Genomic DNA, 57,461 nt, shown 5'->3' on the forward strand with positions numbered 1-57,461 from the left:
TCACGTGATCGTCCAGATGCACGTAGAGTGCGGTCAGAAGGGCGTCCAAGTCAGTCTTCACACACCGACCATGGACGCCCTTCGTCACGCCCGCAGCCGATCACCAAATTTCACATCAACGATCTAGCGGCGCTGGTGGCGGCCGGGGAACTCGCCGACCAGCACCTGCTTGGGCGTCACCCGCAGCACGTCGGAGTCGGCCCTGGCGATGCCGCGCACCTCGACCCAGAACCGTCGCTGCAGCGGATCCGTCGCGAACACCGCCACCCTCGGATCCTCCTCGATCGCATCCCAGGCCGCCGTCTCGGCGATCAGCCGCAGCTCGCCCGAGGAGGTCACGGACGCCACCGCGCCGGCGACCCGGGGGCCGAGCGAGTCGCCGTACGACAGGACGATGCTGCGCGCGTACGAGAAGGTCTGGCGCACCTCGGAGTTCAGCGCGACCGACGGCCCGGCGCCCACCGGCAGGTCGCACATGAGCAGCGAGGACCGCCACGGCCCCGGCCCGCCCCGCCACCAGGCCTGCAGCCCCCGCAACGCGAGCACCGCCGCCGCCGCGGCGAGTGCCCCGAGCCCGATCCGCCAGGCCCACGCCGCCCCCGCCGCACCCCCTGCCGTCCCGTCCACCGCGCCCGCCGCGCCCGCCGCGCCGAAGAGGCCGCCCGCCGCCCCCAGCAGCCCGCCCGCCGCGCAGGCCACGGCCGCCGGGACGACCAGCCAGAGCGCGGTGGCCAGCCACGGATCCACCTGGTGACGGTCCCCGCGCCGGGCGCGCAGGTAGCCGCGCACCATCGGGTACGGCACCGCCACCGCCGCCACCGCGGCCCTCGGCTCCACCACGAGCGCCCCCGCGACCAGCGTCACCAGCACCGACCAGGTCCTGCCGAGCACGATCCAGAGCATCACCCCGGCGTTGCGCCTGGCGGTCCGCTCGTCCGGCCGGGCGGGCTCGGTCGCGGCCAGCGCCCGCAGCGGGTGCCCGCGCCACGACTCGGTCAGCACGCGCACCGCGGCCAGCGCGGGCCAGCCCAGCACGAGGATGCCCGCCAGCCCGGCCCAGACGGGGTCGAGCAGGGACGGCAGCACCCGTACGGCTCCGAGGAGCAGCCAGGCGGCGAACCCGGCCACCGACAGGACGGCCGACACCACCGACACCCCCAGCCAGGGGTCCCGGCCGAACATCGCCCCTACGTACGGCCAGGCGCCGACCCGCCGCGCCTGCCGCACGGTGAGCGGGACCAGCAGGAGGAGCACGACGCAGCCGCCGAGCCTGGCCTCGGCGCCGCGGTCGAGGAGGAGCGCGCAAGCGGCGATGCCGAGGGTGGCCACGGCGAGCAGGAGGCGCACCTGGCGGGACCAGACCTCCAGCGCGCGCCTGGCCCGGCCGCTCTCGCGGGGGTCGAGCGGCCAGGCGGGGTCGTGGTGTGGCCGGGGCCGGTCCCAGCGCAGCAGCGCGAGGCCGAGGTTGACGCGGGCCTGCGGGTCGGCAGGGTCGATGGCGAGTGCGGCCCGGTAGGAACGTTCCGCCCGGGCGTGCTCGCCGCGCAGCAGCGCCAGGTCGCCCAGCATGATCTGGGGCGCGGGCTCCTCCGGGGCGAACTTCCTGGCCAGTTCGGCCTGCTCGACGGCCTGCGCCCAGCGTCCGGGCATGCGGCGCAGCACCGCGGCCAGGCGCAGCCGGGCCTGCCATGAGCCGCGGGCCAGCTCCACGGCCCGTTCTGCGGCGGGGGCGGCCTCGGCGTCGCGGCCCAGCCTTTCGTGCGCGAGGCTGATGAGCCGGTGCGCCCATTCGGAGCCGGGGTCGAGGTCGGCGGCGCGGCGGGCGGCGTCCAGCGCGGATTCGGGGCGGCCCGCGCTCAGCCTGGCGAGGGCCTCTTCGCACCATTCACGGGAGGACCGGTCGGGATGGTTGCCTTTGGTGCCACTTTCATCGGTCCCCACGCGTCCCATGATCGGCGGGCGAACCATTGTTGGATAGATACCGACATATGGCTGTATCTCTCTAGAGAGGTGTGCGGTGACCGTGGATCGGCCGATACCGCTATCACAACCCCCCGGCATGGCCTAAGCTGCCACGCAAGCCGGGAGCGCCGGAGCCAGGCCGCGGAGCTCGAAAGGAGCGCAGGGCGAGCCGTGGTCCCGCCGCCGCCGACCACCAGCACGTGCGGGCCCTGTGAACCGGATCGGCCTGCGAGGAGGCCCATGACCGTCACACAGGCCGCATCCTTCGTACGCACCGCCGACCGGAACCCCCAGGACCATCGCTGGTCCATTCTCGTGCTGCTCTGCCTGAGCCTGCTGCTGATCACGGTCGACGCCACCGTCCTGCACATCGCGGTGCCCGCGCTCACGGCCGCGCTCGAACCCTCCGCGGTGCAACTGCTGTGGATCATCGACGTCTACTCGCTGGTGGTCGCGCCGCTGCTGATCATGTTCGGCACGCTCGGCGACAAGTACGGCCGCAAGCGGCTGGTCCTGTGGGGCTTCGTGCTGTTCGGCCTCGCCTCGGCCGCCGCCGCGTTCGCCCCGACGCCGCTGACCCTGATTCTGGCCAGAGCCCTGCTCGGCGTCGGCGGCGCGATGATCATGCCGGCCACGCTCTCGCTCATCCGCCAGGTGTTCACCGACCGGCGCGAGCGCGCCATCGCCCTGGGCGTCTGGAGCGCCGTCGCGGCGGCGGGCGCCGCCGTCGGGCCGCTCGTCGGCGGCGTACTCGTCGGCTTCTGGTGGGGCGCGGTGTTCCTCATCAACGTGCCGATCCTGCTGGTGCTGCTGCCCGCCGCGATCCGCCTGCTGCCCGAGTCGGGCGAGCGCCGCGACAGGCCATGGGACGCGGTCAGCGCCGTCCTGTCGGTGGCCGGCATCCTGGCTCTGGCGTTCGGGCTCAAGGAGGCGGGCTCCGGCAGCCTGATGCCGTTCTGGGCGTCGGTCGCGGTGTTCCTGGCCGGGCTGGCGCTGCTGGTGGCGTTCGTCCGGCGGCAGACCCGGCTGCCCGCGCCGTTCCTGGAGATCGGCCTGTTCAGGCGGCGCGAGTTCACCACCGGCGTCGCGGGCGTGCTGCTCGGCGTGTTCGCGCTGGTGGGCCTGCAGCTCATGCTCGCCCAGTACCTGCAGCTCGTCCTGGGCGACAGCCCCGTGCGCGCGGCGCTGCGGATGCTGCCCCTGGTCCTGTCGGCCGTCACCGGCGGCCTGGCCGCCGCGCACATCCTGCCCAGGGTCGGCATGCGGGCCACCATGAGCGGCGGCCTGGCGCTCGTTGCGCTGGCCCTGACCCCCACGCTGACCTGGGGCGTCGAAGGACATCCCGTGATGCTGGCGGTCTGCTTCGTGGGCATCGGGTTCGGCGTGCAGGTGGCGCTGCTGGCCGCGTCCGACACCATCATGGCCGCCGCCCCCGAGTCCCAGGCGGGCGGCGCGGCGGCCATCGAGGAGACCGCGTACGAGCTGGGGGCCGGCCTGGGCGTGGCCGTGCTCGGCACGATCACCACGATCGTGTACGCCCCCGGCCTGCCGTCCGTGCCCGGCGTGCCCGAGGGCGGCATGGACAAGGCCAGGCAGTCGCTGGCCGCCGCCGCGCACGTCGCGGACGAGGTCGGCGGCTCGGCCGGCGGCGCGCTGCTCGACGCCGCCCGATGGGCCTTCGTCAACGCCCTGCACACGACCGTGGTCGTGAGCGTCGTCCTGCTCAGCCTGACCGCCGTGGTGGTGGCCATGCTGCTCAGCCGTGATTGAGGTGTGCCATGTCCCGATTAGGGCAGACAACTACCGTGAAACAGGTCCTCCGTGATGTTGCCGCTTTAGTCGCCCGCCTCGGGGTGGGCGGTATCTTCTTCGCCAACGGGTGGACCAAGCTGGAAGACGGGCTGAAGATCACCGGGGCCAAGTTCGCGGAGCAAGGCGCGCCCGCGCCCGGCGCCTGGGCCACGGTCACCATGCTCGCCGAGCTGATCGGCGGCGCGCTGCTCATCGCCGGCCTCGCCGTCTCCACGACGGGGCTGATCCTCTTCGCCGAGGCGCTCGCGGTCTTCCTGGTCGCCCCGCCGCTCAACCCCATCACCATGAACGAGCTGATCCTGCTCGGCGCCGCCTCGCTCCTGCTCGCCGTCGTCGGCGCGGGACGCATCTCGGTGGACCACATGGTCGTGATCCGGCGGAGGGAATCGGAGGCGGCGAGCGAGTTCGCCGCCGACACCGAGGCCGACCAGGTCATCGCCTCGCTCAGGGAGCCGGACAAACCCGAGGAGCCCAAGCCGGAGCCGTCCCCGATGGAGGACACGGCGCCGCACCCCCGGCCCAGGACGCAGGCGCCCGAGCCCAAGCAGGCCGAGGAGCCCGCACCCGCTCCCGGCGACACGCTGGTGGCGGGCAGGAAGAAGCCGCAGCCCCGTACGCGCCGCACCGCGACCAGCACGGAGACCGACTAGCACGGGTCGGGGCGAATCCCCGGATCTTGCCCCGATCCCTCGCTACACTCCACGACTCATGACGCCGGCGCTCAGCGCGGCGGCCCTGCCGCCCGGCCTGCCCGAACCCACGCGGCCGCCGCTGGGGGGGCGGCTTCACCCGGTGCATGTCCTGACGGCCCGGTGCATATCCTGACGGCCCGGTGCATATCCTGACGGCACGGCGAGCATGGAGCAGCGATGGCGGGCAGGGCGCGGGCGACGGTGCGTGATGTCGCGGCCGAGACGGGGCTGTCGATCGCCACCGTCTCCCGGGTGCTCAACGGCCAGGCCAACGTCGCCCCGCACACCCGCGAGCTGGTGCTGCGGGCGGTCGGCCGGCTCGGCGACCAGGCGCCCAGGCCGCGCGCCACGCCCGACGCGACGACGGGGGCGGTGTACGTGCGCTGCCCGTACGTGCTGACCGACTACTTCGGGCTGATCGTCTCCTCGGTGGGGGAGACGATCGAGCTGCACGGCAGGCAGATGATCCTCGGCGCGGGGGAGGCGGCGCAGCGCACCGCGGTGCTGCCGGGGCTGCCCGACCGGCCGGGGGTGGCGGGCGCGATCCTCATCCTGCCGCCCGAGCCGGGCGAGGAGCTGGTACGCCTGCGCGACCGCGGCTTCCCGTTCGTCGTGATCGACCCGCGCACGCCGCCCCCGAAGGACATCGTGGCCGTGTCGGCCGCGCACTTCGCGGGGGGCCGCAAGCTGATGGCGCACGTGGTGGAGCTGGGCCACCGGCGGGTCGGGATCATCGGCGGCCCGGTCAAGTGGCTGCCCAGCGAGGCCAGGCTGGCCGGCTACACCGCCTCGCTGGCCGACGCCGGGGTGCTGCCCGCGCCCGAGCTGCTGCGCAACGTGCCGGAGCCGAACATCGAGCACGGCTACCTGGCGGCCCGCGAGCTGCTCGGCCTGCCGGACCGGCCTACGGCGCTGGTGGCGTTCAACGACAAGATGGCGGTCGGGGCGCTGCGCGCGGCGGCGGAGCGCGGGCTGAACGTGCCTGGCGACCTGTCGGTGGCGGGCTTCGACGACATCGACGTCAGCAGGGCGGCCTCGCCCGCGCTGACCACCGTGCGTCAGCCGCTGGAGGAGATGGGCCGGATGGCGGTCACCCTGCTGATGCGGCTGCTCAGCAGGCACACGCTGGAGGCGCTGCACGTCTCGCTCGGCACGGAGCTGGTCGTACGCGGCTCCACGGGCCCCGCCCCGCGCTGATCCGTTTCATTTGTTACATCGGTTGACTCGCCGGTTTGACTCGTGCTCTGCTGCTCAATGCAAGGCAGTGTTACACGATTTGTTTCATTTGTTCCAAGGGCATTACCCCCCGGCCCTGAGAGGACCCTGCCGTGTCCAGAATCCTTCTGGCGCTAGCCTGCGCGCTCGCCCTGGTCGCCGCCGCGCCCCTGCCGGCCGCCGCCGCGAACGAGCCCGTGAACGTCTGGCTCACCACCACCTCCGACTCAGGCGGGCGCACCGTCACCCGCGGCCTCGCCCAGCAGACCCCCATCGCCTTCGGCCCCACCGGAGGCACCGCGAACCACACGATCACCGTCAACGAGGGCACCACGTACCAGCAGTTCGAGGGCGGCGGCGCGTCCATCACCGACACCACCGCCCACCTGCTGCGCGGCGGCGCCGTCAGCGCCGCCACCCGCGACGCCGTCATGCGCAGGCTGTTCCACCCCGCGGACGGCATCGGGCTGTCCTTCGTGCGCAACCCGATCGGCGCCTCCGACCTGTCGCGGCCCGGCATGGTCTCGCTCGACGACACCTGCTGCGACCTGAACGACTTCGGCGCCAACGGCTACGACACGAACGTGCGCCTGCTCACCGTCCAGGCCAAGCAGCTCAACCCGGCCCTGCGGGTCAAGGGCGTGCCGTGGAGCGCGCCCGGCTGGATGAAGGACAACGGCCGGATGGACCAGATGGGCTGGCTCAAGTGGGAGCACTACGCCACCTACGCCCAGTACCTGGTCAAGTACGTGCAGAGCTACCAGGCCGCCGGCGTGCCCGTGAACTACGTCTCCGTCCAGAACGAGCCCAACTGCTGCCAGGCGTCCAACCCGACCGCCATGAACTACCCCGGCATGTCGTGGAACGCCTCCGGCCTGATCGAGCTCACCAAGAACTTCGTCTACCCCGCCTTCCGCGCCGCCGGCCTCACCACCAAGGTGCTCGTCCACGACTGGAACTACGGCGACTACGCGCAGATCGGCCAGCCCATCCTGGCCGACGCCACGCTCAGGAACGACCCCCTGTTCGGCGGCATCGCCTGGCACGGCTACTTCGGCGACCCCGCCGTCGGCACCCAGGTGCACAACCAGTACCCGTCGGTCAGGCAGTTCAGCACCGAGCACTCGGGCGGCACCTGGATCGCCAACCAGCACAACGAGGACATGGCCGACATCGTCACCTACGCCCGCAACTGGAGCGGCAGCCTGGTCAAGTGGAGCCTGGCGCTCAACCAGAACATGGGCCCGCACAACGGCGGCTGCGGGACCTGCACCGGCCTGATCACCGTGCAGGAGGGCGGCTCCCGCGCAGGCCAGGTCGACTACACGATCGAGTACTACACGACCGGCCACCTGACCAAGTTCGTCAAGCCGGGCGCGTACCGCATCGACTCCACCGCCAACGCCACGATCCAGAACGTCGCCTACCGCAACCCGGACGGCTCCAAGGCGCTGATCGCCCACAACGGCGGCGCCTCCGCCCAGTCCGTCAGGGTCAACTGGGGCGGCCAGTCCTTCGTGTACACGCTGCCCGCCCGCACCACGGCCACCTTCACCTGGTCGGGCACGACGTCCACGCCGGTGGGCGGCCAGATCACCGGGCTGGCCGGCAAATGCGTGGACGTGGCGGGCGGCAGCGCCGCCGACGGCGCCGCCGTGCAGCTCCACACCTGCAACGGCACCGCCGCCCAGCAGTGGACCCGCCCCGGCGACGGCACGCTGCGCGCGCTCGGCAAGTGCCTCGACGTGCGCGACCACGGCACCGCCGACGGCAGCCAGCTCCAGCTCTGGTCCTGTACGGGCGCCGCCAACCAGCAGTGGACCCACACCTCGGCCCGCGACCTGGTGAACCCGGCGGCGAACAAGTGCGCCGACGTCACCGGCAACACCAGCGCCGACGGCACCCGCCTGCAGCTCTGGACGTGCACGGGCGCCGCCAACCAGAAGTGGACCCTGTCCTAGGGAAAGGGGGCCCGGCTCACATCTCGGCGGTGAGCCGGGCCACCGTCCGCATCTTGTTCATCGCGTCCAGCGCCGCCACCTTGTACGACTCCGCCAGCGTCGGATAGTTGAACACCGCGTTGACCAGGTAGTCGATCGTCCCGCCGCAGCCCATGACGGTCTGCCCGATGTGCACCAGCTCCGTCGCCTGCGTCCCGAACACGTGCACGCCCAGCAGCCGCCGGTCCTCCGACGACACCAGCAGCTTGAGCATCCCGTACGAGTCGCCGATGATCTGTCCCCTGGCCAGCTCCCTGTAGCGCGAGATGCCCACCTCGAACGGCACCTTGTCGCGGGTCAGCTCGTCCTCCGACCGCCCGACGAAGCTGATCTCGGGGATGGTGTAGATGCCGATCGGCGGCAGCTCGTGCAGGTCTCCGGCGGGCTCGCCGCACGCGTGCTGCGCGGCCAGCCGCCCCTGCTCCATCGAGGTGGCCGCCAGCGCGGGGAAGCCGATCACGTCGCCCACGGCGTAGATGTGCGGCACCTCGGTGGCGTAGTTCTCGTCCACCTTGATCCGGCCCCTGTCGTCGGCGGCCAGGCCGGCCGCCTCCAGGTTCAGCTCGGCGGTCTTGCCCTGGCGGCCCGCCGAGTACATGACGCAGTCGGCGGGGATCTTCTTGCCGCTCTCCAGCAGGGTCAGCGCGCCGCGCGGGCGGCGCTCGACGGCCGCCACGTTCTCGCCGAACCTGAAGGTCACCGCCAGGTCGCGCAGATGGTACTTGAGCGCCTCGACGATCTCCAGGTCGCAGAACTCCAGCATGCGCTCGCGCCGCTCCACCACCGTCACCTTGGTGCCGAGGGCGGCGAACATGGAGGCGTACTCGATGCCGATCACCCCGGCCCCCACGACGACCAGCGTCTCGGGCACCTTGTCGAGGTGCAGGATGGCGTCGGAGTCGATCACCGTCCTGTCGTCGAACTCGACGCTGGACGGGCGGGCGGGGGAGGTGCCCGTGGCGATCACGATCTTGTCGGCCGTGACCTTCTTCTCCTCGTCGCCGGTGATCCCGATCGTGTGCTCGTCGAGGAAGCGGCCGGTGCCCTGCAGCACCGTCACGTGGTTGCGGGCGAGCTGGCTGCGGATCACCTGGATCTCGCGGCCGATCACGTGCTGGGTGCGCATCCCCAGGTCCGCCACCGTGATCTCGTCCTTGACGCGGTAGCTGGCGCCGTACAGCTCCCGCTGGTTGAGCCCTGTCAGATACAGGACGGCCTCGCGCAGGGTCTTCGACGGGATCGTGCCCGTGTTGATGCAGACGCCGCCGAGCATGTGCCGTTTCTCGACCACCGCGACGCGCCTGCCGAGTTTCGCCGCCGCAATCGCGGCCTTCTGACCACCTGGTCCCGAGCCGAGGACCACAACATCAAAGTCCGCCACACCGTCCAGTCTGCGGGCGGCGTGTTACCGGGGAAAGACCCGTCTGGGAGACTCCGGAGTATGTTGCGCAGATTCACGCAAGTCGACGTGTTCGCCGGCGGCCGGCCGTACACGGGAAACGCGCTGGCGGTCGTGATCGACGGCGACGGGCTGAGCACGGAGGAGATGCGGCGCTTCGCCCGCTGGACGAACCTGTCGGAGACCACCTTCCTGCTGCCGCCGACCACGCCCGAGGCCGACTACCGGGTACGGATCTTCACCCCAGACACCGAGCTGCCCTTCGCCGGGCACCCCACGCTCGGCTCCTGCCACGCCTGGCTGGCGGCCGGGGGACGGCCGCGCCAGGAGGGCCGCGTCGTGCAGGAGTGCGACGCCGGGCTCGTCCCCGTGGACGCCACGGACGCCGGGCTCGCCTTCCAGGCGCCGCCGCTGATCCGCTCGGGGCCGGTGGAGGAGGAGTTCCTCGACCGGATCGTCGCCTCGCTCGGCATCACCCGGGACGACGTCGTGGACGCCGAGTGGGCCGACAACGGGCCCGGCTGGGTCGGCCTGCTGCTCAAGGACGCCGACTCCGTCCTCGCGCTGCGGCCCGGCACGGTGCCGCACGACATCGGCGTGGTGGGGCCGCACCCCGAGGGGTCGCCGTGCGCGTTCGAGGTGCGGGCGTTCTTCCCCCTGCAGGGCGCCACCGTGGAGGACCCGGTCACGGGCAGCCTGAACGCCTCCCTCGCGCAGTGGCTGCTGCGCACGGGACGGACCAAGGCGCCGTACGTGGCGGCGCAGGGGACGGCGATCGGGCGGGAGGGCCGCGTGCACATCACGGTCGGCGAGGACGAGGCCGTCTGGGTGGGCGGCGACGTGATCACCTGCGTCACGGGCCACGTGGAGTTGTAACCCGCATTGCCTGCCTTATGGTCGCGTGGTGAACCGTACCTCCTCGCCCGGCCTGAGCTGGGCGATGACCGGCAGGTCGGCCTCGGGGACGACGCCGATCACCGGGTAGCCGCCGGTCGGCGGGTGGTCGGCCAGGAACACGATCGGCTGCCCGCTCGGCGGCACCTGCACGGCTCCGGTCACCATGCCCTCGCTGGGCAGCTCGCCGTCCTTGGCCCGCTCCAGTCGCGGTCCGCGCAGGCGCACGCCGACGCGGTTGCTGTCGGGCGTCACCTGGTACGGCCGCGCGCACAGCTCCGCCATCGCCTCCGGCACGAACCAGTCGTCGCGCGGCCCCGGCAGCACGCGCACCACGGCGGGCCGGGGGCCTGGCGGCGGCGCGAGATCCACGGAGATCACCCCCTCGGGCCGCCCGACCGGCAGCAGCGTGCCCGCGCGCAGCGGCTCGGGCCCCAGCCCCGACAGCGAGTCGGTGGAACGGCTGCCGAGCACCGGCTCGACCGCGATCCCGCCGCGCACCGCCACATACGTCCGCAACCCCCACCTCGGCGCCCCCAGCCGCAGCTCACCACCCGCAGGCACCCAGAACGGCGCACCCATCCCCACGGCGCGCCTTCCGGACGCCTCGGTCAGGTCCAGGGCGGGCGTGCTGGACGCCTCGGTCACGCCCAGGGCGGGCGTGCTGGACGCCTCGGTCACGCCCAGGGCGGGCGTGCTGGACGCCTCCGTCACGCCCAGGGCGCGGGCGGCGGGCGACTCCCGCATGCCCACCGCGCGAGCGTCGGATGTCCTGGGCGTGCCCACGGCGCGCGCGCCGGACGTCTCGACCGACGCCGCCACCAGGGGCGCCCCGGTCAGCGCCGCCCAGGCCCCGTCGTGGAAGCGCAGCCGCGCCCCGCCGAAGGTCAGCTCGATCCCGGCCAGCGTCTCGCCGTTGCCGACCAGCCGGTTGGCCAGCCGCAGGCTCGGCGCGTCGGCCGCCCCCGACCGCGGCACCCCCAGATGGGCGTGACCGGGCCTGCCCAGATCCTGGACCGTCGCGTACGGCCCCGGCGTCACGACCTCGATCATGCCGCCTCGAACCGCACACGCATGCCGGGCCGGAACAACGACGGCGGATCGCCGGCCACGTCCCACACCCGCGAGGCCGTCCGGCCGATGAGCCGCCACCCGCCCGGCGAAGCCGCCGGGTACACCGCCGAGTACGGCCCCGCCACCGCCACCGACCCGGCGGGCACCGAGGTGCGCGGCGTCTCCAGCCGCGGCGTGTGAAGCACAGGGTCGAGCCCGGTCAGGTAGGCGAACCCGGGCGCGAACCCCAGCCACCCCACCACCAGCTCCCGCCCGGTGTGCCGCTCGACCACCTCGGCGGCGGAGATCCCCGCCAGCTCCGCCACGGCATCGAGATCGGCCCCGTCATAGACGACGGGAATCGTCACCAGCGGCTGCTCCTCGCCGGCCCCGGCGACGACCTGGTCACGTTCCCTGCGGGCGACCTGCTCCAGCCGCGCCAGCAGCCGCGCCTGGTCCACCCCGGGAGCCACCACGAGCACCGTCTCAGGCCCCGGCACGATCTCCACGACCCCGTCGGGCCGCTCGGCCCGCAGCGCCGCGTCGAGCCGGTGCGACAGCTCCAGCGACCCGGTCTCCACGAGCAGCGCGTGCTCCCCTGCCGTCCTGATCACGCGAACGCCTGAAGGACCACTCCGGCCGCCAGCAGCGTGTCACGCACCCCCTGCGCCAGCCTGACCGCGTCAGGCGTGTCGCCGTGAACGCAGATGGAACGAGCCGCGATCGGCACGGAACTTCCGTCAGCGGCCGTCACAGAGCCTTCCACGGCCATCTGGCACGCGCGGGCGGACACCGTGGCGGCGTCGTGGATGACCGCGCCCCGCTCCCTGCGCGGCACCAGCATGCCCTGCGGCGTGTACGCGCGGTCGGCGAACGCCTCGCTCACCGTCGGCACGCCCTCGGCCGCCGCCACCTTGTGCACCACGGAGCCGGGCAGCGTGAGGACCGGCAGCGAGGGGTCGTAGTCGGCCACCGCCTCGATCACCGCCGCCGCCTGCTGCTCGTCGCGGCAGATCCGATTGTACAGCGCGCCGTGCGGCTTGACGTAGGCCACCCGGCCGCCCATCGCCCTGGCGATGCCGTCGACCGCCGCGAGCTGGTAGAGCACCTCGGCGCACAGCTCCTCCGGCTCGACGTCCATCTCCCTGCGCCCGAAGTGGGCCAGATCCCGGTAGGACACCTGCGCGCCGATCGCCACGCCCCGGTCGACGGCCGCGGCGCACGTGCGTCTGATCGTCACCGGGTCGCCCGCGTGGAAGCCGCACGCCACGTTGGCGCTCGTGACGATGTCGAGCAGGGCGAGGTCCTCGCCCAGCTTCCAGATGCCGAAGCCCTCGCCGAGGTCCGCGTTGAGGTCGATCACCATGCGTCCATCATGGCGGTTGTCCCTGCCTCGGCGCGACGAACAGCGTCTGAGTGGCCGTGCCGATCTCACCTGCCACGTCGTACAAAGTGGAACGAGTCAGGCCCCGGCCGGACGGGCCGATGACGGTCTCCGCGTCCATGCAGACCCATTCGCCCACCGGCGCGCGGAACAGCGAGATCGTCAGGTCCACGTTGACGAACACGTGGGTGTCGAAGCCGAGGGCGAGGCTGACGCCGTTGCCGCTGTCGGCGAACACCGCCACCCGCTCCACCGGCGTCGTGTCCTCGCCCTCGACCAGCGGCATCGTGAGCCTGCCCCAGACCGTGGCGGGGCCCAGCTCCAGGGGGCCGCCGGTGACGAAGCGCCAGTCGAGCGCCCTGCCGTACCCGAAGCCGGACTGCAGCCACGAGCGCGCGTGCTCCTCCTCGCGCGGCGGGAGCGGCGGCGCCTCCCGGACCTGCGTGGGCGGGGTGTCGGCCTCGCGGATGCGCCACGCGGTGGCCCTGACGAACTCCCTGCCGCCGGACGACACGCTCGCCGACAGGCACTGCACCCGCTTGCCGTCGCGTACGACCTCCGTCGCCACCTCCAGCTCGGCCACGGGCACCGGCGCGAACACGTCCACCACCAGCCTGGACAGCTCCAGCCCCGGGCGGGGCGCGGTGCGCGCCAGCTCGTGCGCGACCAGCGCGGTGACCGGGCCCAGATGCTGGGTGCGCGGGTCCCACGGGCCCTGCGTGTGCTCCGAGGCGAGGTAACGGCCCTCGCTCAGCCGCTCGTACATCGCCATTTTTCAGAACTCGTCCGGGATGTCGGCGATGTCGTCGAGGGCGGCGGCCAGCTCCTCCGGATCGCCGCCGATCCGCTCGGCGATCTCGATCAGCACGTGCAGCACGTCGTGGCGGTCGTGCCCCAGGTCGAGCAGGCGCTGCGCCGCCTCCCAGAGCTGCGGCGGATCGCCGTCCCACAGCCTCGTCGCGATCTCCTCGTGCCAGGCCAGGTGCTCCTGGTCGATCGCGCCGCCGTGGTCGATCTCGAGTAACGTGCGCCGGTCGGCCTGGTCGGCCGGGTCGAGCTTGTCGAGGTCGATGCCGTTGTGCGTGCCCTGCAGGTAGGGGAACGCGAAGGCCCGCCTGGCCAGCGCCGACAGGTCGCCGTCCGGCAGCAGCCGCTCCAGCAGCGGCCGGTCGAGCCCGAACGACGTCGGGTCGCGGTAGGCCTCGGGGAACTTGCCCGTCGCCTCCCACACCGCGTCGAGCGTGGCCTTCAGCCCCTGCTCGGGCAGCCCCGAGCGGTGGGCGGCGAAGCGCACCCACGCCGACAGCACGTGCGGCATCGCCTCCTGCTCGGCCACGCTCAGCATCACCTTGCGCGGCAGCCAGTCGAGCAGGAACGTCTCGCACTTGGTCGGGCTGACCCGCAGCGGCCGGTTGAAGTCCTGCTCGCAGCCGTAGTCGATGATGTGGTCGGCGCAGCGCGAGGCCGCCGACGGGTCGGACAGGTGCTCGGCCGCGTCGGACGCCAGGAACTCCGCCGCCAGCATGGCCCGCCGCTCCCTGCTGTACGGGGCCTCGATGTGCAGCGGCGCGGGCCGCTTACGCCCTGGCGGCAGCGCCTTGAGCCGGGCGCGGGCGAAGGCGTGGTAGGCGCTGTAGCTCTCGCTCACCGGCGGCGGCGTCTTCGGCTCCCTGGTGGCCTTCATCGCCGACTCCAGCAGCGCCCTGGCCTGCTCGGGCTGGATCTCCTCGAACAGCAGCAGCGGGTTGCCCGCCGCCTCGGCCCTGGCCTGCTCCAGCAGCTTGTCGACCTGGGAGGACACCCAGGCGTCGCGGGCCATGCCGCTCATGTTGTAGTCGACCACCATGACCATCGCGTGGCGGTCGATCGGCTGCTCGCTGTCGTTCCAGCGGTAGGCGAACGTGCAGATGACCGTGTCCTGGTCGCCGTAGGCGTCGCGGGAGACGTAGCAGCCGGCCGGCTTGACCGCGCCCACCCGGTCGGCCCAGCCCGGCCTGGCCACGCCCGACTCCATCATCGCCAGCGCCGCGCCCTCGGCCTTGGCGCCCTGCCGGGCCGTGCCGAGATAGGCCAGGCAGATCAGCAACGTCAGCGAGGCCGGCGTGCCGGCCTTGGCCGCGTAGTCGACCAGCCCCTCACCGAGCACCTGCTCGACGTCGCCGCCCCTGACCCGCCTGCCCCACCAGGCTCCGATCATGTCGGAGACCATCAGCTCCGCGTCGAGAGGGGTGCGTACGGCCAGCAGCTCGCGAGCCGCCTGCACCATCTCCTTGAACACGTCGTCTGGCGGGGTGCTCTCCCGGGGATCTCGTCGGTGTCGGCGCACGCCCTCACTCTCTCGTATTCCAGGCGCTGACGGTGCGGAGAACACGGCCTGGTGACCCCGATGTTATCGGGGAAGGCGCTTTCTGCGGGCACGCGGAGCGTCCACCCGCCTTGTCCCGCATCCCCCTGATGTCCCTAGCGGAGGGCCCGGGGCGGAGGCGCGGAGTTCACGATCGCGAGCAGGTGCTCGCGGGCGATGCGTTCCACGATCTCGGGCGTGGCGGAGATGCCCAGATGCTGTGCGCACGCGCACACGTCGGCCACGCAGCGGTCGATCGTGTCCACGGGTACGGTCAGGAACTCTTCGGCCAGCCTGAGACTGACCGGCTCCCGCAGGAACCGTGTGGCCAGAGCGAGCATAGAAGTGAGATTCCTCTGGAACCCCAGGGGCAAACCCCCAGGAATGTCAGCAGGGCGACTTGCGCTCTCATTTCACCTTTTCTCCGGCCCGTGTCAAGGCTCCGCGACGTCTGTGTTCACTTCACCCGGCGAGCTTTCATGCGAAGCTGTCTTCATGCGCATCCAGCTCGCCCAGCGGAGCGAGGCAGACGAGCTCCTCGGCCGCAGCCCGCTCGCCCTGCTCGTCGGCATGCTGCTCGACCAGCAGATCCCGATGGAGTGGGCGTTCACGGGGCCCTACACGATCTCCCAGCGGCTCGGGCGCGACCTGACGGCACAGGAGATCGCCTCCTACGACCCCGAGGCGTTCGTCGCGCTGCTGGCGGAGAAACCGGCCGTGCACCGCTACCCCAAGTCCATGGCGGGCCGGGTGCAGCAGCTCGCGGCCTACCTCGTCGAGCACTACGACGGGCAGCCGGAGAAGATCTGGGCCGGCGTCGCCGACGGCAAAGAGTTGTTGAAACGACTCATGGCCCTGCCGGGATACGGCAAGCAGAAGGCCCAGATCTTTTTGGCATTGCTGGGCAAGCAGCTGGGGGTCCAGCCGTCAGGCTGGCGTGAGGCGGCCGGGCTCTACGGCGAGGAGGGTTCGCACCGGTCGGTCGCCGACGTGGTCGACGCCGACAGCCTGAGCCTCGTGCGGGCCACCAAGCAGGAGGCCAAGCAGGCGGCGAAGAGCCGGTAGGGGCAGTAGCCTGACGGGCGTCCGCCACGGCGATCCGGGCCCGGCGATGTGACGCTGTAACCTGATCTTGCTGCGCAACGTGGAGCGACTTTGACAGGATGCGTAGACCCTAGAGTCGACCGGGCCACGGCGGGGGCTTCCGTCCGTACCTGCCCATCGTCGATGATGTACTGCAGGATCCGGTCGCCCGGAGCTGCGCTACGCCGATACACAGTTATGGAGATGTGCCGCGTGGGAGACCCTGGCACGCGACGGAGGTGCGGACCATGAGCGCCGAGACCTCCGTTCCCCGTCCCCGGGAGTCGGATGTGGACATCTCAGACTCCGCCCTCTTCAAGGGCATGTTGTCGGAGGCAGAGTTCGCCTTCGCCTTCTTCGACGCCGACAGCCGCGTCCAGCGGGTCAACGACGTGTTCAGCGATGTCGTCAACGTACCCGCGGAGCGCATGGTGGGCCGCCAGCCCGTCGAGGTGCTGGCCGCCGACCTCAGTCAGATCATCACCCACGCCGTGCAGGCCGTCATCGAGACCGACGCCCCGGTGACCGAGGGCCGCGTGCGGGTGCGCTCCGCAGAGGGCGACACCCGGCACTGGTCGCTGTCGTTCTCGCCGGTCCACGACGACGCGGGCGAGCTGCGCGCCGTCGCGCTGGTCGGCCTCGACGTGACCGAGAGCCGCCAGACCGAGGAGGCGCTGCGCCGCAGCGAGGAGCGCTACCGCTCGCTGGTCGAGGCGCAGTCCCAGCTCGTCTGGATCACCTCGCCCACCGGCGCGGTCGTCGAGGACGCCCCGCAGTGGCGCGCGATCACCGGTCAGGGCCTGGAGGAGTACCTCGCCAGCGGCTGGCTGGAGGTCGTGCACCCCGAGGAGCGCCAGCAGACCGAGGAGGCGTGGCGCGAGGCGCTGCGCGGCCGCACCATGTTCGAGTGGAACTACCGCGTGCGCACCCGCGCCAGCGGTTACCGCCACTTCGAGGTGCGGGCCGTGCCGATCATCCGCCACGGCAGGGTGGTCGAGTGGGTCGGCGCCAACACCGACGTCACGCCGCAGCGCGAGGCCGAGGAGATGCGCGGCAGGCTGACCGACCAGCTCGGCGCCGCCGCCCTGCGCACCGCCCGGCTGCAGGGCGCCACCGCGATGCTCGCGGAGGCGCTCACGGTCGAGCAGGTCGTGCAGGTCATCATCGACGTGGGCCGCACCGCCCTGGCCGCCGACCGCTCGGCGGTAGCGCTGCTCGACACCGACCGCGCCGCGCTCAAGCTGATCAACGGCGAGGGCATCCTGGAGGCCTCGGGGGCGACGGGCGACGAGATCCCGCTGTCCCACTCCAACGTGATGACCATGGCCGTCAACAGCCGCCGGCCCGTGTTCGCCGAGTCGCCCGAGTCGCTCAAGGCCCAGCTCCTGGAGGCGGGCGGCGACGAGGAGGTGCTGGCGGGCTTCCTGGCGCACGGCGACGAGCGGGCCTGGGTGGGCCTGCCGCTGCTGGCCGCAGGCCGCGCCTTGGGAGCGCTCCGATTCTCCTTCACCAGGCCGCAGAAGATCTCTCAGGAGGACGGCGTCTTCCTGGAGGCGCTGGCCGGCCAGTGCGCGCTGGCCGTGGAGCGGGCCACGCTCTTCGAGCGTGAGCACCGCACCGCCGAGACGCTGCAGCGCAGCCTGCTGCCCGACCGCCTGCCGGTGGTCAAGGGCCTGGTGCTGGCCCAGCGCTTCCGCTCGGGCAGCCGCCACGTGCAGGTCGGCGGCGACTGGTACGACGCTTTCGTGCTGCAGGACGGCCGGGTCGCGGCGGTCGTCGGCGACGTCATGGGCAAGGGCGTCAAGGCCGCGGCCGGAATGGGCCGCATCCGCAACGCCATGCGCGCCCTGGCGCTGACCAACCCGCCGCCCGCGGCCGTGCTCACCGGCCTCGACAGGGTCTTCGAGGCCACGGAGGAGGAAGAGCAGGTCACGACGCTGGCGTACATGGTGGTCGAGCCCGTCACCGGCGAGGGCACGCTGGCCCTGGCCGGTCACCCGCCACCCGTCCTGGTCTCTCCGCAGGGCACGGCGATCCTGTGCGACGCCGAGCCGGGCACTCCGCTAGGCTGGCCGACCAGCCGTCGGCAGTTCCGGTTCGTGGTGCCGCCCGGCCATACCGCCGTGCTCTACTCCGACGGTCTCGTCGAGAACCGGAAGCGAGGGCTGGACGCCGGGCTCGCAGAGCTTTGCAGTGTTGTGACCGAAGCGCCGCCTGAGGTGGTGAGTAGTCCTCACATGCTGCTGGACTTCCTGGTTGACCGGATGTTGTCTGGATATGAACAGGATGATGACGTTACCGCGCTAGCAATTCACGTCCCACCAGCCACGAAGAGTGACTGAATGAAACAGTCATAACGGTTGCTTTCGGGTATCAGTGCCCCGCTTACGTACGCACTACTGTCTCGGTCGGCCTAGGGTGGAGGTCAACCGCCGGGAGGTGGCCGTATGGAGTGCGGGGTCGTGCCACAATGCTGTGCAGGTCCGTCGCGGTCCGCACGGCCTCACCGATCTCCGAGAGAGGCAACAGCCCCCCAGCGGGCATCTGGGTCCATTGTCGCCACGCGTTCGTTCGAGAGGTGTTCGTGTCGCCTGCAAGTTCGACTCGCTCGAAGCCACAAGAGCTGAACGAGCCCGTCATTCAGCGACTGCTCGAGCGTGGGCGCTCGCAGGGTTTCCTCGAGTCTGAGGATGTCCGTCAGGCCTTCGAGGAGGCGGACATCCCCATGTCGCACGCCGCCGCGTTCTTGCGGAACCTCAGCAAAGAGGGCGTGACCGTGGTGGTGACCGCCGCGGATTCGGCTGCGCCGAAGAAGTCTCGTGGTCCAGCAAAGCGCCGCACCGCCGCCCCCGTCAAGACCAAGACGGCGGCGGCCGCCAAAGAGCAGCAGCCCGAGACCGTGACCGCGGTCGTGGGCACCGCTGAAGCCGAGCCGGCCGCCAAGAAGGCGGCCCCTGCCAAGAAGGCCGCTCCGGCGGCGAAGAAGGCCGCGGCACCCGCCGCCGCCAAGAAGGCCGAGCAGAAGAACGCTGGGCCTGCCGAGACCAAGCCGAAGGCGACCGACGCCCCGCGGGGCGAGTCGGACGACGACGAGGACATCGAGCTCGACGGCGACGTGGAGCTGGAGGACCTCGAGGACATCGACGTCGAGGAGATCGTCGCCGAGGACGAGTCCGAGTCCGAGGGCGACTCCGACGACGACGACTCCGAAGAGGAGCCCAAGGCCGCCGACGTGGCCGCGGTGCAGAAGACCGAGGAAGAGGTCCTGATCCTCTCCGACGACGACGATGACGCTCCGGTGGCCCAGGTGGCCGCCGCCGGCGCCACCGCCGACCCGGTGAAGGACTACCTCAAGCAGATCGGCAAGGTCCCCCTGCTCAACGCCGAGCAGGAGGTCGAGCTGGCCAAGCGCATCGAGGCGGGCCTGTTCGCCGAGGAGCAGCTCGGCGGTGGCGAGACCGACAACCTGCCGGTCGACGTCAAGGCCGAGCTGGAGTGGATCGCCGAGGACGGCCGCCGGGCCAAGAACCACCTGCTGGAGGCCAACCTCCGGCTCGTGGTCTCGCTGGCCAAGCGCTACACCGGCCGCGGCATGCTCTTCCTCGACCTGATCCAGGAAGGCAACCTGGGTCTGATCAGGGCCGTCGAGAAGTTCGACTACACCAAGGGCTACAAGTTCTCCACCTACGCCACGTGGTGGATCCGGCAGGCGATCACGCGTGCCATGGCCGACCAGGCGCGGACCATCCGCATCCCGGTCCACATGGTCGAAGTGATCAACAAGCTGGCCCGCGTCCAGCGGCAGATGCTGCAGGACCTGGGCCGCGAGCCCACGCCGGAAGAGCTGGCCCGCGAGCTGGACATGACGCCCGAGAAGGTCGTCGAGGTCCAGAAGTACGGCCGCGAGCCCATCTCCCTGCACACCCCGCTGGGTGAGGAGGGCGACAGCGAGTTCGGTGACCTCATCGAGGACTCCGAGGCCATCGTGCCGGCCGACGCCGTCAGCTTCACGCTGCTGCAGGAGCAGCTGCACTCCGTTCTCGACACGTTGTCGGAACGCGAAGCGGGCGTCGTGTCGATGCGGTTCGGCCTCACCGATGGTCAGCCGAAGACGCTGGACGAGATCGGCAAGGTTTACGGGGTCACCCGTGAGCGCATCCGCCAGATCGAGTCGAAGACCATGTCCAAGCTGCGCCACCCGTCGCGGTCCCAGGTTCTGCGTGACTACCTGGACTGATACGGCACGCTCCGCTTGATCCGCACGCCCCGCCGGGAGTTTCCGGTGGGGCGTTCGGTTTTTCCGGCGGGGCGCTTGTGAGGCGGCGAGCGGTGTTCCGGCGGCGTGTGGCTCGCGGTGTTTCCGGCGGAGCGCGCGCGGTGTTTCCTGGCTGGTGCTGGTGCTGGTGCTGGTGCTGGTGCTGGTGCTGGTGCTGGTGCTGGTGCTGGTGCTGTGCCGTGCCTGGCCGGACGCGGGAATTGCGCTGGACAGGCGGGCCGGTCAGGCGGGGTCCGTCAGACGGGGTGGGCACAGGTGGGGTGGGTCGGCTCAGGTGGGGTCGGTGACGTGCACGTCCAGGGTCCAGGGGCGGGTGGGGCGCGCGGGCTCGGCCAGGTCCACCGTGTAGCCGAGGGCGTCCAGGATCTTGGCCAGCTCGTCGGGGCTCTCCGGAGCCGTCTCCTGGCGGAGCAGGGCACGCGCGATCTCGCCCCGGGTGGCCTTGGCCATGTGGCTGACGACCTTGCCGTCGCGGAAGACCCGTACCGTGACCGACCGTGAGCCGGGCTGCCACGCGCCCGCGTACGTGGCCGAGCGCAGATCCACCACCAGCCCCGCAATCCCGTCCAGTTCCTTGGTCACCTTGGGCCGCCAGAAGGCGGCCAGCCCGCCGAGCGGCGGCAGATTGACCCCCATGGAGAGCCGGTAAGGCGGAATGAGGTCTGTGATTTTCACCACACCCCACAGCCCCGAAAAGATCAGCACCGACTCCTCGGCCCGCTTCCGCGACGCCTCATCCAGAGTCTCCAGGCCGAGATTGTCGTAGAGCACGCCGGTGTAGAGCGCGGCGGCGGGCAGCGTGGGGGCGCTCTTCAGTGCCGCGTTCTTGGCCAGCTCGCCCGCCAGCCCCGGCGTCAGCCCGAGCACGTCGAGGGCGTCCCGGCGCTTGGAGGCGCGGACCAGCGCGTTCAGCACCCGCGTGCGGTGCTTGCCGAGAGCGGGGAACGACAGCTCGCCCACGGGAGGCCCGCTGCCCTCCGCGGCCTTGCCCTCGGACGGCGGCAACAGAATCAACACAGCCCCATACCCTATTGGCCCAGGCCAGCGCCCTACCCGGCGGACCCCGGCCGGCCTTGGGGCGGTTAACCTGCCGGGATGGATTTCGACCGTCTCGTCCATGAGACCTGGCCCGCGTACGAGCAGCAGCCCCACGACGGGTGGGTGTTCCGCCACGCCGGCGGGGTGACGAAGCGCGCCAACTCCGTGCTCGCCACCCGCCCGCCCGCCGACCTGGACGGCGCCATCCGCGCCGCGGAGGCGTTCTACGGCGCGCGCGGGCAGCGCTGCGTCTTCTCGGTCGGCACCTCGGCGCCCGCCGGGCTGGACGAGGAGCTGGAGCGCCGCGGGTACGACCTGGTGGACCCCACCCTCGTGATGACCGGCCGGCCCAAGGGCGAGCCCGCACCTGGGGTCCGGATCGCCGAGGGGCCGTGGGAGGAATGGCTGGAGGCCTGGTGGGCCGTGGACGGGCGGTACGGCACCGGCCTGGAGGAGGCCGCGCGGATCTGCGCCGGGGTGCCCGCCTGGTACGCGGCGTACGAGGAGGACGGGGCGGTGCTGGCCGTCGGGCGGGGCGTTCCGCAGGGCGACACGCTGGGGATCTACTGCATGGCCACGCTGCCTCAGGCGCGGCGGCGGGGGCTGGCGCGGGTGGTGCTGCGGGCCCTGGTGGAGCGGGCCGGGGAGGCGATCACGTCCGCCTATCTGGTGGTGACGGCGGGGAACGTGGCGGCTCAGGCGCTCTATCGCGGTGAGGGGTTCGAGGTCGCGGGCCGGTACCACTACCGGGTGCGATGAGCTGGGGAGGCGCCGCGACACGCCCGGGCGTGCGTTTCACCTCGAATAAGCAGAACGGCGGCCCCGAGGTGTCTCGGGGTCGCCGTTCTGATCATGCAATATGTGGTTATGTCATCACGACCAGCGCGGGTCAGCGCTCGTCGTTGGGGGCAATGGTTGGGGTTTCGCTGAGTCGAGCCGACTCGTCCAGGATGTCGGCACCCTTTTCGCGCAACGCTGCAATGTGCTGACGCCCATGGTGGGCGCAGAACAGCAGCTCCCCACCTACAGGCAGGGTCGCGCGAATGTAGGCCTGGGCGCCGCAGCGGTCGCAGCGGTCGAGGGCCGTCAGCGGCTTAACGGGGGCGAGAGCTCCAGTCACGTATCGCCTTTCGGGTCACCCCCGCCGAAGCGAGGATCTGGCGTCAGTCACTTGGAACAACATCTAACCGGACCTGGACGTTCCCAACCGCCCCCCCGCTACGCCCAGAGCGGAATGTGTCCCAAAGTAATGACGATCAGCCGGTTGGTAACGGCAAACGTGACGCCATGGCAAGCTTGTACGCGCGCGTAGGGGAAGAACGGTAGGCTACGCACACGTGTTCGATGCCTAGACCAGGGGAGCTGGAGTGACGCTTGTGGAGGCGGGTTACACGGCTCGTCACCTCTCGGTGCTTGAGGGCCTGGAGGCCGTGCGGAAACGCCCGGGCATGTACATCGGGTCCACCGACAGTCGCGGGCTCATGCACTGCCTCTGGGAGATCGTGGACAACGGCGTCGACGAGGCGCTTGCCGGTCACTGCGACCGGATCGAGGTGGAGCTCTACGCGGACGGGTCCATCGAGGTCCGCGACAACGGCCGGGGCATCCCGGTCGACGTCCACCCCAAGACCGGCCTGACCGGGGTGGAGCTCGTCTACACCAAGCTGCACGCGGGCGGGAAGTTCGGCGGCGGCTCCTACGGGGCCTCCGGCGGCCTGCACGGCGTGGGCGCGTCCGTGGTCAACGCGCTGTCCTCGCGCCTCGACGTGTGGGTCGACCACGGCGGGGTGGTGCACGAGATCAGCTTCCGCCGCGGCGTCACCGGCGTCTTCGACGGCGAGGGGCCGGCGGCCAAGTTCAAGAAGAAGTCCGGCCTGCGGCTGGGCGCCAAGATCCCCAAGACCGTCACCGGCACCCGGGTGCGGTTCTGGGCCGACACGCAGATCTTCCTGCCCGACGCCGAGGTCTCGCTCGACGAGATCCACGTGCGGCTGCGGCAGACCGCGTTCCTGGTGCCCGGCCTGACCCTGGCCGTCTACGACAGCAGGCACGAGGAGCGCATCGAGGAGGAGTTCCGCTTCGAGGGCGGCATCTCCGAGTTCGCCGAGTTCCTGGCCCGCGACGAGCCCGTCTGCGACGTGCTGCGCATGCAGGGCGTCGGCCACTTCCACGAGACGGTGCCCGTCCTCGACGACCAGGGCCACATGACGCCCACCGAGGTGCAGCGCGAGCTGAGCGTCGACGTGGCGGTCCGCTGGGGCAAGGGCTACGAGTCCACGGTCCGCTCGTTCGTCAACGTGATCGCCACCCCCAAGGGCGGCACTCACCTGACCGGCTTCGAGCGCGGCCTCGTCCGCACGATCAACGAGCTGCTGCGCGAGACCCGCCTGCTCAAGAACGGCGACGACCCCGTCACCAAGGACGACATCTCAGAAGGCCTGACCGGCGTGGTCACCGTCCGGGTGCCGGAGCCGCAGTTCGAGGGGCAGACCAAGGAGGTGCTCGGCACCTCCGCGGCCACCCGCATCGTCTCCCACGTCGTCTCGCGGGAGCTCAAGGAGCTGTTCACCAACCCGCCGCGCGGCTACAAGCAGCCGCTGCGGGCGGTGCTGGAGAAGATCGTCGCCGCCGCCAAGGCCCGCATCGCGGCCCGCGAGCACCGCGACAACCAGCGCCGCAAGAGCGCACTGGAGAACTCCGCGCTCCCCGCCAAGCTCGTCGACTGCCGCAGCGACGACCTCGACCGCAGCGAGCTGTTCATCGTCGAGGGAGACTCCGCCCTCGGCACGGCCAAGCTCGCCCGCGACTCCGAGTTCCAGGCGCTGCTGCCGATCCGCGGCAAGATCCTCAACGTGCAGAAGGCGTCCGTGAGCGACATGCTCAAGAACGCCGAGTGCGCCGCGATCATCCAGGTCGTCGGCGCCGGCTCGGGGCGCTCCTTCGACATCGAGGCCGCCCGCTACGGCAAGGTCATCCTGATGGCCGACGCCGACGTCGACGGCGCCCACATCCGCTGCCTGCTGCTCACCCTGTTCCACCGCTACATGCGGCCCATGGTGGAGGCGGGGCGCGTGTTCGCCGCCGTGCCGCCGCTGCACCGCATCGAGCTGACCAACCCGGGGCGGGGCAAGGAGAAGTACATCTACTGCTACTCCGACGCCGAGCTGCAGAAGGTGCTGCGCGACCTGGAGCGGCGGGGCAAGCGGTGGAAGGACCCGGTGCAGCGGTACAAGGGTCTGGGTGAGATGGATGCCGATCAGCTCGCGGAGACCACGATGGATCCGCGGCACCGCATTCTGCGGAGGGTGCGGATCGAGGACGCCGAAGGGGCTGAGGGGATCTTCAACCTGCTGATGGGGAGTGAGGTCGCGCCTCGGCGGGAGTTCATCGTCAGCAGTGCGGCTGAGGTGGACCGGGATCACATCGACGCCTGAGCCCGACTTGGTCCAGGGCTACGCCTGCGTGGAGCCTTGGGTGGCCTGCGCAGGCTGAGCGCGGGGTGGTGTTGGCGCGGCGGTGCGAGCCGGTGCTTGGCGCCTTGTTGGCGTGGACGCGCTGCCTGGCGCGCGGCGGGCTTGGCGCGCGGCGGGCTTGGGCTGACGCGGGCCTGGCGCGGCGGCGTGCAGCGTTGTGGGGTTCCTGCGGTTCTGTGGCGCCTCTGTGGCGCTGTGGTGCCTCGTGAGCGGGCGTGCGCCCCTTCCTGCCCTTCCTGTACGCCCTGCCCCATCTCGTACGCGCTGAGGCCTCTGAGCGCGTCCCGGCCCAGAACGCGCCGATGCCCCGGCACGCGGCGCGGCAGGGGCATCGGGACGGAACGGGGAGACTCAGTGGTCGGAAGGGGACAGCCTGCCTGAGCGGACGTCGTAGATGGCGCCGCTCACCGGCATCCCCTGCGGCAGGAACGGGGACGTCCTGATCCTGGTCAGGTCGTGCTTGAGCGCCTCGTCCTGATCCGGGACGGTGTGGAAGTCCAGGCTGCGCGTGTCGATGCCGCGCTCACCCGCCAGCCTGTGTACGTCCGCGTCCGTGGCCTTGGCCATGCCGCAGTCGGTGTGGGGCATGACGAGGACCCGGTCGACGCCCAGCAGGACGACGGCCAGTACGAGCGTGCGGAGCACGTCGTCCGTCACGCGGGCGCCGGCGTTGCGCAGGATCTTGGCGTCGCCGGGCTTCAGTCCGAGGAGTCCCAGCGGGTCGATGCGGGAGTCCATGCAGGTCACAACGGCGAGGCCGCGCGCGGCCCGGCCCGTCAGGCCGGAGTCGCCGAACGTCTCGGCGAACTTCGCGTTGGCGGCATACAGGTCGTCGAACGCACTCATGTCACAAATCTTCTCTCATGCCGCAATTTTCGCGATGGCGGGGTGGCGACAGGCTGGACTTGGCAAACCTCCCACGAATGGCCTTCACTTTGAGTGATGATGTCGTAGCCGTACGTACGTGACCCAAGAAGGTTTGTCGTGAGTAGGTCAGAATCGCTCGCCGTGTACCTCCGCGCCCAGGCCCGGCGCCGCCTCGATCGCGTGGAGACCAGGGATGACGGCCGTAACGCCAGGTCCGCCCTGGCTCTGCTCGATGCCGCCGCCTATGCGGGTGGTCTTCCCGAAGACGACCCGCTGATCCTCATGCTGGATCAGGCCGGGTGTTTCGGGCCGCTGGGGTGTGAGGGGTTCGATCCGGGGGAGGCGGGCAACAAGCTGATCCGGCAGTGGGAGGGCGGGGAGCCGCACGACCTGCTGCTCGCCCTGCCCGCCGCCATCGCCGCCGCGACCTAAGGCATTGAGACACGGCCTCAGGGCGTGCTCGGGGTCGTGACCTCGGGCGTGCGCGGGGTGGTGACGCGATCGCGGACGCGACCCAGGGCGCGGCGGGGCACGCCCCGGGGTGGGCTGGCTCATGGCCTGAGGCGCGACCGGGCTGTGGGCTGAGGCATGACTGGGTGCGTGCTGGGTTGTGGGCTGGGCGCGATGGGTGCGTGCCGGGCTGTGGGTTGAGGCGCGACTGTGCTGGGGCTGGGGCGCGACTGGGCTGTGACCTGGGTGCGTGCTGGGCTGTGGGCTGAGGTGCGCTGGAGCTGTGGCCTGGGGAGGGGCGAACCTGAGGTGTGGCGCGGGCGGGTTCGCCGGGCGGCGAGGGGTCAGGGTTTGAGTCCGACGCCCACGTACCACCATTCCCCGCCCGCCAGCTCCCTCTCCCAAGCCTCCTCCGGCCGCCAAGCATCCACATGCGTCACCCCCGGCTCCACCACCTCGAACCCCGAGAACATCCGGGCCACCGCCGCATGCCCCCGGTGGATCAGGGGCGCGTCCGCGTCGTCGTACACCTCGCGCGCAGCCTTGCCCACCTCCGGGTGGGCGTCGTCGGTGAGGTGGGAGACGACGAGCGCGCTGCCGGGCGCGAGCCGCTCGCGGAAGGCGGCCACCACCCCCCACGGGTCCTCGGCGTCCGTGAGGCAGTGCAGCACGCCGAGGAACACCACGCCCACGGGCCGGCTGAAGTCGATGAGCTTCGTGGTCTCCGGGGCGTCGAGGATGGAGGCGGGGTCGCGGATGTCGGCGTGCACGATGGTGATGTTCGTGTCGGTGCCCGCGAGGAGGGCGCGGGCGTGAACGATCACCACGGGGTCGTAGTCGACGTAGACGACGTGCGCGTCCTGGTGGATCTCGCGGGCGACCTCGTGCACGTTGTTCTGGTTGGGCAGGCCGGTGCCGAGGTCGATGAACTGGTCGATGCCGAGGCCGGCGACGTGGCGGACGGCCCTGCCCAGGAACCGCCGGTTGGCCAGGCAGATCTCCCGGCTGGGCCCCAATGCCATGATCTTCTCGGCGGCCTCGCGGTCGGCCGCGAAGTTGTCCTTGCCGCCGAGGTAGTAGTCGTACATGCGCGCGGCGTTCGGGATGCGGGGGTTGATGCCCTTCGGTACGCGCGGGGGGTTGGTCATCTGGGCCCTTCGGGATCCGCGAAAACGGTTGGAACAGATCGTAACGCCGTCGTGACAACTTTGTGGATCATTCCTGTCAAAAGCGCCGCCGCCTGAGCGAGTGATCAAGGCTGACCGCCCCGAGGATCAGCAGCCCTTCGACGATCGGGCGGTAGGTGGTGTTCCAGCCGAGCAGGTTGAAGCCGTTCCCGATGAGGGTCAGGATCAGCACGCCCACCAGGCCGCGCCACACCGCGCCCTGCCCGCCGAGGATGCTCGTCCCGCCGATCACGGTCGCCGCGATGGCGGTCAGCTCCAGCAGCGTCCCCATGTCCGGCTGCGCCGAGCCGCCCCGCGCGGCGAGCACCAGCCCGGCCAGGGCGGCGCAGACGCCGCTGATCACGAACACGCCCACGCGGACGGTGCGCACGCCGATCCCGGACAGCCAGGCCGCCGTGGGGTTGCCGCCGACCGCGTACACCCGGCGGCCGAACGTGGTGCGCGACAGCAGCACCGAGGTGACGACGGCGACCGCGACCAGCAGCAGCGAGGCGGCCGTGACGCCGCCCAGCACGGTCGGCCAGCTCAGCGACTGGAAGGCCGCCAAGTGCTCGGGGCCGGGGTAGACGATCGCGCCGCCGGTGATGACCAGCGCCACGCCCCGGTGCACCAGGCCGAGCGCGAGCGTGACGATGAACGAGTGCACCCGCGACAGCACCACGACCACGCCGTTGACCGTGCCGAGCAGGGCTCCGGTGGCCAGGGCCGCCGCGTACCCGGCGGGGACTCCGGCGTGCCGGGTGACGACCACGGCGACGATGGCGCTCACGGCGAGCACCGCGCCCGCCGACAGGTCGAACACGCCGCAGATCACGCACAGCGTCATCCCGCACGCCAGCAGCCCCACCACCACCGCCTGGTCGAGGAGGTTGACCAGGTTCCCCGGCGTCAGGAACGTGTCCGTGGCCAGCGAGAGCAGCACCACCAGGGCCGCGACCCCGGCGAGGATGCCGTGGTCGCGGGTCATTCGTCGTATTCGCCGCTCACCTGGGCCAGCGCGTCCTTGGTGCCCATGCTGGTGGCGGGCGGGACGTCCGTCATCACGTTCGTGGCGGGCACGTTCTTGCCGAGCGCCTTGGCCAGGCCCAGCTCGGCGGCCTTGGCGCCGAGGGTCTTGACCGGCAGGTAGTACGCGCCGAACCAGCGGCCCTGTTGCACCGCCTCGACGGTCTGGCGGGAGGCGCCGTTGGCGACGTACAGGATGTCCTTGCCCTTGGCCACGGCCTCCGCGCCGAGCACCGCCTGGGAGGAGCCGATGACCACGTCGATGCCGGGATCCTTCTGCAGGATGTCCTGCATGGCCTTGCGCCCGCTCTCCTGCGTGTAGCCGCCCTCGACCCGGGCCTTGACCCGCACGCCGGGCGCGGACTCCAGCACGCCGACGGCCGCCTGGGTGCGGGCGTTGTCGAGGGGCAGCGCCTTCAGGCCCTCCAGGTAGGCGACCTCGCACGGGCTGAGCTTCCTGCTCTGACAGGCTTGGATCGCCAGCCTGCCGAGGCCCTCGCCGTTCAGCGTCGGCACGTCGATGAGCGTGATCGTGCCGTCCACCTGCGGCTCGGCGGTGTCGTACCGGGTGCCGACAGGGGTGAACTGCACGACGACGGAGATCCCCGCCCGCACGGCCGACTGGATCGCGGGCACCACGGCCGCCCCGTCGTTGGCCTGCACGACGAACACGTCGAACCGTTTGGCCGTCACCGCGTCCTGGAGCTGCTGCACCTGGGCCTGGGCGTCGAAGTTCGGATCGAGGAACTCGGCCGTGGCGCCGTTGGCCCTCGCGTGCTCCTCGACCCCGGCGAACGTGGCCGCCGAGAAGGAGTTCGCCTTGGCGAAGCCGAAGAAGCCGATGCGTTTGGCCTCTCCGGAGGAGGAGGTGGGGGCGGTGGTGGCGCCGCCCTGTTGCTCAGCCGGGTTGACGCAGCCGGCGGCGAGCAGGGCCACCAGTGCCAGGGCCGGTAAGGCAGTCCGTGGTGCGACCATCGAGGTCTCCATTCGCGTCGTCGGCGACTCGCCCGGGACTGCTGGTGATCATAGAGCCACGCGGCGAAGGGAGACCACGGATCGTCAGACGGGCTCGTTGCCCGGCTTCCACTTGATGCCGCACCCGAGCGACGGGTTCTGCTGCTCGGGCACCGGCCCGCCGTCCAGCAGGGCGTCGATGGCGGCACGCAGCGACGAGCCGGTCACCGGCACGTCGTTGCCCGGCCGCGCGCCGTCGAACTCGCCCCGGTAGACGAGCTGGAACTGCGCGTCGTACAGGAAGAAGTCGGGCGTGCAGGCGGCGCGGTAGGCCTTGGCGACGTCCTGGGTGTCGTCCAGCAGGTACGGGAAGCCGAACCCGGCCCTGCGGGCCTGCTCCGCGAGGTGTGTGGGGTCGTCATCGGGGTAGTTCACGCTGTCGTTGCTGCAGATGGCGACGATCGACAGCCGCGCGCCGTAGTCCCTCGCCAAGGTGGCGAGACCGGATTCGATGTGCCGCACGTACGGGCAGTGATTCGAAAGGAAGATCACGAGAGTGGCGGGAGAGTCCTTGAGATCTTCCAGCGATACGCTGCCGCCGTCGATGGCGGTCAGGTCGAACGAGGGCGCGGGTGTGCCGAGCGGAACCATGAACGAGTTGGCAGCCATGACATCCATTGTCGCGTGAGAGAGGCGGATATCGATGGGCGGCATCGCCGAGTTCAGGACCGTCGTGCTGGACTGCCCGGATCCCCAGGGGCTGGCGGAGTTCTACTCCCAGCTCCTGGGCTGGCCGGTCACCTCGGTCGAGGACGACTGGGTGGTGGTGAGCGACGGGGGCGCGCCCAAGCGGCTGGCCTTCCAGCTCGCGCCGGACCACCAGCCACCCGCGTGGCCGAGCCCCGACAGGCCGCAGCAGTTCCATCTCGACCTCACCGTCACGGACCTGGACGAGGCCGAGCGGCAGGTGCTGAAGATCGGCGCCACCAAGCACGATCATCAGCCCAGTGAGGAAGACGACTTCCGGGTGTACCTCGATCCGGCGGGGCATCCGTTCTGCCTCTGCCGGTAACAGGGAGGCTCCCGTTGCGGCGGCCCGGGCCCGGGCGATAGGGGACTGCTCCTGGGGCGGGGCGCCGCAACGGGGTCGTGCTCAGCGGGCGGCTCTGGCCAGGAGCTCCACCGCCTTCGTGAGGTCGCCGGACGCCAGCTCGTGATCGGCCGACGCCTGCAGATCGGGCCGCTCGCCACCGCTCTGAGCGACGTCCCTGGCCACCGAGACGACGGCGTCGCCCACCGCGTACGAGTCGCTTCTCGACCGTTCGAGCAGCGCCGCGGCGGCGCCCACCGCGCCCAGCACCACCCGCGCGTCGCGGACCGACCCGTCGGCGTGCCAGTTGCGCCCCGCCAGGGCGGCCGTCAGCGTCACGGCGGCGGCCCTGGACGGGCCGTCACCGCGGGCCAGCTCGTCCCGCGCCGCCTTGAGCCGGTCGCGGGCGCGATCGGTGCGCAGCCCCCACCCGTACGGGAACAGCGGCTCGTACGTCGCGTCCCCCACGTTGATCGGGATCTGCTCCACGGAGCGGAACCAGGTGAACGGCAGCCGCCCGGTGTACGGCACGGCCCCGAACAGCGGATCGGCCACCCCGTCGCCCTCGGTGCCCGGCAGCCAGGACGCCACCACGGCCTCCACCCCCGACAGGTCGCCCAGCAGCATCGGCCGCCCGGAGACCACCAGGACCACGCACTTCAGCGCCCCGCACACCCGGTCCACGGCGGCCCGGTCGGCGGCCGTCAGGTCCAGGGTGCGCCCGGCGCGGCCGACGTCGCCCTGCCCCTCGGCGTACGGCGTCTCGCCCACGACCACCACGCCCACGTCGTGCCCGGCCAGGTCGGCCGAGGCGTCGCGGGAGTAGGTCACGGACGAGGCTCGTGAGCGGATCGCCTGCACGACGGTGGTGCCCGGCGTGATCGGCCCCGAGGAGCCCTGCCAGCTGATCGTCCAGCCGCCGGACTGGTTGCCGATGTCGTCGGCGTTCGAGCCCGCCACGTACACCTTGGCGTCGCGGCGCAGCGGCAGCAGCCCGCCGTCGTTCTTCAGCAGCACCTGCGACTTGGCGGCGGCGGCGCGGGCGACCGCGCGGTGCGCCGCCGAGCCGACGGCGCCGATGCGGGAGCGGTCGGCGTACGGGCGCTCGAACAGCCCCAGCCGGAACTTCTGCGTCAGGATCCTGGACACGGCGTCGTCCACCCGCGCCATCGGCACCCGCCCGGCCTCGACCTCGGCCTTGAGCGTGCTGGTGAACTGCGGGTACGCGTACGGCACCATGATCATGTCCAGCCCGGCGTTGACGGACGTGCGCACGTCGCTCGGGTAGTCGCCGGGGATCTGGTCGATGGCCTGCCAGTCGCTGATCACGAACCCGCCGAACCCGAGCCGGCCCTTCAGCGTGCCGTTGATCAGCTCGTCGTGCGCGTGCATCTTCAGCGGCCCGTCACCGAAATCCACGCTGGAGAACGACGGCATCACGGTGGCCACGCCGCGCCTGACCGCCTCCTCGAACGGCTTCAGGTGGATCCTGTCCAGCTCCTGCCTGCTGACCTGGGTGACGCCCTGGTCGATCGTGTAGTCGCCGGAGGCCGACGAGCCGTACGCGGTGCCGCCGTCGCCGACGTAGTGCTTGGCGGTGGCCAGCACCCCGTTGTCCTGCAGCCCGTCGATGACCGTGGCCATCCGGCTGACCAGCGCCGGGTCCTCCCCGAACGACTCGTACGCCCGCCCCCAGCGGTCGTCGCGCGACACGCACAGGCACGGCGCGAAGTTCCACGGGATGCCGGTGGCCCTGACCTCCCTGGCCGTGATCCTGCCCGCCTGCTCGACCAAGGCGGGGTCGCGGGCGGCGCCGAGGCCGGCGTTGTGCGGGAAGATCGTCGCGCCGACGACGTTGTTGTGGCCGTGCACCGCGTCCACGCCGTAGATCAGCGGCACCTGGAGGCGGGTCTGCCTGGTCTGGAGCTGGAAGGCGTCGATCATGTCGGCCCACGCCTCGGGCGTGTTCGGCGACGGCGCCGAGCCGCCGCCCGACAGCAGGGAGCCGAGCACGTACGTGGCGATGTCGCTCTGCTTGGCCAGCGCGCCGCGCTCGGCCTGCGTCATCTGGCCGATCTTCTCGTCCGTCGTCATGCGGCCCAGCAGGTCGGCGACGCGCTCCCTGACGGGCTTGCGGGCGTTCAGGTACGGCAGGCCGTGCGCGTTGATCACGACGACCGGCGGTTCGGCCGGCGGCCTGGTGCCCGCGCCCGACAGCTCGATCGGGATGGTCTCGGCCGCCTCGGCCCGGTCGTCGCGCAGCGTCCTGACCGTGAACGTCCTGGTGGAGCCGGAGGCCGTGCCCGCGGGGAAGGTGAGCGTGCCCTGGACGGCCGTGTAGTCGGCGCCGGGGGTCGCGGTGCCGGTGCCGGTCCGGTAGTCCACGTTCAGGTCGGCGGTGAGCGGCGCGCCGCCGGAGGTGGTGATCGTGACGCCCACCTCGGCCTGGCCTTTCTCGTCCACGGGGTGGACCGGCGCGTCCGCCGACAGCCGCACGGGGCGGGGCGGCGCGGTGCCGTAGAGCTGGACGTCGTCCCAGAGCAGCGTGCCTTGGGCGGTGGGCAGGCGCATGCCGTACCCCCACATGGCGACCAGGTCCAGCTCGCCGTCCGTCGGCGCGCCGCCGGGCTGGTAGTCGGTGCGGCGGGTGAAGCCGGCGAACGGCACCGCGATCTGCCGCCAGCCGGCCGTGTCGTCGGTGAACGACGACTCGAACAGCTCCGCGGCGCCGGCGCTGCCGCCGCCGTCCTTGAGCTCGAAGAAGATCTTCTGCCCTGAGGCGGTGCCCTTCACCCAGAAGGAGAAGCCCTCGTACGGGGACCAGTCCTGGGTGGCAGGGAAGTCGTGGGACCAGCCGCCCCACTGGCTGACGGCGTAGACGGACCTGAGCACCCGGTTCGTCGCGGGGGCGTCCGGACGGTCGGCGCCGGGCTCGGTCGTGAGCGCCGGGGTCGAGGCCGCGTCGTTGCCCCAGGCGTACACGCCGGGAGGGACGCCGTCCGACTCGAAGTCGGTGATCGTGAGCGGTGCTGCGGCCGCCGCGGGGGCGGGCTGGGTCAGGAGCAGGGGGGCCAGCAGGGTGATGGCCGCCGCCCATAACGCGCGTCTGAACACGGGACCTCCAGTGGGGGAGAGAGCGCTCTCTCAGAGGAGATCGGTGGCGGGCCGTGATTCATAACAAGGCGGGGGCGGGCGACGTGAAAGAACCGCGCCCCCTCAATGGTGGGCGGCCGACGTGCAAGGGCCGCGCCCGCTCGTATGCGGTCGCGGCCCTGATCACGTTCGCTTACTCGTCCGAGGCAGCGGCCTCGCCGTCGTCCGCGCCCTCGGGCCCGGCGCCGAGAGCGCCGCCCACAGCGCCGATCGTGTGCGTCAGCCGCACCCCGGACCCGTCCCTGCGCCCGATCTCGTCCGGCAGCGGCACGGGCTTGCCCACCGCGGACACCGCCTTGGCGGGCGCCGGGCCGGCCCAGGCCAGCAGCAGCTCGTCCTCGCCCTTCAGGAACCGCTGGGCCCGCACCCCGCCGGTGGCCCGCCCCTTGGCGGGGAACTCGGCGTAGTCGGACAGCTTGCCGCCGCCCACCTGCGTGCCGGGCAGCGCGGTGGAGGAGCCTGCGACGGTGACGACGTGCGCGGGACGCTCGGGATCGACCACCCCGAACCAGATCACCCTGGCCCCGCCGTCGAGCCGGATGCCCGCCATGCCGCCCGCCGGGCGCCCCTGGGGCCGCACGAGGGAGGCGGAGAAACGCAGGAGCTGGGCGTCGGAGGAGATGAACACCAGGTCGTGGGCTTCGGACTCCAGCTCGACCGCGCCCACCACGGTGTCGCCGTCCTTCAGCGTGATCACTTCGAAGTCGTCGCGGTTGGCCGGGTAGTCGGGCACCACCCGCTTGACCACGCCCTGCGCGGTGCCCAGCGCCAGGCCGGGGCCGTCGGGGTCGAGGGAGCCCAGGCCGACCACCTTCTCGTCGGGCTGCAGCGACACGTACTCCGAGACCGGGTGCCCGCCCGACAGCGACGGCGGGTTGGCCGACGGCGGCAGCGTGGGCAGGTCGACGACCTGGACGCGGATCAGCCGGCCCAGCGAGGTGATGACGCCGACCTCGCCGCGCACGGAGGTGCGCACGACGCTGAGCAGCACGTCGTGCGCCGCGCGTTCGCCCTCGCCGGGCAGCGGCGCGGCGTCGGGGGTGCGGGCCAGCAGGCCGGTGGAGGAGAGCATGGCCAGGCACGGGTCGTCGGCCACCTGGAGGTCGACGACGGGGGTGCGGGTGACGCCCGGCGCCTCCAGCAGCACCGTGCGGCGCGGCGTGCCGTACTTCTTGGCCACCTCGGCCAGCTCGCCGGAGACGACCTGGCGGAGCTTGGTCTCGGAGGAGAGGATCTCGGTGAGCTGAGCGATCTCCTCGCTCAGCGTCTCCTTCTCGCGGTCGAGCTCCAGCTTGTCGTAGCGGGTCAGGCGGCGCAGCGGCGTGTCGAGGATGTAGGCGGCCTGGATGTCGGTCAGGTCGAAGACCTCCATCAGGCGGGTGCGCGCCTGGGCGGAGTCGTCGGAGGAACGGATGACCTGGATGACCTCGTCGATGTTGAGCAGCGCGATGATCAGGCCGTCGACCAGGTGCAGGCGCTCCTCGCGCTTGCGGCGCCTGTACTCGGACCTGCGGCGCACGACCTCCAGGCGGTGGTCGACGTAGACCTGCAGCATCTCGCGCAGCCCGAGGGTGCGCGGCTCGCCCTCGACCAGGGCGACGTTGTTGATGCCGAAGGTCTCCTCCATCGGCGTCAGCCGGTAGAGCTCCTCCAGCACGGCCTCGGGGATGAAGCCGTTCTTGATCTCGATGACCAGCCGCAGGCCCTTGTGCCGGTCGGTGAGGTCCTTCAGGTCGGCGATGCCCTGGAGCTTCTTGCTGGTCACCAGCTCCTTGATCTTGGTGACCACGCGCTCGGGGCCGACGTTGTAGGGCAGCTCGGTGACGATGATGCCCTTGCGTCGCGGCGTGATCTGCTCGACCGCGCACTTGGCCCGCATCCGGAACGTGCCGCGGCCCGTCTCGTACGCGTCGCGCACGCCCTGCAGCCCGATGATCGAGCCGCCGGTCGGCAGGTCGGGCCCAGGCACGAACTTCATCAGGTCGTCGAGCGTCGCGTCGGGCTTCTTGATCAGGTGGCGGGCGGCGGCAACGACCTCGACGAGGTTGTGCGGCGCCATGTTGGTGGCCATGCCGACCGCGATGCCGCTGGTGCCGTTGACCAGGAGGTTGGGGAACGCCGACGGCATGACCGTGGGCTCGGTCTCCTGGCCGTCGTAGTTGGGCTTGAAGTCGACGGTGTCCTCGTCGAGCGACTCGACCATGAGCATCGCCGCTGCGGCCAGCCTGGCCTCGGTGTACCGCATGGCGGCGGGCATGTCGTCGGGCGAGCCGAAGTTGCCGTGGCCGTCGACCAGCGGCAGGCGCATGGAGAACGGCTGCGCCAGGCGGACCAGCGCGTCGTAGATGGCGCTGTCGCCATGGGGGTGCAGCTTGCCCATGACGTCGCCGACGACGCGGGACGACTTGACGTGGCCGCGCTCGGGGCGCAGGCCCATCTCGCTCATCGAGTACAGGATGCGCCGCTGCACGGGCTTGAGGCCGTCGCGCGCGTCGGGCAGGGCGCGCTGATAGATCACTGAGTAGGCGTACTCGAGGTAGCTCGCGCGCATCTCGGCGGATACGTCGATGTCGACGATCCGCTCCTCGAAGTCCTCAGGCGGGGGTGCAGTCGTGCGTCGGGCCATCTTGTGCTGCGCGGCTGCCTCGGCCGTCGCGCCGAGGGGAAGCGCATCCTCCTTCTGTTCTCGTGCTGTAACCGTAGCCGTCAGCTCGCTTGCGAAGCGTCAGATCGGCGTGCGAGGCGTCGACGTAACCTGCCCCCGTCGCGGGGATCCGACGTGTGTGCCCCTGGAGATGATGACATGAGCGGGGTCTTGCATGGCATATCCAGGACGACGCTGACGCCACGGTAACGATCTTTCCGCATGCGGTCGACCGGCGCGAGGAGAACGTCATCAGCGGCATCGTACTCGATTTATCGCAGATGTGTTCGAGCGGCGAGCCGGAGCCGTCCTGTCGTCTTGACCAAGCAATTGCTTGGGTCTTACCTTGCATCCAAGGGGATCCCACCTGTTCACCGGAGGCGTCATGATCGAGTTCCATCCCGTGACCAAGCACATCGGCGCCGAGGTCACCGGGGTCGATCTGCGCAAGCCGCTGTCGGAGGACGAGGTCGCGACCCTGCGGACGGGGTGGCTCAAGCACCTCGTGCTGTTCTTCCGCGACCAGCACATCGACGACGACCAGCACCTGCAGTTCGCCCTGAACTTCGGCACGCTCAACCACCCCGCCTTCAAGAAGGACTCCACCAGCCCCATCCACGTCCTCGACCAGACCTCGCCCAAGGGCGAGGGCGGCGACGAGTGGCACAGCGACAACACCTTCGAGCCGACACCGCCCATGGGCTCGCTGCTGCGCTGCATGCAACTGCCCAGCGTGGGCGGCGACACCTGCTGGGCGAACACCTACCTGGCCTACGAGACGCTGTCCAAGCCCATCCAGCGGCTGTGCGACGAGCTGACGGCCGAGCACGACATCACCATGTCGATGAAGAAGGCCATCTCCAAGGGGCACCCGTTCGACCTGGCGGAGATCCAGGCCAAGTGGCCCCCGAGGACCAGGCCCGTGGTGCGCGTGCACGCCGAGACGGGACGTAAGGCGCTGTTCGTCAACCGGGCCTCCACCACGCGGCTCGTGGAGCTGAACGACCGGGAGAACGAGGCGCTGCTGCCGTTCCTGATCGACCACATCCGCTCGCCCGAGTTCCAGCTCCGGCTGCGCTGGCGGCCCGGCACCCTCGCCTTCTGGGACAACCGGCCCACCCAGCACTACGCCGTCGCCGACTACACGGAACGCCGACGGATGCACCGGGTCACGATCAACGCCTTCCCCGAGCACGCCGACAAGTAGCCACCGGGCCAAGCCCCGCCACGCTGACGGCCCACGTCGCGCGCGTAACGGCGGCCGGCCCCGTGAACCGGAGGAGCGTCTCCCTGGACAGGGGCCGGCCACGTGCGGCGGGCGGGGTGAGTGCGGCTGTGCCGTAAAGGAGGAGAGAGTCTGGTAACAAGGGGAGCATGATTGATGCCCCCGATGCCGCGATGCTGCGGGAAGAGGCGGAAGAGCGCCTCCAGGCGCTCGCCGGCGACCACGCCAGGCTCCGCGACGACCAGTGGGCCGCCATCGAGGCGCTGGTGCTCGACCGGCGCAGGGTCCTCGTCGTGCAACGCACCGGATGGGGCAAGTCGGCCGTCTACTTCGTGGCCACCGCCCTCCTGCGCGAGCTCGGCGAAGGCCCCACCGTCATCGTCTCGCCGCTGCTCGCGCTCATGCGCAACCAGATCGCCGCCGCCGAGCGCGCGGGCATCAGGGCCGTCACCATCAACTCCGCCAACCCCGAGGCGTGGGAGGAGGTCTACGGCCAGGTCGCCGAGGGCATGGTGGACGTGCTGCTGGTCAGCCCCGAACGGCTGAACAACCCCGACTTCCGCGACAACGTGCTGCCCGAGCTGGCCGAGAGCGCCGGGCTCGTGGTGGTCGACGAGGCCCACTGCATCTCCGACTGGGGCCACGACTTCAGGCCCGACTACCGCAGGCTGTCCACGCTGTTCGCGGAGCTGCCGCCGGGCATCCCCGTGCTGGCCACCACCGCCACCGCCAACGCGCGCGTCACCCGCGACGTGGCCGAGCAGATGCGCCTGCCCGCCGAGCTGCAGCCGGAAGGGCAGGACACGCTGGTCCTGCGCGGCCCGCTGGAGCGCGAGAGCCTGCACCTGAGCGTCGTCCGCCTGCCCAGCGCCGAGCAGCGGCTGGCCTGGCTCGCCCAGACCCTGCGCGAACTGCCCGGCTCAGGCATCGTCTACACGCTCACCGTCGCCGCCGCCCACGAGATCGCCGGATACCTGCGCGAGCAGGGGCTGGAGGTGGCCGCCTACTCCGGCCAGACCGAGCCGGCCGAGCGGCTGGCGGCCGAGGAGGCGCTGCTCAACAACAAGATCAAGGCGCTGGTGGCGACGAGCGCGCTCGGCATGGGGTTCGACAAGCCGGACCTCGGGTTCGTGGTGCACGTGGGTGCGCCGCAGTCGCCCGTCGCCTACTACCAGCAGGTCGGACGTGCCGGGCGCGGCGTCGAGCGGGCCGAGGTCATCCTGCTGCCCGGCACCGAGGACCGCGACATCTGGGCGTACTTCGCCTCGCTGGCCTTCCCGCCCGAGCCCGTCGTCCGCACCACGCTCCAGACGCTGCAGGAGCGGGGCGTCATGTCCACTCCCGCCCTGGAGACCGCCGTCGACCTGAGCCGCAGCCGCCTGGAGATGATGCTCAAGGTCCTCGACGTGGACGGCGCCGTCCGCCGCGTCAAGGGCGGCTGGGCGGCCACCGGCGCGGAGTGGTCCTACGACGCCGACCGCTACCAGCGCATCGCCGCCGAGCGCCGGGCCGAGCAGGACGCCATGCTCGCCTACCTGACCACGACCGAGTGCCGCGAGCAGTTCCTGCGCAGGCACCTCGATGACGACACCGCCACGCCGTGCGGGCGCTGCGACAACTGCACGGGCCGGCACCGCTCGCCGGAGATCGGCGCGCAGGCCGTCGAGAACGCCCGCGAGCGGCTGAGCAGGCCCGGCGTCGAGATCGAGGCCCGCAAGCAGTGGCCCACCGGCATGCCCGACCTGTCCGGCCGGATCAAGCCCGAGCTGGGCGCCGAGCCAGGCAGGGCGCTCGGGCGGCTGACCGACATCGGCTGGGGCAACCGGCTGCGGGAGCTGTTCGCGGCGGAGGACGGGCCGATGCCGGACGACATGTTCGCGGCGGTCATCAAGGTGCTGGCCGCCTGGGACTGGCGCGAGCGGCCCGTCGCCGTGGTCAACGTGCCGTCCGCGTCCAGGCCCGCGCTGGTGCGCGGGTTCGCCGAACGGCTGGCCCAGGTGGGGCGGCTGACGTATCTGGGGGAGCTGGGCTACCGCGCCGGTACGCCGGGCAAGCAGTTCAACAGCGCCAAGCGGGTGCAGGCCATCAGGGGCACCCTGGCCATGCCCAAGGAGGTCGGCGCCGCGATCGCCCAGTGCGGCGGGCCCGTGCTGCTGGTGGACGACCGGGTCGACACCGGCTGGACGATGACGCTCGCCGCCGCCCAGGTCCGCCACGCGGGCGCCCCCGCCGTCCTGCCGCTGGCCCTGGCGGTCACGAGCTGACCCGCCGGTCGGGGCTCCTCATCACGCGCCGTCAGGGCTCTTCCGCCCTGACGCGCACGAACTAGAACGGCGGTCGTGCACCCAGGTGCATGATCGCCTTGGCCGCCAGCCGGTTGCCGGAGGACAGCGCCTCGGCCGGCGGCTTGCCCTCCAGCCAGGCGGGCAGGAAACCGGCGCAGAACGCGTCACCCGCGCCCGTACCGTCAACGATCTTGTCGACCGGGTCGGCGGCCACCCGCACGGGGTCGGGACGGCCGTTGCTGAACCACAGCGCGCCCTCGGCGGTCATCTTGATGACGACCTGCGGGAACCACGCGGTCAGCACCTTGGCGGCGGCCTCGGCCTCGTCGCGGCCGGTCAGCACCTTCGCCTGGTCGATGTTGGCGAACAGCAGCTTGGCGCCGTTCGTCCACTCCAGGAACGGCTCGGCCCCGGTGCGCTCCAGCGGCGCGGAGGACGCGCAGTCGACCGAGATCGACATGCCGACGCGCCTGGCCATGTCGAGCGCCGCGAGCCCCGCGTCGCGCGAGCCCTCGTTGATCAGCGTGTAGCCCGACAGGTGCAGGTGCGCGCCCTGGGTGAACAGGTCGCGCGGCAGGTCCTCGGGGGACAGGGCGGCATTGGCGCCCGGGTCGGAGAGCATGGTGCGCTCGCCCTTGTGCGTGACCAGCACGACACAGGTGCCGGTCGGCCGCTCAGGGTCCATGACGAGCCGGGCGTCGACGCCGTAGCCCATCAGCTCCATGTCGCGGTTGCGCCCCGTGATGTCGGCGCCCCTGCGGCCGATGAAGGCCACCTCGGCGCCCTCGACGGCCAGCCAGGAAGAGATGTTGGCCCCTGAGCCGCCGCCGTGCATGGTGACGATCGCCGGGGTGTCGCTCGCCCGGGCAAGCGCATAACGGGCGCGAGCGACCGCGTCGGTCATGAGATCGCCCACCACGACGACCCGCGTCATGATGTCACCACCTTGCTGCCTTCAGAAACGAGCTTGACCACGGCTGAACGCCACCGCAAAAGTAACAGGTTGCGGGCTGCCCGTGGGGCGTACCCCGGAGACCGGGCAGGAGTCGATGCACAAGCGTTGCCCAACAGGGCCCCTGGTCTTGGCATATGGGATGCGGGTTTACAGTCGAGACTGTGGAGGCACAATATCCGGCTCACTGGGAGGCCGATGTCGTCCTGGCCGACGGCGGCACCGCGCACGTCCGCCCGATCCGCCCGGCCGACGCCGACCGCCTCCGTTCCTTCTACTCGCGGCTGTCCGACGAGTCGATCTACTTCCGCTTCTTCGGGCCCCGGCCCCGCCTCTCCGACAGGGAGGTCGAGCGGTTCACGAACGTCGACTACGTCAGCCGCGTCGCACTGATCGCCACCATCGGCGCCGAGATGGTGGCCGTCATCCGCTACGACCGCACAGGCCCGGGTGAGGCCGAGGTCGCCTTCCTCGTCGAGGACGCCCACCAGGGCAGGGGCGTGGCCTCCGTGCTGCTGGAGCACCTGGCCGCCACGGCCCGCGAGCGCGGCATCGAGCGGTTCGTCGCCGACGTGCTGCCCGCCAACATGCGCATGACGGGGCTGCTGCGGCAGGCCGGTTACACGGCCCAGAGCCAGTTCGAGGACGGCGTCGTACGCATGACGCTCGACCTCACCCCGACCGACACCTCCACCGAGGTGACGATCTCCCGCGAGCACCGGGCCGAGTCCCGCTCCATCGCCAGACTCCTCACCCCCGGCTCCGTCGCCGTCATCGGCGCCTCGCGCGAGCCGGGCGGCGTGGGCCAGACCGTGCTGCGCAACCTCCTGGCCGCCGACTTCACCGGCCCCGTCTACCCCGTGCACCGCGAGGTGCGGGCGGTGGCGGGCGTGCGGGCGTACCCGAGCGTGAGCGAGATCGACGGCGACGTCGACCTCGCCGTGGTGGCCGTGCCGGCCGAAGGCGTGCTCGACGTGGTCAAGGAGTGCGCGGAGAAGGGCGTGCACGGGCTGGTCGTGGTCTCCTCCGGGTTCGGCGAGACGGGCGACCAGGGCCGGGCCAGGCAGGACGAGCTGGCCCGCATCGCCCGCTCCTACGGCCTGCGCGTCGTCGGCCCCAACTGCCTCGGCATCGCCAACACCGACCCGGCCGTCAAGCTCAACGCCACCCTCGCCGCCACCGTGCCGGGCAGGGGGAGGGTGGGTTTCTTCAGCCAGTCGGGCGCGCTCGGCACCGCGCTCCTGCAGCGGGTGGCGCAGCGCGGCATGGGCATCTCGTCGTTCGTCTCCGCGGGCAACAGGGCCGACGTCTCGGGCAACGACCTGCTGCAGTACTGGGAGGAGGACGACTCCACCGAGGTCATCCTGCTCTACCTGGAGTCGCTCGGTAACCCGCGCAAGTTCACCCGGCTGGCCAGGCGCATCGCGCGCAGCAAGCCCGTCGTGGTGGTCAAGAGCGGAGGCACCCCCTCCGGGCACTCGGCCGAGGAGCTGGGGCTGCCCGACTCGGCGATCAGCTCGCTGTTCGAGCAGGCCGGGCTGATCAGGGTCGACGACCTCATCCAGCTCTTCGACGTGGGGCAGCTCCTCGCCTACCAGCCGCTGCCCGCCGGCCCCCGGGTCGCGCTCGTGACCAACTCCGACGCACTCGGCCTGCTGGCCGCGCACGCCTGCCGCGCCGTCGGCCTGGAGCCGCGCGCCCCCGTCAACCTCGGCCCCGCCGCCGGCGCCGCCGAGTACGGCCGCGCCCTCGCGGGCGAGCTGGCCTCGCCCGACGTCGACTCCGCCGTCGTCATCTACATGCCGCCCATCCCGGGCCGCACCGAGGAGGTGGCCGACGAGCTGCTCCGGGTGTCGAAGGACTCCGGCAAGCCGGTGGTGGCGACGTTCCGCGGGCACCTGGGCATGCATCCCGCCCTGCGCGTGCCCGGCCCCTCCGCGCCCTCGCGCGGCTCCATCCCCTCCTACGCGGCGCCCGAGGAGGCCGTGCGCGCCCTGGCCCTGGTGGCCCGCTACGCCGCCTGGCGGGCGCAGCCCTCGACGCCGCCGCACGAGCTCGAAGGCGTCGACACCGCGCGCGCCAGAGACCTCGTCCACGAGACGCTGTCGGGCAGCGCGCCCGACGCCGAGGCCTCGCCCGCCGGGTTCGCCCAGGCCGGGCCGCCGGTCGAGATCGACGCCGCCGAGCTGCTGTCCTGCTACGGCCTGACCGTCTGGCCCGCCGAGGTCGTGCGCTCGTCCGACGAGGCCGTGGCCGCCGCCGAGCGCCTCGGCTGGCCCGTGGTGGTCAAGGTGGCCGATCCCGGCGCCTCACGCCGCGCCGGCACCGTGCGGCTGGGGCTGACGGGGCCCGAGATGGTGCGCCACGCGTACAGCGAGTTCGCCGAGCTGTTCGGCGAGGGGGTGGAGCTGGCCGTCCAGCGGATGGCGCCGCAGCCCGCCGTGCCGACGGTCGCCGGCGTCGTCGAGGACCCTGCGTTCGGGCCTGTCGTGTCGTTCGGGCTGGGCGAGGTGACCGCGCGCCTGCTCCAGGACCAGGGCTTCCGCCTGGCGCCGCTGACCCGCGAGGACGCCTCCGCCCTCGTCCGGTCCGTACGGGCGGCGCCGCTGCTGTTCGGCGAGTACGGCTACCCGCCTGTGGCGGTGGACGCCCTGGAGGAGCTGCTCGTACGCGTCGGCCGCCTGGCCCACGACCTGCCGGAGGTGGCCCGGCTCGACCTCGACCAGGTGCTCGTGGGGGAGTCGGACGCCATCATCCTGGGCGCCAGGGCCATCCTGCGCACCCCGGCGGGCCCCCGCCTCGACGTCGGCCCCCGCCGCCTCTCGTGAGGCGGCGACGCCGAATTCTGCCGTCTCCACTGAGGTGGGAAGGCCCTGCTCAGGCTAAGCCCTCAGCGGATCCGCCCACAGCGAATGCCATGACCCGAGTGCCCTCCGCTGCCCAGACAAAAGACGTTATAGAGCGTTATATCCGGCGGGTGAGTGCACTGCCCGGCCCTGGCAGGATGGAGCCATGAGGGAAACCCGAGTCTCAGCCGCGGGCCTGCGTGAAGCGATCGAGCGCAGCGGCTACTACCCCGACCTCGTCACCGATGCGGTCGAATCCGCGCTGGGCAAGGAGGCCGTGACCGCGTTCGTGGTCCACCACGAGGCGACCTTCGATCCCGCCATGGAGGTTCGCCGGCACGTCACCGTCCTGGTGCTGTCGGCGACGCGGCTGCTCGTCTGCCACACCGACGAGCACCCGGCGGTCGAGGGCGTCTCGGCGTCCCACGCCTCCACCACCACCGAGGCGGTCCGGCTGAGCCGCGTCCAGTCCGTGGCCGTCACCCGCGTCGTGCCCGACCCCGCCTCGTACGTGCCGGGCGTCCCTCCCACGGAGGTCACCCTCACGATCGGCTGGGGCGCCATCTCCCACGTGGACCTGGAGCCGGCGACGTGCGGCGACGAGAACTGCGAGGCCGACCACGGCTACACGGGGGCCATCACGGCCGACGACCTGTCGCTGCGGGTCAGCGAGGCCGCCGACGGGCCTGAGGCGGTCACCCACGTCCTCGCCTTCGCCAAGGCCCTCTCCGAAGCCACGGCCCGCGCCACGGCCTGACGCCCTCCACCGCCCCACACCCAGTGCCTGGACCAGCCCGGCCTCCGTCGGCCCGGCCTCCGTCGGCCCGGCCTCCGTCGGCACGGCCCTGCGGCACGGCCCTGCGGCACGGCCCTGCGGCACGGCCCTGCGGCACGGCCCTGCGGCACGGCCCTGCGGCACGGCCCGAGGCTTGGCCTGCGACGCGGCTTTGCGGCACGCATGACGACGCGCCACTGCGCGGGCGCACACGGCGGCGCAGTGGCACGGCACGACTCCGCGCACCGCATGCCGCCACCACGCACGGCGCGCATGGCAGCGTGCGCGGGGAAGCTCCGAAAGGCCCGCGCTCAGGCCACCCCCGGCTGCCCCGCCATCCCCGCCAGCCGATCGATCGCCTGCTGCCTGGGCATCCCGGCCCCCTCCCGATAGGCAGCCCGATACCCGTCCTCCCCCAAGCACCCCACCAGCTCCCCGATCAAGGCCCGGATCTCGGGATCCCCCTGATCGAGCACCCCCTTGATCCTTTCGCTCATCCCCAGCGAGCGGGCAGCCCCCGGAAAATCCCCCTCCAGCGCGAGCAACCGCCCCAGCCACTCACACGCGCTGGCGAGATGCCCAGGGTTCCCGTAGGCGAACGCCCCCCACATGGCATGGGGGAACAAGGCCCGCGCCCGCACGGCGTCCCCTTCGGCGAGCAGCAGCGAGACCCGCTCACCCGCGATCAGCCCCCGGACGACGTCCTCGGGCATGGGCACCCGGTGCACGAGCGTCTCCAGCCGGTCCAGCGCCTCGTGGGCCTGCCGGTACTCGCCCGACCGGCGCAGGACCGCCGCCCGATGGTTGAGGAGGGTGGTTTCGAGGCGCCGCAGCCCGCGTTCCCTGGCCTGGCGCTGTCCGGCGTCGAGGTCGCGCAGGGCGCCGGTGAGGTCGCCGCTGCGGGCGCGCGCCGCCGCGAGCCGCCCCTTGGACCAGGCCAGGTGCTCTTCGGTGCCGAGTTCGGAGCTGATGGCGACGGCTCGCTCGGCGGATGAGACGGCCTCCCGGTGGTTGCCGCGGATGTCGTCGTCCATGCTGATGGCCAGCAGCGCCATCACCATGCCCCATCGGTCGCCGGCCTGCTCGAACGCCCGCAGCGCCTCTCGCCGCGCCTGCGCCCCGGTGGTCATGTCGCCTTGCTGGGTGCGGACGAAGTCCTGGGCCCACAGGGCGCTGGCCCGTACCCAGGGGTCGGCGGAGTTCAGGGCGTGTTCCAGCTCGTCCTGGCCGGGGCCTGAGCCGCCGGAGGCGGTGGCGAGCTGGGACAGCCGGAACAGGGGCACGGCCGGGTGGAAGCTCAGCGCCCGCCTGTCCAGGCTGGGGGGTTGCAGCTCGGTCCGCGTTCCGGCCGCGACGCCCTGGACCACCTGGAAGGCGGCTCGCACGTCCGCGGGCAGTTCGTCGCCGAACGCGAGGACGTCCGAGAGTGATGTCTCGAACTGGTGGCTCATGCCCCTGATGCCCCAGTACCAGAACAGTGACCGCACGAACCGGGACGCCGTGGTCACGTCGCGGGCGGCGACGGCCGAGCGCAGCGCGTAGATGAGGTTGTCGTGCTCGGCGTCGAACGCGGCGATCGCGCGGAGCTGGTCCCTGGTCCGCAGCAGCGGCTCGTGCTCTTCGGCGAACATCAGGAAATATCGGGACAGGCGGGTGGTGATGTCGTCGCCCGACTCGGCGAGCCGGTCGGCCGCGTACGCGCGTACGGTCTCCAGCATGCGGTAGCGGTCGGCGCTCTCCTGGACGAGGGACTTGTCCACCAGCGAGCCGACCACCCCGAGCACGTCGTCGGCGGGCAGCGACTCGTCGGCGCAGATCGCCTCCAGCGCCGGCAGGCTGCCCCCGCCCGGCAGCGCCGACAGCCTGCGCGCCAGCACCCGCTCCTGCTCGTCCAGCAGGTCCCAGCTCCACTCGACCATCGCGAGCAGGGTGCGCTGGCGGGGGAGCGCGGTCCTGCTGCCCGAGGTCAGCAGCCTGAACCGGTCGTGGAGGCGCCGGACGATCTGCCTGGCGCTCATCGCGCGCAGTTTCGCGGCGGCCAGTTCGAGCGCCAGCGGGATGCCGTCGAGCCGGCGGCAGATCTCCACGACGTCGTCCACGGTGCTCTCGTCGAGCGTGAAGCCCGGCCGCACGCCGGCGGCGCGGTCGACGAAGAGCCGCACCGCCGCCGCCCGTCCGGCCTCGGCCGGCTCGGGGTCGCCCGGCGGCAGGTCGAGCGAGCCCAGGGGGCACAGCGTCTCCCCGTTGATCGCGAGCGCCTCCCTGCTGGTGGCGAGGATCCGCAGCTTCGGCAGCCGCAGCAGGAGCTGCTCCGTCAGCTCGGCCGCGGCCTCGATCAGGTGCTCGCAGTTGTCGAGCAGGAGCACGCCGTCGCCGACGTCGAGCAGGCTCACGATGCGATCGACCGGGGTGGCCTGCTGGAGCTGCCCGCTGTCGTACAGGCGGCTGTCGGACGAGCTGAGCACGCCGAGCACGGCGTCGGCGAGGCGGCCGGGCTCGCTCACGCCGGCCAGCGGCACGAACCACACGCGCTGGTCCAGGCGCGCCGCCGCCTCCAGCGACAGCCTGGTCTTGCCCGCGCCGCCGGGCCCGACGATGGTGACCAGCCGGCCGGAGCCCAGCAGAGCGGACAGTTGCCGCAGCTCGGCCTCCCGGCCGAAGAACGTGGTCAGCCGGGCGGGCAGGCGGTTCTGGCCGGATTCCTCCCGCGCCGGCGGCCGGTCCAGCTCCCCGCGCAGCAGGGCGAGATGAACTTCGCGCAGCCCTTGGGACGGGTCCACGCCCAGCTCGTCGCCCAGCCTGGCGCGGATCTCCTCGTAGACCGCCAGCGCGTCCGCCTGGCGTCCGGCCGCCGACAGCGCGCGCATGCGCAGCTCGGCCAGGCGTTCGCTCAGCGGATGCTCGGCCGCCGCCGCGCCGAGGTCGGCCAGCACCTCGGTGTGCCGGCCGAGCCGTAACTCGGCGTCGAAGCGGTCCTCGGCCGCCGCGGCCCGCACGTCGTGCAGCCGCGTGGCGTTGCCGTGCGCGAACGGGGCCTCCTGGACGTCCGCCAGCGCGGGCCCCCGCCACAGTTCGAGCGCGGCCCGCAGCAGGGCGGCGGCCTCCGCGGGCCTGCCCTCGGCCAGCTCGCGCCGCCCCCGCGCGACCAGTTCCTCGAATCGGTGCGCGTCCACGTCCTCGCCGCTGACCGGCAGCCGGTAGCCGCCCGCCACCAGCTCGACCGCCCCGACGCCCTTCAGCGCCCTGCGCAGCCGGGACACCAGGCCCTGCAGGGCGCCCGTGGCGCCCGCCGGCGGCTCGTCGCCCCACAGGTCGGTCACGAGCGCGTCCGCGCTCACCGGCCGGCCGGCCGCCAGGGCGAGCCTGGTCAGCAGCATGCGGAGCCGGACGCCTGGGATGTTCACCGGGACACCGTCACCGGCGAAGACCTCAACCGGGCCAAGCAGCACAATTCGCACCCCTCAAGTCTCTCAAAACTCACGAAGCCCCGTCCGTGGCCGGATGGCCGCGGACGGGGCGGGGGCTCGCTTCAGGCGTTCGCCATCGCGATCGAGGGCGTGCTCGCCGGGCGCTTGCGGAAGTAGGCGCGCGCCGCCGGCAGCAGGAGCAGGACGATGACGGCCAGCGAGATCAGCGGGGTGGTGAGCATGCGGACGTCGGTGGCGGCCAGCAGCCAGCCGGGGTAGACGCTCTCGCTCGCGTCGAGGACGGCCTGCGCGTCGGCGCCTGGGCCGAGGATGTTCTGCAGGTACTGGGTCTTCGAGGCCTGGCTGGTGAAGATGAAGACGTCCAGCAGGAGGAAGATCGGCTGGATGACGAGGGTCAGGATCCGGCCGGCCCGTCTGCCGCCCAGGTTCAGCAGCGCGAGGAGCGCGGCGGTCACGGCGGTGGTGACGGGCAGGACGAGCGCGTAACCGCCCTCGTCGAAGTGCACGTTGTTGGCGGCCAGGATGCCGGGCGACATCCCCTGCCTGATCAGTTCGGCCTCGGCGGCGGCCTGGACGTCGGCGCCGTAGGCGAGACCGGCGAGCGGGGCGATGAGGAAGCCGGCGGCGAACACGAGCTGCAGGGCGGCGGCGATGGTGACGGGGCGGGGGCGGCGGTTCGTCTGCGTGGTGTTGTTCATGACAGGAACGATGCCGTGCGCCGCTGACACGGCACGGACGCGCCGCGGACGCGCCACAGACGCGCGACAGACACGGCGCTGACGCGGGCGGAAGGAGCACGGCGGGCCGAGATCACCCCGCGACTACACTGAGGGGCATGCTGGTGCCGGGATACGGCGGCGAGTCGCTGGCCGACGTGCCGCGATCGCTGCTGGCCGCCCTGGGCCTGCGCGAGCCCAACGCGCTGGGCCTGCCCCGATCGGACCGCGTCTGCCTGTTCGTGGTGGACGGCCTCGGCGCCGACCTGCTGCGCGCCCACCCGGAGGCGGCGCCGTTCCTCTCCGCCCTGACTTCCAGGACGCTCACCGCCGGCTTCCCCGCCACCACCGTCACGAGCCTGTGCACGCTGGGCACGGGCCTGACCCCGGGCGAGCACGGCATGGTCGGCCTGATGCTGGCCGTGCCGGGCACCGGCCACCTGTTCAACTGCCTGCGCTGGACGCTGCCCGACGGCCTGACGATGGACCCCGACGAGTGGCAGCCCGCCGCGACCGTCTACCAGCGCGCCGCCGCGGCCGGGGTCGAGCCCGTCTACGTGGCGCCCGCGGAGTTCGAGGGCACCGGCCTGACCAGGGCCGTCTATCGCGGCGTCCGCTACGTGGCCGCCGACTCCATCGACGACCGGGTGGCCCGCGTCCACGAGGCGCTGCGCGAGCGGCGGCCCGCCTACGTCACCGTCTACTACGGCGACCTCGACGCCACCGGCCACATGGTCGGCTGGGGCAGCCCGGAGTGGCTGGAACAACTGGGCATCGTCGACGACATGGCGCAGCGGCTGGCCGAGGGGCTGCCGCCCGGCTCCGCCCTGTACGTCACCGCCGACCACGGCATGGTCAACGCCACCGAGAAGCTCGACGCGGAGAGCGTGCCCGAGCTGACCGAGGGGGTGGCGCTGCTCGGCGGCGAGGCCAGGGCCAGGCACGTCTACGCCCGCGAGGGGGCCGCGGAGCAGGTGCTGGAGGCCTGGCGCGAGACGCTGCGCGGCAAGGCGTGGGTGGTGTCCAGGCGGGAGGCGGTCGAGTCGGGCTGGTTCGGCCCGCACGTGCGTGACGCGTGGCTGCCGCGCATCGGCGACGTCGTGGCCGTGCCGCACGCCGACCTGGCCATCACCGCCCCGACGAGGCACCGCATCGAGGCGCTCTTCACCGGTTACCACGGCTCGCTCACGGCGGCCGAACAGCACGTCCCGCTCCTGGAGGTACAGTCGTGACCAGCCCGTTGATCACCCCTGCCGAGCTGTCCGCCCTTGACGGCGCGACCGTGCTCGACGTGCGCTGGCGGCTCGGCGGCCCGCCCGGGATCGACTTCTACCGCGAGGGTCACGTCGAGGGCGCCGTCTTCTGCGACCTCGACACCGACCTCGCCGCCCCGCCCGGCGCGGGCGGCCGGCACCCGCTGCCGAACGCGGCGGCGTTCCAGGCCGCCATGCGGCGGCTCGGCGTCAGCGACGGGCGGCCGGTGGTCGTCTACGACGACGCCGCCGCCACGGTCGCGGCCAGGGCCTGGTGGGCGCTGCGTTACTTCGGACACCAGGACGTACGCGTGCTCGACGGCGGCCTGCCCGCCTGGACCGAGGCGGGCCTGCCGGTCACCAAGGAGGTCCCGCGGCCGGAGGAGGGCGACTTCACCGCGCGGCCGGACGGCATGCCGGCGCTGTCCGCCGACGAGGCGGCGGAGCTGGCCACGCGGGGCGTGCTGCTCGACGCCCGGGCGGGGGAACGTTACCGGGGCGAGGTGGAGCCGGTCGATCCGGTGGCCGGGCACGTGCCCGGCGCGCTCAGCGCCCCCACGACCGGCAACGTCGGCCCGGACGGCCGCTTCCTCGCCCCCGAGGCGCTGCGTGCCCGTTTCGCCGGGCTGGGCGTGCGCGACGGGGTGGCGACGGGCGCCTACTGCGGCTCAGGGGTGACGGCCGCGCACGAGGTGCTGGCGCTGGAGGTGGCGGGCCTGCCCGCGTCCCTGTACGTGGGCTCCTGGTCGGACTGGGTGTCCGACCCGTCCCGCCCAGTCGCGACGGGTGCGTGAGCCACTCCAGCAGAGACGGGTGCTGGAGCCGCTCCAGCGGAGGCGCGTGCGGGAGCCATTCCAGCAGAGACGGGTGCGTGAATCACCTCGGCAGACTTCAGCAGAACGGCCGATCGCCCGCGCCGAAGCAGACGAACCCCATCTCGTCCGTCTTGGCGGCGGCGAACGCCAGCGCCGCGTCCGGCGGCTGCCCCGACGCCAGCAACTCGTGGAACGTGCTCATCACCGCCCGCGCCGTCTCGTCCCGAACCGGCACCATCCCGGCCACCACGCACGCCGACCCCTTGGCCAGGAACGTGCCGGGCAGCCCCAGCGGCGCCCCCTCCATCGGCGTCCGCGACATCCCCGAGTTGCACGCCGACAGCACCACGAGCCCGGCCGAGCGGGAGACGTCCAGCAGGTCGTAGGCCATGAGCCGGCCGTCCTCCAGCTTGATCCCGGACACCAGCGGGCTGCGCGCGTGGAAGACGCCGTGCGCGGCCAGGTGCACGACGTCGGCCGTGCCGAGCGCCTCCAGCACCGGCTCGACGCGCCCTGGCACCTGCTCCCCGCCGGGATGGCAGGCCAGCACGTGCGCGACCTCCGCGTGCCCGTGCGACAGCGAGGGCCCGGCCGCCGCCGCCACGAGCGGCCTGCCGCCGGAGCGCGGCCTGTGGGAGGTGCGGGCGCGCAGCCAGGCGGCGGCGCCGGCCGCGACGCTGACCGGCCGCTCCCGCAGGGACGGCAGCGCGCCCCACGGCACCGTGTGCAGCGCCCCCACCGGCACCACGACCAGCGGCCGATCTCCCAGCCCGGCGGCCAGGGGCCGCAGCACCAGCCGTTCCAGCTCGGCGGCGGCGGCCTCGACGTCGTGCCGGCGGCCGGCGCGGCGCAGCGCGTAACGCAGCCGCACGATGGCGTCCATGACCTTCCGCAGGCTGCCCAGCCGCCGCAGCAGCACCCGGTCCTCGCTCAGCAGCACGGCCAGCAGCGAGTCACGGTCGGCGACGTACTCGATCATGGCGCCCCGCCCCAGCTCGGCGCGGACGCGCTCGGGGTCGACCAGCGCGCACGCGTGCGCGGGGGCCGCCACGGCCCGCCACCGCTCCGCCCACTCGAACACCTCCCTCGGGCACCCGTCGCGCACCGCCAGCTCCAGCCCGTAGGCGGCCAGCCGCTCCCCGGCCCTGGCGGCGTGGGCGCGCAGTGACGGGTCCTCGAACGCCTCCACCCGGCCGCTGATCTCCGCCAGCCCGTCGCGCACCGCGCGGAAGGCCGCGGGCACGTCCTCCTGCAGCGCCGCCTGGAGGGCGAGCGCGTGCTGGCGGACCGGCACGGGGATCTGGGACGCCTGCGCGAGCTGCCTGGCCTGCGGCTCCGAGGCCAGCGAGGTGAGCCGGGTGCCGGCGGGCATCCACCGCTCGCGCCGCTCGGCGTGCCGGGTGAGCCTGGCGAGCTGGGCGGAGGCGGTCGGGTGGTCGTCCACGACCAGCGCCGCCTCGGCCGCCGCCAGCCGTAGCGCCGCCGCTCCCGCCCGGTGCGCGAACCCGTCCTCCAGCTCGTCGGAGCACGCGATCAGCTCGGTGACCAGCCCGGGGGTGACGGGTTCGAGCGCCAGCCGCGAGCGCAGCACGACCTCCCTGGCCAGCGGCAGCCAGGACGTCCTGTCCTGCGCGGCCAGCTCGGCCGCGGCCTGCTCGGCCACCTTCCTGGCGCGGTGCGGGTTGCCGGTCAGCAGCTCCACCTGGGCCAGCTTGAGCCGGGCCTCGGCGAGCGCGGTGTGCGCGGCCGACGCCTCCAGGTCGGGTACGGCCATCCGCAGCATCGTCCCCGCCTCGCCGGGCAGGTGCGCGGCCAGCAGGGCGCCGGCGAAGTCGGCGCGCATCGCGGCCAGCCGCTCGGGGAAGCCGAACAGGGTCTCCTCGGCGTCCCGGTAGTGCCGGAAGGCTCCGGCGATGTCGCCCCTGCGTACCGCGAGGAAGGGCAGGTTGGCGGCGGCCAGGCGGGCCAGGTGCCACAGCCCGGCGTACTGGGAGATCTGCAGGCACGCGGTCAGGTCGCGCATGGAGGCGTCCCAGTCGCCCCGGTAGGCGTGGATGAGGCCCCGGTTGAGCAGGCCGCCCGCCAGGAACCTGCGGTCGTCGATGCTGCCGGGCGCCGTCACCAGGGCCAGCAGCGCGCGGTCGCAGGAGGCGATGGCCTCCTGGTGGCGGCCGAGGTGGGCCAGGGCGACGGCCCGCTGCGTGTCGAGCTTGGCGCGGTCGAGCGGGCACAAATACGCCCAGGCCAGGGCGGCCAGGCGCAGCGCCTGGAGCGGGTGGCCGCGTTCGGTGCGCACGGTGACGAGGGAGAGCCGCACCTGGGCGGCCCGCTCCGGCGGGGCGCCGCGCACGGCGAGAGCCTCACGGAGGTGGAACTCGGCCTGCTGGAGGTCGCCCAGCTCGCGCGCCGCGAGCGCCAGCGTCCGCAGCCCCATGACCTCGGCCTCCGGGCAGCGGTTGCGGCGGGCGGACTGAATGATCAGGTGGCCCGCGCGCATGGCCTGGTCGGGATCGACCAGGGCACGCATCAGGGCGGCCTCGGCCGCTCTGAGGAGCGGGCTGAGGTCCTCTGACGGGCGCTGCCCGTCAGGTCTTGCGCTCATGGCCGGCCTCGTTCGGAGACGGCCGGGAGCAGGGCGGGGCCCTCCCGGCCGGGTCAGTGGCGGGTCAGGGGCGGATGCGCACCCAGGTGGTCTGGATGGGTGCGTGGCCGGGCCGGTGGCACACCACGCTGAGCCAGCCCGGCGGCAGGCCGGTGGCGACGAAGTGGCCGGTGTGGGCGATACGCCTGGTGAGGGTCAGGTGCGGGGATCTCACATCGACGAGGGCGCCCTCTCCTGGATAGGGGGAAATGTGTCCTGCGACATCGATGAGGCCGTCGCCCTCGGTCACCTCCAGATCGAAGGTGAGGCCCGCCGCGACGAACCGCACCAGGTGCGAGCTGTCGTCGGCCCGCATGCTCCGGATCGTGGCGGCCTCGTGGGCGGCGGTCACCGCTTGGGGGATCCGCAGCCGCCAGGCGTCACGCGCGGCGGCGGACACCTGGCTGGGGATGGGATCGTTCCCGGAGGCCAGCCGGAGGGCCGCCAGGAAGTACTCGTCGTTGATCATTGCGCTGTCTCCTGTAGCGAGATCAGAGTGCGCAGTTTTTCCAGACAGCGCGCCTTGGTGGGGCCGACGCTGCCCGCGGGCATGCCCAGCCGTGACGCCACCTGCTGGTTCCCAAGGTCGTTCGCGACCAGCTGGAGCAGCGTGCGGCAGGGCTCTTTCAAGGTGGAGACCGTCTTCCAGAGCAGGTGCCGGTCGTCGGCCTCCAGGACGACGGCCGCGGGGTCGGGGTCGGTGTCGGCCTCCGTGGAGGAGACCACCGGCAGGTCGCGGCGCGTCAGCAGCAGGGCCTCGCGGCGCACGGTCGTCATGAGCCAGCCCCCCACCGCGGCCGGATCCCTGATGCTCCGGAGGTGTTGCAGCAGGCGCAGCCAGGTGCCCTGGACGGCGTCCGCCGCGTCGGAGTAGCTCAGGCCGCACGCGCGGGCCACGGCCCACATGCGCGGCCCGAACCGCGATTCGAGCTCGTCCCAGGCCGACCGGTCGCCGTCGTCGGCGGCGGCGAGCAGCTCCGCCGGATCCCGCATACGGCCTCCTTTCGCCGGCACGGAAGAGGAGATCATTCCTCCACGTGATTGTCCGGGGACTGAGCGTAAACTCTACAGACTCGCCGGGAAGAGAACTCCCAGATCGGGAATTTGCGGGGTCTCCTCGGAGTCAAGGAGGGTCCTGATCCACTCCTTGGCCGGCTCGTGCCTGGCCGCGTCGGCGATGGCGCCCGCGACCAGCGCCGTGGCGAACGACGTGCCGCTCCACGCGGCGTACCCGCCGTACTCGCCCGCGTCCAGGTAGCTGCTGGTCAGCCAGTCGCCCTTGGCGCAGGCGTCGACCCAGGTGCCGTAGCCGGAGTAGGGCGCCCTGCGCTGCTGGGTGGAGTCCACCGCCGCCACGCCGACCACGCCGGGCAGCGCGGCGGGCCAGAACGGCCGGTCGGAGCCGGTGTTGCCCGCGCAGGCCACCGTCACGGTCTCGCTGAGCGTGCCGATGGCGTCCGACAGCAGGGGAGGCGGCCTGTCGTCGAAGGTGTGGCAGCCGAACGACAGGTTGAGCACCTGCGGGGGCCGGTCCCTCAGGCGGTGCAGCGCGCGGACGACGGAGGCCTCGTCGGCGATGCCGTCGCCGTCGAGCACCCGCTGCACGCGCAGCCGCACGCCGGGCGCCCGGCGCGTCAGCAGGCCCGCGATGAACGTGCCGTGTCCCGCCTGCGAGCCCTCGGCGGCGTCCGCCTCGTCCGGGCCGAGGCTCGCGTACCAGTCGCTGCCTGACCACCAGGGGTGCTTGGCGATGCCGGTGTCGAGCAGGCCCACCACCACGCCGGAGCGGGCCCGGCCGGCCTTGTGGGGGATGGGCGGGGTGGGGAAGGGCCTGGACGCGGGGCCGCCGAAGAACAGGGGCTGGCCGCGCAGCAGGTGGTTGGGCGAGGCCCGCAGGCCGCGCTCGCGCAGCTCGGCGGTGATCTCGCAGGGGTCGACGCCGGGCGCCAGGTGGACGACGCAGACGCCGTCGGCCTCGGAGACCGCCTGGGTCCAGCGCGACGCGGCGGCGAGCGCGGTCCGGTCGGTCAGCACCTGACCTGGCCGGATGAACGCCTCGCCGACAGATTGGATTTCCATGGGCGGGTATGTTTCCTGCATGGGACCGCTGTCACCCGCCACTCCCGCACCAACTTGGTATGGCCCCCCTCTGGTGCGGGGTAGCGACCGACGGTAGTCTCTCCCTAGTCACTTGTGATCATCCCGGGTCGAGGCCGTTGGGGAAGGCGCACCTCGTACCGAAACGGGAGGTCCGGTGTCTGCTCGTGGCGTCCTTTACGTCCACTCGGCTCAGCCCGCGCTGTGCCCTCACATCGAATGGGCAGTCGCGGGTGTCCTTGGCATGCCCGTAGACCTGACGTGGACTCCGCAACCCGCCGCGCCCAACGTCGTGCGCGCACAGGCGGAGTGGGAGGGCCGCGCGGGCATCGCGGCGGCCATCGCCTCCTCGCTCATGGGCTGGCAGCGCCTGAGGTTCGAGATCACCGAGGACGCCTCACCCGGCGTCGACGGCTCCCGGCATGCCTACACGCCGACGCTCGGCGCCTACACGGCGGTCATCGGTGCCGCCGGCGACATCATGATCCCCGAGGACCGGCTGCGGGCCGCGATGATGATGGCCGCCCAGGGGCGGTGTGTCCTGGAGGACGAGCTGGACAAGATGCTCGGCAAGCCGTGGGACGAGGAGCTGGAGCCGTTCAGGTACGCCGGTGACGGTGCGCCGGTGCGGTGGCTGCACGCGGCCGTCTAGCGCTGGAACGGTCGTTTTACCTGCGTAAAAGTTGCCCCTGAACCACGAAAAGCCCCGTCACCGGGCCCGGCAGTGGGTCGGGCGCGCCTGGAAAGGCGGGTGCGGGGACAACCAACAGCACGCCGAAAGCGTCACACATACGTACGAAGCGGACGGCTTTTCAGCTTTCCGGCTTTTCGGCGAACGTGGCGTCGAGGCTGCCGGTGAGCCACAGCGGCGTGCGGCGACTCGACGCCGTTGGCGAGTCGCGCACCACCGGAGTGCCGGACGCCCGGCACCCGTTCACGGACGGCCACGCCGCAGGGTGCTGCGACGCGGCCCATAGGCGGCAGGGAGGCCGCCGTCACGCTCCCTTGAACACGACCGTCACGTTGTGTCCGCCGAAGCCGAACGAGTTGTTCACCGCGGCGATGTCGCCCTGCGGCAGCTCGCGGTTCTTGCCGTGGACGATGTCCACCTCGATGCCGTCGTCGAGGTTGTCGAGGTTGATCGTGGCGGGCACGATCCGCTCCTGCAGGGCCTTGATGGCGAAGACGGACTCGATGCCGCCCGCGCCGCCCAGCAGGTGGCCGGTCATGGACTTGGTCGAGGTCACCAGCGGGTGGGTGCCGATGGCCTTGGCCACCGCGACCACCTCGCCGACGTCACCCGACGGGGTCGAGGTGGCGTGCGCGTTGACGTGCTTGACGTCGAGACCGGTGATGCCGGCGTCGGTGAGCGCCTGCGTCATCGCCATGATCTGGCCGCGGCCCTCGGGCTCGGGCTGGGTGATGTGGTGGGCGTCGGCGGAGTAGCCGATGCCGGCGCAGTACGCGTAGATCCGCGCGCCGCGCGCCTTGGCGTGCTCCTCCGACTCCAGCACGACGATGCCGGCGCCCTCGCCGAGCACGAACCCGTCGCGGTCGCGGTCCCAGGGACGGGAGGCGCCCTGCGGGTCGTCATTGCGCTGGGACATGGCACGCGCGGCCGCGAAGGCGGCCATGTTGAGGCCGTGGATCGCGGCCTCGGTGCCACCGGCCACGACGACGTCGGCGCGGCCGGCCCTGATCATGTCCATCGCGTACCCGATGGCCTCGGCGCCCGACGCGCACGCCGACACCGTGGCGTGCACGCCCGCCTGCGCGCCCAGATCGAGACCGATCCAGGCGGCGGGGCCGTTGGGCATGAGCATCGGCACGGTGAAGGGCGACAGCCGGTTCCAGCCGCGCTCCTTCCACGTGTCGTACGCGCTCAGCGTGGTCGAGATGCCGCCGATGCCGCTGGAGACCACCACGCCGAGCCGCTCGGGCGCCACCTCGGGGGTGCCCGCGTCCTGCCAGGCCTCCCTGGCCGCGACCAGCGCGAACTGCTCGCTGCGGTCGAGGCGGCGGGACTCGGGCCTGGGCAGGACCTCGGTGGGATCGACCGCTGCCGTCCCCGCGAACTTCACGGGGACGGCGTCGATCCAGTCGGTCGTGAGAGTCTCGACACCCGACTGACCGGCGAGGAGCGCCGTCCAGGTCGAGGTGACGTCTCCACCGACGGGCGTCGTCGCGCCAAGCCCGGTGACGACGACACGTACCCGGTTCGCACTCACGTTTCTCGCTCCCTACTGATCAGTGCGGGTGTGATGTCTTGCCTTCAGTTCTGGATGAAGTTGAGGACGTCCTTGACCGTCTTCAGGTTCTTGAGCTGGTCGTCGGGGATCTCGACGCCGAACTCGTCCTGGGCGGCCACGGCGATCTCGACCATGGACAGGGAGTCGATGTCGAGGTCGTCCACGAAGCTCTTCTCGGGGGTGACCTCGGACGCCGGGATGCCC

The 57,461-nt window shown here is 72.0% G+C and carries 45 protein-coding genes (1 of these 45 running past the window's edge); 19 read left to right on the forward strand and 26 right to left on the reverse strand.

Features of this window, described 5'->3' with window-relative positions; all coding sequences use genetic code 11:
* Positions 1-123 precede the first annotated feature (123 nt).
* Complete coding sequence (locus ABD331_RS54650; protein WP_425566273.1) at positions 124-1,950, reverse strand: CHAT domain-containing protein; 1,827 nt, start codon at positions 1,948-1,950, stop codon at positions 124-126.
* A gap of 252 nt (positions 1,951-2,202) precedes the next feature.
* Here ABD331_RS54650 and ABD331_RS54655 point away from each other — a divergent pair, with 252 nt between their 5' ends.
* From ABD331_RS54655 to ABD331_RS54670, 4 genes are all read left to right on the forward strand, one after another.
* On the forward strand, positions 2,203-3,732 hold the full coding sequence (locus ABD331_RS54655; RefSeq protein ID WP_344494420.1) for an MFS transporter: 1,530 nt from the start codon (positions 2,203-2,205) through the stop codon (positions 3,730-3,732).
* Positions 3,733-3,767: 35 nt separating this feature from the next.
* Positions 3,768-4,424 (forward strand): DoxX family protein, encoded by a 657-nt coding sequence (locus ABD331_RS54660; protein WP_344494422.1) that lies wholly within the window; start codon positions 3,768-3,770, stop codon positions 4,422-4,424.
* Positions 4,425-4,643: 219 nt separating this feature from the next.
* A complete protein-coding gene (locus tag ABD331_RS54665) occupies positions 4,644-5,663 on the forward strand; it encodes a LacI family DNA-binding transcriptional regulator (RefSeq protein WP_344494424.1) in 1,020 nt (339 codons plus the stop codon).
* A 131-nt stretch (positions 5,664-5,794) separates the two neighbouring features.
* Positions 5,795-7,642, forward strand: coding sequence for a ricin-type beta-trefoil lectin domain protein (locus ABD331_RS54670; protein ID WP_344494426.1), 1,848 nt, complete (start codon positions 5,795-5,797; stop codon positions 7,640-7,642).
* Between the two features lie 16 nt (positions 7,643-7,658).
* On the opposite strand, the gene sthA is transcribed toward ABD331_RS54670, so the two are convergent.
* Positions 7,659-9,062, reverse strand: a complete 1,404-nt coding sequence (gene sthA, locus ABD331_RS54675) for a Si-specific NAD(P)(+) transhydrogenase (protein WP_344494428.1) — start codon at positions 9,060-9,062, stop codon at positions 7,659-7,661.
* Positions 9,063-9,122: 60 nt separating this feature from the next.
* Here sthA and ABD331_RS54680 point away from each other — a divergent pair, with 60 nt between their 5' ends.
* Complete coding sequence (locus tag ABD331_RS54680) at positions 9,123-9,956, forward strand: PhzF family phenazine biosynthesis protein (protein ID WP_344494430.1); 834 nt, start codon at positions 9,123-9,125, stop codon at positions 9,954-9,956.
* Positions 9,957-9,971: 15 nt separating this feature from the next.
* On the opposite strand, the gene ABD331_RS54685 is transcribed toward ABD331_RS54680, so the two are convergent.
* The 6 genes from ABD331_RS54685 to ABD331_RS54710 form a co-directional block, all read right to left on the reverse strand.
* Complete coding sequence (locus ABD331_RS54685; RefSeq protein ID WP_344494432.1) at positions 9,972-11,027, reverse strand: 5-oxoprolinase subunit C family protein; 1,056 nt, start codon at positions 11,025-11,027, stop codon at positions 9,972-9,974.
* Complete coding sequence (locus tag ABD331_RS54690; protein WP_344494434.1) at positions 11,024-11,641, reverse strand: 5-oxoprolinase subunit B family protein; 618 nt, start codon at positions 11,639-11,641, stop codon at positions 11,024-11,026. The genes ABD331_RS54685 and ABD331_RS54690 overlap by 4 nt, the downstream gene beginning before the upstream one ends.
* The gene (locus tag ABD331_RS54695) at positions 11,638-12,393 is read right to left on the reverse strand and encodes a LamB/YcsF family protein (RefSeq protein ID WP_344494436.1); all 756 of its coding nucleotides are present in this window, start codon (positions 12,391-12,393) and stop codon (positions 11,638-11,640) included. Before ABD331_RS54695 ends, ABD331_RS54690 begins: the two co-directional genes overlap by 4 nt.
* 7 nt (positions 12,394-12,400) lie before the next feature.
* Positions 12,401-13,183, reverse strand: coding sequence for a thioesterase family protein (locus ABD331_RS54700; protein WP_344494438.1), 783 nt, complete (start codon positions 13,181-13,183; stop codon positions 12,401-12,403).
* A gap of 3 nt (positions 13,184-13,186) precedes the next feature.
* Entirely contained in the window at positions 13,187-14,677 is a 1,491-nt protein-coding gene (locus tag ABD331_RS54705) for a hypothetical protein (protein WP_344494548.1), read from the reverse strand.
* A 194-nt stretch (positions 14,678-14,871) separates the two neighbouring features.
* Positions 14,872-15,096: a hypothetical protein gene (locus tag ABD331_RS54710; RefSeq protein ID WP_344494440.1), complete on the reverse strand. Its 225-nt coding sequence runs from the start codon at positions 15,094-15,096 to the stop codon at positions 14,872-14,874.
* 154 nt (positions 15,097-15,250) lie between these two features.
* On the opposite strand from ABD331_RS54710, the gene ABD331_RS54715 reads away from it, so the two are divergent.
* The 3 genes from ABD331_RS54715 to ABD331_RS54725 all read left to right on the forward strand — a co-directional run bounded on the left by ABD331_RS54715 (position 15,251) and on the right by ABD331_RS54725 (position 20,075).
* Positions 15,251-15,820 carry an HhH-GPD-type base excision DNA repair protein gene (locus ABD331_RS54715; protein WP_344494442.1) on the forward strand — a complete coding sequence of 190 codons (570 nt, stop codon included), beginning with the start codon at positions 15,251-15,253 and terminating at the stop codon, positions 15,818-15,820.
* Positions 15,821-16,086: 266 nt separating this feature from the next.
* On the forward strand, positions 16,087-18,180 hold the full coding sequence (locus tag ABD331_RS54720; protein WP_148441339.1) for a SpoIIE family protein phosphatase: 2,094 nt from the start codon (positions 16,087-16,089) through the stop codon (positions 18,178-18,180).
* Between the two features lie 242 nt (positions 18,181-18,422).
* On the forward strand, positions 18,423-20,075 hold the full coding sequence (locus ABD331_RS54725) for an RNA polymerase sigma factor (protein ID WP_344494445.1): 1,653 nt from the start codon (positions 18,423-18,425) through the stop codon (positions 20,073-20,075).
* Positions 20,076-20,384: 309 nt separating this feature from the next.
* On the opposite strand, the gene ABD331_RS54730 is transcribed toward ABD331_RS54725, so the two are convergent.
* Positions 20,385-21,131 carry a YaaA family protein gene (locus ABD331_RS54730; protein WP_344494447.1) on the reverse strand — a complete coding sequence of 249 codons (747 nt, stop codon included), beginning with the start codon at positions 21,129-21,131 and terminating at the stop codon, positions 20,385-20,387.
* 78 nt (positions 21,132-21,209) lie between these two features.
* Here ABD331_RS54730 and ABD331_RS54735 point away from each other — a divergent pair, with 78 nt between their 5' ends.
* On the forward strand, positions 21,210-21,911 hold the full coding sequence (locus ABD331_RS54735; RefSeq protein ID WP_344494449.1) for a GNAT family N-acetyltransferase: 702 nt from the start codon (positions 21,210-21,212) through the stop codon (positions 21,909-21,911).
* A 130-nt stretch (positions 21,912-22,041) separates the two neighbouring features.
* Here ABD331_RS54735 and ABD331_RS54740 read toward each other — a convergent pair whose 3' ends face one another.
* On the reverse strand, positions 22,042-22,272 hold the full coding sequence (locus ABD331_RS54740) for a DUF7455 domain-containing protein (RefSeq protein ID WP_080046306.1): 231 nt from the start codon (positions 22,270-22,272) through the stop codon (positions 22,042-22,044).
* A 247-nt stretch (positions 22,273-22,519) separates the two neighbouring features.
* Between ABD331_RS54740 and ABD331_RS54745 the strand changes: the two genes are divergently transcribed.
* A complete protein-coding gene (locus tag ABD331_RS54745) occupies positions 22,520-24,586 on the forward strand; it encodes a DNA gyrase/topoisomerase IV subunit B (protein ID WP_344494453.1) in 2,067 nt (688 codons plus the stop codon).
* Positions 24,587-24,976: 390 nt separating this feature from the next.
* On the opposite strand, the gene ABD331_RS54750 is transcribed toward ABD331_RS54745, so the two are convergent.
* Positions 24,977-25,471: a beta-class carbonic anhydrase gene (locus ABD331_RS54750; protein ID WP_344494455.1), complete on the reverse strand. Its 495-nt coding sequence runs from the start codon at positions 25,469-25,471 to the stop codon at positions 24,977-24,979.
* Positions 25,472-25,609: 138 nt separating this feature from the next.
* On the opposite strand from ABD331_RS54750, the gene ABD331_RS54755 reads away from it, so the two are divergent.
* On the forward strand, positions 25,610-25,924 hold the full coding sequence (locus tag ABD331_RS54755) for a hypothetical protein (protein ID WP_344494457.1): 315 nt from the start codon (positions 25,610-25,612) through the stop codon (positions 25,922-25,924).
* 362 nt (positions 25,925-26,286) lie between these two features.
* Here the strand turns inward: ABD331_RS54755 and ABD331_RS54760 are convergent, their stop codons facing one another.
* The 4 genes from ABD331_RS54760 to ABD331_RS54775 all read right to left on the reverse strand — a co-directional run bounded on the left by ABD331_RS54760 (position 26,287) and on the right by ABD331_RS54775 (position 29,757).
* Entirely contained in the window at positions 26,287-27,090 is an 804-nt protein-coding gene (locus tag ABD331_RS54760; RefSeq protein ID WP_344494459.1) for an SAM-dependent methyltransferase, read from the reverse strand.
* A 76-nt stretch (positions 27,091-27,166) separates the two neighbouring features.
* A complete protein-coding gene (locus ABD331_RS54765; RefSeq protein WP_344494461.1) occupies positions 27,167-28,096 on the reverse strand; it encodes an ABC transporter permease in 930 nt (309 codons plus the stop codon).
* Positions 28,093-29,109: a sugar ABC transporter substrate-binding protein gene (locus ABD331_RS54770; protein WP_344494463.1), complete on the reverse strand. Its 1,017-nt coding sequence runs from the start codon at positions 29,107-29,109 to the stop codon at positions 28,093-28,095. The genes ABD331_RS54765 and ABD331_RS54770 overlap by 4 nt, the downstream gene beginning before the upstream one ends.
* An 84-nt stretch (positions 29,110-29,193) precedes the next feature.
* On the reverse strand, positions 29,194-29,757 hold the full coding sequence (locus ABD331_RS54775) for a thioredoxin family protein (RefSeq protein ID WP_344494465.1): 564 nt from the start codon (positions 29,755-29,757) through the stop codon (positions 29,194-29,196).
* Positions 29,758-29,791: 34 nt separating this feature from the next.
* On the opposite strand from ABD331_RS54775, the gene ABD331_RS54780 reads away from it, so the two are divergent.
* Complete coding sequence (locus ABD331_RS54780; protein WP_344494467.1) at positions 29,792-30,160, forward strand: VOC family protein; 369 nt, start codon at positions 29,792-29,794, stop codon at positions 30,158-30,160.
* Positions 30,161-30,241: 81 nt separating this feature from the next.
* On the opposite strand, the gene ABD331_RS54785 is transcribed toward ABD331_RS54780, so the two are convergent.
* Both ABD331_RS54785 and ABD331_RS54790 read right to left on the reverse strand, forming a co-directional pair.
* The gene (locus tag ABD331_RS54785; RefSeq protein ID WP_344494469.1) at positions 30,242-33,292 is read right to left on the reverse strand and encodes a glycoside hydrolase family 3 N-terminal domain-containing protein; all 3,051 of its coding nucleotides are present in this window, start codon (positions 33,290-33,292) and stop codon (positions 30,242-30,244) included.
* 172 nt (positions 33,293-33,464) lie between these two features.
* Positions 33,465-35,957 (reverse strand): DNA gyrase/topoisomerase IV subunit A, encoded by a 2,493-nt coding sequence (locus tag ABD331_RS54790; protein WP_344494471.1) that lies wholly within the window; start codon positions 35,955-35,957, stop codon positions 33,465-33,467.
* Positions 35,958-36,360: 403 nt separating this feature from the next.
* Between ABD331_RS54790 and ABD331_RS54795 the strand changes: the two genes are divergently transcribed.
* The gene (locus ABD331_RS54795) at positions 36,361-37,182 is read left to right on the forward strand and encodes a TauD/TfdA dioxygenase family protein (protein ID WP_148442305.1); all 822 of its coding nucleotides are present in this window, start codon (positions 36,361-36,363) and stop codon (positions 37,180-37,182) included.
* A 167-nt stretch (positions 37,183-37,349) separates the two neighbouring features.
* Positions 37,350-39,464: a RecQ family ATP-dependent DNA helicase gene (locus tag ABD331_RS54800; RefSeq protein ID WP_344494472.1), complete on the forward strand. Its 2,115-nt coding sequence runs from the start codon at positions 37,350-37,352 to the stop codon at positions 39,462-39,464.
* A 61-nt stretch (positions 39,465-39,525) separates the two neighbouring features.
* Here ABD331_RS54800 and ABD331_RS54805 read toward each other — a convergent pair whose 3' ends face one another.
* Positions 39,526-40,419, reverse strand: coding sequence for a carbohydrate kinase family protein (locus ABD331_RS54805; protein ID WP_344494474.1), 894 nt, complete (start codon positions 40,417-40,419; stop codon positions 39,526-39,528).
* Between the two features lie 155 nt (positions 40,420-40,574).
* On the opposite strand from ABD331_RS54805, the gene ABD331_RS54810 reads away from it, so the two are divergent.
* Positions 40,575-43,265 (forward strand): bifunctional acetate--CoA ligase family protein/GNAT family N-acetyltransferase, encoded by a 2,691-nt coding sequence (locus tag ABD331_RS54810; RefSeq protein WP_344494476.1) that lies wholly within the window; start codon positions 40,575-40,577, stop codon positions 43,263-43,265.
* 184 nt (positions 43,266-43,449) lie between these two features.
* Positions 43,450-44,040: a DUF5998 family protein gene (locus ABD331_RS54815; protein WP_052422317.1), complete on the forward strand. Its 591-nt coding sequence runs from the start codon at positions 43,450-43,452 to the stop codon at positions 44,038-44,040.
* 329 nt (positions 44,041-44,369) lie between these two features.
* Here ABD331_RS54815 and ABD331_RS54820 read toward each other — a convergent pair whose 3' ends face one another.
* Together ABD331_RS54820 and ABD331_RS54825 are read right to left on the reverse strand one after the other, a co-directional pair.
* Positions 44,370-47,462, reverse strand: a complete 3,093-nt coding sequence (locus ABD331_RS54820; RefSeq protein WP_344494480.1) for an AfsR/SARP family transcriptional regulator — start codon at positions 47,460-47,462, stop codon at positions 44,370-44,372.
* Between the two features lie 125 nt (positions 47,463-47,587).
* Positions 47,588-48,184, reverse strand: coding sequence for a hypothetical protein (locus ABD331_RS54825; protein WP_344494482.1), 597 nt, complete (start codon positions 48,182-48,184; stop codon positions 47,588-47,590).
* A 137-nt stretch (positions 48,185-48,321) separates the two neighbouring features.
* On the opposite strand from ABD331_RS54825, the gene ABD331_RS54830 reads away from it, so the two are divergent.
* Together ABD331_RS54830 and ABD331_RS54835 are read left to right on the forward strand one after the other, a co-directional pair.
* Positions 48,322-49,434, forward strand: coding sequence for an alkaline phosphatase family protein (locus ABD331_RS54830; protein ID WP_344494484.1), 1,113 nt, complete (start codon positions 48,322-48,324; stop codon positions 49,432-49,434).
* A complete protein-coding gene (locus ABD331_RS54835) occupies positions 49,431-50,249 on the forward strand; it encodes a sulfurtransferase (RefSeq protein WP_344494486.1) in 819 nt (272 codons plus the stop codon). The genes ABD331_RS54830 and ABD331_RS54835 overlap by 4 nt, the downstream gene beginning before the upstream one ends.
* Before the next feature lie 97 nt (positions 50,250-50,346).
* On the opposite strand, the gene ABD331_RS54840 is transcribed toward ABD331_RS54835, so the two are convergent.
* The 4 genes from ABD331_RS54840 to ABD331_RS54855 all read right to left on the reverse strand — a co-directional run bounded on the left by ABD331_RS54840 (position 50,347) and on the right by ABD331_RS54855 (position 54,990).
* On the reverse strand, positions 50,347-52,872 hold the full coding sequence (locus ABD331_RS54840) for a CHAT domain-containing protein (protein WP_344494488.1): 2,526 nt from the start codon (positions 52,870-52,872) through the stop codon (positions 50,347-50,349).
* Positions 52,873-52,936: 64 nt separating this feature from the next.
* On the reverse strand, positions 52,937-53,380 hold the full coding sequence (locus ABD331_RS54845; RefSeq protein ID WP_344494490.1) for a hypothetical protein: 444 nt from the start codon (positions 53,378-53,380) through the stop codon (positions 52,937-52,939).
* Positions 53,377-53,904: an RNA polymerase sigma factor gene (locus ABD331_RS54850; protein ID WP_344494492.1), complete on the reverse strand. Its 528-nt coding sequence runs from the start codon at positions 53,902-53,904 to the stop codon at positions 53,377-53,379. The genes ABD331_RS54845 and ABD331_RS54850 overlap by 4 nt, the downstream gene beginning before the upstream one ends.
* A gap of 72 nt (positions 53,905-53,976) precedes the next feature.
* Positions 53,977-54,990, reverse strand: a complete 1,014-nt coding sequence (locus ABD331_RS54855; protein WP_344494494.1) for a S8 family peptidase — start codon at positions 54,988-54,990, stop codon at positions 53,977-53,979.
* A gap of 175 nt (positions 54,991-55,165) precedes the next feature.
* Here ABD331_RS54855 and ABD331_RS54860 point away from each other — a divergent pair, with 175 nt between their 5' ends.
* Positions 55,166-55,660: a DUF3145 domain-containing protein gene (locus tag ABD331_RS54860; protein ID WP_344494496.1), complete on the forward strand. Its 495-nt coding sequence runs from the start codon at positions 55,166-55,168 to the stop codon at positions 55,658-55,660.
* Positions 55,661-56,003: 343 nt separating this feature from the next.
* On the opposite strand, the gene fabF is transcribed toward ABD331_RS54860, so the two are convergent.
* Together fabF and ABD331_RS54870 are read right to left on the reverse strand one after the other, a co-directional pair.
* Positions 56,004-57,236: a beta-ketoacyl-ACP synthase II gene (gene fabF / locus ABD331_RS54865; protein WP_344494498.1), complete on the reverse strand. Its 1,233-nt coding sequence runs from the start codon at positions 57,234-57,236 to the stop codon at positions 56,004-56,006.
* Between the two features lie 44 nt (positions 57,237-57,280).
* Positions 57,281-57,461, reverse strand: the 3' portion of a protein-coding gene (locus ABD331_RS54870) for an acyl carrier protein (RefSeq protein WP_344494500.1). 59 nt of this gene lie beyond the right edge of the window; only the last 181 of its 240 coding nucleotides appear in the window; the start codon falls outside the window, past its right edge; its stop codon occupies positions 57,281-57,283.

Source organism: Nonomuraea monospora (genome assembly GCF_039531895.1).
In the GTDB taxonomy this organism is placed as follows: domain Bacteria; phylum Actinomycetota; class Actinomycetes; order Streptosporangiales; family Streptosporangiaceae; genus Nonomuraea; species Nonomuraea monospora.

What these genes read in the sequence shown, in the direction of transcription:
- ABD331_RS54770 (WP_344494463.1), bottom strand. Translation starts at nt 29,109, where the DNA reads ATGGTCGCACCACGGACTGCCTTACCGGCCCTGGCACTGGTGGCCCTG.
- ABD331_RS54700 (WP_344494438.1), bottom strand. Translation starts at nt 13,183, where the DNA reads ATGGCGATGTACGAGCGGCTGAGCGAGGGCCGTTACCTCGCCTCGGAG.
- ABD331_RS54750 (WP_344494455.1), bottom strand. Translation starts at nt 25,471, where the DNA reads ATGAGTGCGTTCGACGACCTGTATGCCGCCAACGCGAAGTTCGCCGAG.
- ABD331_RS54685 (WP_344494432.1), bottom strand. Translation starts at nt 11,027, where the DNA reads ATGATCGAGGTCGTGACGCCGGGGCCGTACGCGACGGTCCAGGATCTG.
- ABD331_RS54800 (WP_344494472.1), top strand. Translation starts at nt 37,350, where the DNA reads ATGATTGATGCCCCCGATGCCGCGATGCTGCGGGAAGAGGCGGAAGAG.
- ABD331_RS54715 (WP_344494442.1), top strand. Translation starts at nt 15,251, where the DNA reads ATGCGCATCCAGCTCGCCCAGCGGAGCGAGGCAGACGAGCTCCTCGGC.
- ABD331_RS54760 (WP_344494459.1), bottom strand. Translation starts at nt 27,090, where the DNA reads ATGACCAACCCCCCGCGCGTACCGAAGGGCATCAACCCCCGCATCCCG.
- ABD331_RS54765 (WP_344494461.1), bottom strand. Translation starts at nt 28,096, where the DNA reads ATGACCCGCGACCACGGCATCCTCGCCGGGGTCGCGGCCCTGGTGGTG.
- ABD331_RS54735 (WP_344494449.1), top strand. Translation starts at nt 21,210, where the DNA reads ATGGATTTCGACCGTCTCGTCCATGAGACCTGGCCCGCGTACGAGCAG.
- ABD331_RS54650 (WP_425566273.1), bottom strand. Translation starts at nt 1,950, where the DNA reads ATGGGACGCGTGGGGACCGATGAAAGTGGCACCAAAGGCAACCATCCC.
- ABD331_RS54720 (WP_148441339.1), top strand. Translation starts at nt 16,087, where the DNA reads ATGAGCGCCGAGACCTCCGTTCCCCGTCCCCGGGAGTCGGATGTGGAC.
- ABD331_RS54815 (WP_052422317.1), top strand. Translation starts at nt 43,450, where the DNA reads ATGAGGGAAACCCGAGTCTCAGCCGCGGGCCTGCGTGAAGCGATCGAG.
- ABD331_RS54840 (WP_344494488.1), bottom strand. Translation starts at nt 52,872, where the DNA reads ATGAGCGCAAGACCTGACGGGCAGCGCCCGTCAGAGGACCTCAGCCCG.
- ABD331_RS54805 (WP_344494474.1), bottom strand. Translation starts at nt 40,419, where the DNA reads ATGACGCGGGTCGTCGTGGTGGGCGATCTCATGACCGACGCGGTCGCT.
- ABD331_RS54710 (WP_344494440.1), bottom strand. Translation starts at nt 15,096, where the DNA reads ATGCTCGCTCTGGCCACACGGTTCCTGCGGGAGCCGGTCAGTCTCAGG.
- ABD331_RS54850 (WP_344494492.1), bottom strand. Translation starts at nt 53,904, where the DNA reads ATGCGGGATCCGGCGGAGCTGCTCGCCGCCGCCGACGACGGCGACCGG.
- ABD331_RS54825 (WP_344494482.1), bottom strand. Translation starts at nt 48,184, where the DNA reads ATGAACAACACCACGCAGACGAACCGCCGCCCCCGCCCCGTCACCATC.
- ABD331_RS54855 (WP_344494494.1), bottom strand. Translation starts at nt 54,990, where the DNA reads ATGGAAATCCAATCTGTCGGCGAGGCGTTCATCCGGCCAGGTCAGGTG.
- ABD331_RS54665 (WP_344494424.1), top strand. Translation starts at nt 4,644, where the DNA reads ATGGCGGGCAGGGCGCGGGCGACGGTGCGTGATGTCGCGGCCGAGACG.
- ABD331_RS54830 (WP_344494484.1), top strand. Translation starts at nt 48,322, where the DNA reads ATGCTGGTGCCGGGATACGGCGGCGAGTCGCTGGCCGACGTGCCGCGA.
- ABD331_RS54780 (WP_344494467.1), top strand. Translation starts at nt 29,792, where the DNA reads ATGGGCGGCATCGCCGAGTTCAGGACCGTCGTGCTGGACTGCCCGGAT.
- ABD331_RS54655 (WP_344494420.1), top strand. Translation starts at nt 2,203, where the DNA reads ATGACCGTCACACAGGCCGCATCCTTCGTACGCACCGCCGACCGGAAC.
- ABD331_RS54790 (WP_344494471.1), bottom strand. Translation starts at nt 35,957, where the DNA reads ATGGCCCGACGCACGACTGCACCCCCGCCTGAGGACTTCGAGGAGCGG.
- ABD331_RS54845 (WP_344494490.1), bottom strand. Translation starts at nt 53,380, where the DNA reads ATGATCAACGACGAGTACTTCCTGGCGGCCCTCCGGCTGGCCTCCGGG.
- ABD331_RS54795 (WP_148442305.1), top strand. Translation starts at nt 36,361, where the DNA reads ATGATCGAGTTCCATCCCGTGACCAAGCACATCGGCGCCGAGGTCACC.
- ABD331_RS54695 (WP_344494436.1), bottom strand. Translation starts at nt 12,393, where the DNA reads ATGGTGATCGACCTCAACGCGGACCTCGGCGAGGGCTTCGGCATCTGG.
- ABD331_RS54810 (WP_344494476.1), top strand. Translation starts at nt 40,575, where the DNA reads ATGGGATGCGGGTTTACAGTCGAGACTGTGGAGGCACAATATCCGGCT.
- ABD331_RS54775 (WP_344494465.1), bottom strand. Translation starts at nt 29,757, where the DNA reads ATGGCTGCCAACTCGTTCATGGTTCCGCTCGGCACACCCGCGCCCTCG.
- ABD331_RS54680 (WP_344494430.1), top strand. Translation starts at nt 9,123, where the DNA reads ATGTTGCGCAGATTCACGCAAGTCGACGTGTTCGCCGGCGGCCGGCCG.
- ABD331_RS54705 (WP_344494548.1), bottom strand. Translation starts at nt 14,677, where the DNA reads ATGGTGCAGGCGGCTCGCGAGCTGCTGGCCGTACGCACCCCTCTCGAC.